General features: G+C 58.9%; 57 protein-coding genes (2 of these 57 only partly in view). 29 read left to right on the top strand and 28 right to left on the bottom strand.

Annotated features, from left to right (window positions below; translation table 11 throughout):
• The 6 genes in view from A15D_RS01615 to A15D_RS01590 are tightly spaced (each overlapping or abutting the next) and all read left to right on the top strand, a layout consistent with a single transcriptional unit that may run on beyond the window.
• On the top strand, positions 1–1,261 hold the 3' portion of the coding sequence (locus A15D_RS01615; protein WP_022985712.1) for an ABC transporter ATP-binding protein. It extends 470 nt beyond the left edge of the window; only the last 1,261 of its 1,731 coding nucleotides appear in the window; its start codon lies beyond the left edge, outside the window; it ends in the stop codon at positions 1,259–1,261.
• Positions 1,251–4,400 (top strand): type 2 lanthipeptide synthetase LanM, encoded by a 3,150-nt coding sequence (lanM, locus tag A15D_RS01610; protein WP_158245773.1) that lies wholly within the window; start codon positions 1,251–1,253, stop codon positions 4,398–4,400. Before A15D_RS01615 ends, lanM begins: the two co-directional genes overlap by 11 nt.
• The gene (locus A15D_RS01605) at positions 4,397–5,074 is read left to right on the top strand and encodes a sulfotransferase family 2 domain-containing protein (protein WP_102790492.1); all 678 of its coding nucleotides are present in this window, start codon (positions 4,397–4,399) and stop codon (positions 5,072–5,074) included. The genes lanM and A15D_RS01605 overlap by 4 nt, the downstream gene beginning before the upstream one ends.
• On the top strand, positions 5,071–5,814 hold the full coding sequence (locus A15D_RS17120) for a phytanoyl-CoA dioxygenase family protein (RefSeq protein WP_022985715.1): 744 nt from the start codon (positions 5,071–5,073) through the stop codon (positions 5,812–5,814). Before A15D_RS01605 ends, A15D_RS17120 begins: the two co-directional genes overlap by 4 nt.
• Positions 5,804–6,472 carry a CatB-related O-acetyltransferase gene (locus tag A15D_RS17495; RefSeq protein WP_022985716.1) on the top strand — a complete coding sequence of 223 codons (669 nt, stop codon included), beginning with the start codon at positions 5,804–5,806 and terminating at the stop codon, positions 6,470–6,472. The genes A15D_RS17120 and A15D_RS17495 overlap by 11 nt, the downstream gene beginning before the upstream one ends.
• Positions 6,469–7,278 (top strand): hypothetical protein, encoded by an 810-nt coding sequence (locus A15D_RS01590; RefSeq protein ID WP_022985717.1) that lies wholly within the window; start codon positions 6,469–6,471, stop codon positions 7,276–7,278. Before A15D_RS17495 ends, A15D_RS01590 begins: the two co-directional genes overlap by 4 nt.
• 290 nt (positions 7,279–7,568) lie before the next feature.
• On the opposite strand, the gene A15D_RS01585 is transcribed toward A15D_RS01590, so the two are convergent.
• Together A15D_RS01585 and A15D_RS01580 are read right to left on the bottom strand one after the other, a co-directional pair.
• Complete coding sequence (locus A15D_RS01585) at positions 7,569–8,180, bottom strand: outer membrane beta-barrel protein (protein WP_031226603.1); 612 nt, start codon at positions 8,178–8,180, stop codon at positions 7,569–7,571.
• A gap of 90 nt (positions 8,181–8,270) precedes the next feature.
• Entirely contained in the window at positions 8,271–9,572 is a 1,302-nt protein-coding gene (locus tag A15D_RS01580; protein ID WP_022985719.1) for an MFS transporter, read from the bottom strand.
• A gap of 121 nt (positions 9,573–9,693) precedes the next feature.
• On the opposite strand from A15D_RS01580, the gene A15D_RS01575 reads away from it, so the two are divergent.
• From A15D_RS01575 to A15D_RS01560, 4 genes are all read left to right on the top strand, one after another.
• Entirely contained in the window at positions 9,694–10,869 is a 1,176-nt protein-coding gene (locus A15D_RS01575) for a homoserine O-acetyltransferase (RefSeq protein WP_102790490.1), read from the top strand.
• Positions 10,862–11,452, top strand: coding sequence for a methionine biosynthesis protein MetW (metW, locus tag A15D_RS01570; RefSeq protein WP_022985721.1), 591 nt, complete (start codon positions 10,862–10,864; stop codon positions 11,450–11,452). Before A15D_RS01575 ends, metW begins: the two co-directional genes overlap by 8 nt.
• 56 nt (positions 11,453–11,508) lie before the next feature.
• The gene (gene rdgB / locus A15D_RS01565) at positions 11,509–12,105 is read left to right on the top strand and encodes an RdgB/HAM1 family non-canonical purine NTP pyrophosphatase (RefSeq protein WP_022985722.1); all 597 of its coding nucleotides are present in this window, start codon (positions 11,509–11,511) and stop codon (positions 12,103–12,105) included.
• Between the two features lie 84 nt (positions 12,106–12,189).
• Positions 12,190–12,867, top strand: a complete 678-nt coding sequence (locus A15D_RS01560) for a hypothetical protein (protein ID WP_102790489.1) — start codon at positions 12,190–12,192, stop codon at positions 12,865–12,867.
• On the opposite strand, the gene A15D_RS01555 is transcribed toward A15D_RS01560, so the two are convergent.
• Positions 12,858–13,313, bottom strand: a complete 456-nt coding sequence (locus tag A15D_RS01555) for a YaiI/YqxD family protein (RefSeq protein WP_022985724.1) — start codon at positions 13,311–13,313, stop codon at positions 12,858–12,860. The two genes, A15D_RS01560 and A15D_RS01555, sit on opposite strands and share 10 nt — an antisense overlap.
• Before the next feature lie 137 nt (positions 13,314–13,450).
• On the opposite strand from A15D_RS01555, the gene hemW reads away from it, so the two are divergent.
• A complete protein-coding gene (gene hemW / locus A15D_RS01550; protein ID WP_102790488.1) occupies positions 13,451–14,599 on the top strand; it encodes a radical SAM family heme chaperone HemW in 1,149 nt (382 codons plus the stop codon).
• A 65-nt stretch (positions 14,600–14,664) separates the two neighbouring features.
• On the top strand, positions 14,665–15,438 hold the full coding sequence (locus A15D_RS01545; protein WP_102790487.1) for a TetR/AcrR family transcriptional regulator: 774 nt from the start codon (positions 14,665–14,667) through the stop codon (positions 15,436–15,438).
• A 79-nt stretch (positions 15,439–15,517) separates the two neighbouring features.
• Here A15D_RS01545 and A15D_RS01540 read toward each other — a convergent pair whose 3' ends face one another.
• Complete coding sequence (locus tag A15D_RS01540) at positions 15,518–15,892, bottom strand: hypothetical protein (RefSeq protein ID WP_022985727.1); 375 nt, start codon at positions 15,890–15,892, stop codon at positions 15,518–15,520.
• Positions 15,893–16,028: 136 nt separating this feature from the next.
• Positions 16,029–16,838, bottom strand: coding sequence for a bifunctional DNA-formamidopyrimidine glycosylase/DNA-(apurinic or apyrimidinic site) lyase (gene mutM, locus A15D_RS01535; protein WP_022985728.1), 810 nt, complete (start codon positions 16,836–16,838; stop codon positions 16,029–16,031).
• A 134-nt stretch (positions 16,839–16,972) separates the two neighbouring features.
• On the opposite strand from mutM, the gene A15D_RS01530 reads away from it, so the two are divergent.
• Both A15D_RS01530 and A15D_RS01525 read left to right on the top strand, forming a co-directional pair.
• The gene (locus A15D_RS01530; protein ID WP_102790486.1) at positions 16,973–18,958 is read left to right on the top strand and encodes a hydantoinase/oxoprolinase family protein; all 1,986 of its coding nucleotides are present in this window, start codon (positions 16,973–16,975) and stop codon (positions 18,956–18,958) included.
• A gap of 178 nt (positions 18,959–19,136) precedes the next feature.
• Positions 19,137–20,324 carry a fatty acid desaturase gene (locus A15D_RS01525; RefSeq protein WP_022985730.1) on the top strand — a complete coding sequence of 396 codons (1,188 nt, stop codon included), beginning with the start codon at positions 19,137–19,139 and terminating at the stop codon, positions 20,322–20,324.
• Between the two features lie 76 nt (positions 20,325–20,400).
• Here A15D_RS01525 and A15D_RS01520 read toward each other — a convergent pair whose 3' ends face one another.
• The 14 genes from A15D_RS01520 to radC form a co-directional block, all read right to left on the bottom strand.
• Entirely contained in the window at positions 20,401–22,191 is a 1,791-nt protein-coding gene (locus tag A15D_RS01520; RefSeq protein WP_102790485.1) for a hypothetical protein, read from the bottom strand.
• The gene (locus A15D_RS01515; RefSeq protein ID WP_102790484.1) at positions 22,169–22,438 is read right to left on the bottom strand and encodes a hypothetical protein; all 270 of its coding nucleotides are present in this window, start codon (positions 22,436–22,438) and stop codon (positions 22,169–22,171) included. The genes A15D_RS01520 and A15D_RS01515 overlap by 23 nt, the downstream gene beginning before the upstream one ends.
• Positions 22,435–23,106, bottom strand: a complete 672-nt coding sequence (locus A15D_RS01510; protein ID WP_022985733.1) for a hypothetical protein — start codon at positions 23,104–23,106, stop codon at positions 22,435–22,437. Before A15D_RS01510 ends, A15D_RS01515 begins: the two co-directional genes overlap by 4 nt.
• A 25-nt stretch (positions 23,107–23,131) precedes the next feature.
• Entirely contained in the window at positions 23,132–23,848 is a 717-nt protein-coding gene (locus A15D_RS01505; protein WP_022985734.1) for a type II secretion system F family protein, read from the bottom strand.
• Between the two features lie 151 nt (positions 23,849–23,999).
• Positions 24,000–24,920, bottom strand: a complete 921-nt coding sequence (locus A15D_RS01500) for a type II secretion system F family protein (protein WP_022985735.1) — start codon at positions 24,918–24,920, stop codon at positions 24,000–24,002.
• Complete coding sequence (locus tag A15D_RS01495; protein WP_022985736.1) at positions 24,917–26,077, bottom strand: CpaF family protein; 1,161 nt, start codon at positions 26,075–26,077, stop codon at positions 24,917–24,919. The genes A15D_RS01500 and A15D_RS01495 overlap by 4 nt, the downstream gene beginning before the upstream one ends.
• 27 nt (positions 26,078–26,104) lie before the next feature.
• Positions 26,105–27,295, bottom strand: coding sequence for a hypothetical protein (locus tag A15D_RS01490; protein WP_022985737.1), 1,191 nt, complete (start codon positions 27,293–27,295; stop codon positions 26,105–26,107).
• Positions 27,296–27,299: 4 nt separating this feature from the next.
• Positions 27,300–28,460 (bottom strand): type II and III secretion system protein family protein, encoded by a 1,161-nt coding sequence (locus A15D_RS01485; protein ID WP_022985738.1) that lies wholly within the window; start codon positions 28,458–28,460, stop codon positions 27,300–27,302.
• Positions 28,450–29,283 carry a Flp pilus assembly protein CpaB gene (gene cpaB / locus A15D_RS01480; RefSeq protein ID WP_102790483.1) on the bottom strand — a complete coding sequence of 278 codons (834 nt, stop codon included), beginning with the start codon at positions 29,281–29,283 and terminating at the stop codon, positions 28,450–28,452. The genes A15D_RS01485 and cpaB overlap by 11 nt, the downstream gene beginning before the upstream one ends.
• 60 nt (positions 29,284–29,343) lie before the next feature.
• Entirely contained in the window at positions 29,344–29,793 is a 450-nt protein-coding gene (locus A15D_RS01475; RefSeq protein WP_022985740.1) for a TadE/TadG family type IV pilus assembly protein, read from the bottom strand.
• A gap of 27 nt (positions 29,794–29,820) precedes the next feature.
• Complete coding sequence (locus tag A15D_RS01470) at positions 29,821–30,051, bottom strand: Flp family type IVb pilin (protein ID WP_102790482.1); 231 nt, start codon at positions 30,049–30,051, stop codon at positions 29,821–29,823.
• A 393-nt stretch (positions 30,052–30,444) separates the two neighbouring features.
• Complete coding sequence (rpmG, locus tag A15D_RS01465; protein WP_007151127.1) at positions 30,445–30,612, bottom strand: 50S ribosomal protein L33; 168 nt, start codon at positions 30,610–30,612, stop codon at positions 30,445–30,447.
• A gap of 22 nt (positions 30,613–30,634) precedes the next feature.
• Positions 30,635–30,871, bottom strand: coding sequence for a 50S ribosomal protein L28 (rpmB, locus tag A15D_RS01460; protein ID WP_022985742.1), 237 nt, complete (start codon positions 30,869–30,871; stop codon positions 30,635–30,637).
• Between the two features lie 238 nt (positions 30,872–31,109).
• Complete coding sequence (gene radC / locus A15D_RS01455; RefSeq protein WP_102790481.1) at positions 31,110–31,784, bottom strand: DNA repair protein RadC; 675 nt, start codon at positions 31,782–31,784, stop codon at positions 31,110–31,112.
• A gap of 192 nt (positions 31,785–31,976) precedes the next feature.
• Between radC and A15D_RS01450 the strand changes: the two genes are divergently transcribed.
• From A15D_RS01450 to slmA, 6 genes are all read left to right on the top strand, one after another.
• The gene (locus A15D_RS01450; RefSeq protein WP_102790480.1) at positions 31,977–32,762 is read left to right on the top strand and encodes a type IV pili methyl-accepting chemotaxis transducer N-terminal domain-containing protein; all 786 of its coding nucleotides are present in this window, start codon (positions 31,977–31,979) and stop codon (positions 32,760–32,762) included.
• A gap of 132 nt (positions 32,763–32,894) precedes the next feature.
• Positions 32,895–34,094, top strand: coding sequence for a bifunctional phosphopantothenoylcysteine decarboxylase/phosphopantothenate--cysteine ligase CoaBC (coaBC, locus tag A15D_RS01445; protein WP_022985746.1), 1,200 nt, complete (start codon positions 32,895–32,897; stop codon positions 34,092–34,094).
• A 22-nt stretch (positions 34,095–34,116) separates the two neighbouring features.
• Positions 34,117–34,569, top strand: coding sequence for a dUTP diphosphatase (dut, locus tag A15D_RS01440; protein ID WP_022985747.1), 453 nt, complete (start codon positions 34,117–34,119; stop codon positions 34,567–34,569).
• Between the two features lie 38 nt (positions 34,570–34,607).
• A complete protein-coding gene (locus A15D_RS17480; RefSeq protein WP_022985748.1) occupies positions 34,608–37,007 on the top strand; it encodes a phosphomannomutase/phosphoglucomutase in 2,400 nt (799 codons plus the stop codon).
• 122 nt (positions 37,008–37,129) lie between these two features.
• Positions 37,130–38,029, top strand: coding sequence for an acetylglutamate kinase (gene argB / locus A15D_RS01430; RefSeq protein WP_022985749.1), 900 nt, complete (start codon positions 37,130–37,132; stop codon positions 38,027–38,029).
• Positions 38,030–38,120: 91 nt separating this feature from the next.
• Positions 38,121–38,705 carry a nucleoid occlusion factor SlmA gene (gene slmA / locus A15D_RS01425; protein WP_022985750.1) on the top strand — a complete coding sequence of 195 codons (585 nt, stop codon included), beginning with the start codon at positions 38,121–38,123 and terminating at the stop codon, positions 38,703–38,705.
• A gap of 49 nt (positions 38,706–38,754) precedes the next feature.
• Here the strand turns inward: slmA and A15D_RS01420 are convergent, their stop codons facing one another.
• The 4 genes from A15D_RS01420 to doeB all read right to left on the bottom strand — a co-directional run bounded on the left by A15D_RS01420 (position 38,755) and on the right by doeB (position 43,216).
• A complete protein-coding gene (locus A15D_RS01420; protein ID WP_199175724.1) occupies positions 38,755–40,440 on the bottom strand; it encodes a VWA domain-containing protein in 1,686 nt (561 codons plus the stop codon).
• Between the two features lie 116 nt (positions 40,441–40,556).
• Positions 40,557–41,330 carry a hypothetical protein gene (locus A15D_RS01415; RefSeq protein ID WP_102790478.1) on the bottom strand — a complete coding sequence of 258 codons (774 nt, stop codon included), beginning with the start codon at positions 41,328–41,330 and terminating at the stop codon, positions 40,557–40,559.
• Positions 41,320–42,180: an RNA polymerase sigma factor gene (locus tag A15D_RS01410; RefSeq protein ID WP_102790477.1), complete on the bottom strand. Its 861-nt coding sequence runs from the start codon at positions 42,178–42,180 to the stop codon at positions 41,320–41,322. The genes A15D_RS01415 and A15D_RS01410 overlap by 11 nt, the downstream gene beginning before the upstream one ends.
• Before the next feature lie 43 nt (positions 42,181–42,223).
• Complete coding sequence (gene doeB, locus A15D_RS01405) at positions 42,224–43,216, bottom strand: N(2)-acetyl-L-2,4-diaminobutanoate deacetylase DoeB (protein ID WP_022985754.1); 993 nt, start codon at positions 43,214–43,216, stop codon at positions 42,224–42,226.
• 190 nt (positions 43,217–43,406) lie between these two features.
• Between doeB and A15D_RS01400 the strand changes: the two genes are divergently transcribed.
• From A15D_RS01400 to A15D_RS01375, 6 genes are all read left to right on the top strand, one after another.
• Complete coding sequence (locus A15D_RS01400; protein WP_158245772.1) at positions 43,407–44,399, top strand: oxygenase MpaB family protein; 993 nt, start codon at positions 43,407–43,409, stop codon at positions 44,397–44,399.
• Positions 44,400–44,511: 112 nt separating this feature from the next.
• Positions 44,512–45,141, top strand: coding sequence for a guanylate kinase (gene gmk / locus A15D_RS01395; RefSeq protein WP_022985757.1), 630 nt, complete (start codon positions 44,512–44,514; stop codon positions 45,139–45,141).
• A 110-nt stretch (positions 45,142–45,251) separates the two neighbouring features.
• Complete coding sequence (rpoZ, locus tag A15D_RS01390; RefSeq protein WP_022985758.1) at positions 45,252–45,515, top strand: DNA-directed RNA polymerase subunit omega; 264 nt, start codon at positions 45,252–45,254, stop codon at positions 45,513–45,515.
• Between the two features lie 207 nt (positions 45,516–45,722).
• Positions 45,723–47,834 (top strand): bifunctional GTP diphosphokinase/guanosine-3',5'-bis pyrophosphate 3'-pyrophosphohydrolase, encoded by a 2,112-nt coding sequence (gene spoT, locus A15D_RS01385; RefSeq protein ID WP_102790475.1) that lies wholly within the window; start codon positions 45,723–45,725, stop codon positions 47,832–47,834.
• A gap of 198 nt (positions 47,835–48,032) precedes the next feature.
• Positions 48,033–48,419 carry a RidA family protein gene (locus tag A15D_RS01380; protein WP_102790474.1) on the top strand — a complete coding sequence of 129 codons (387 nt, stop codon included), beginning with the start codon at positions 48,033–48,035 and terminating at the stop codon, positions 48,417–48,419.
• A 204-nt stretch (positions 48,420–48,623) separates the two neighbouring features.
• Complete coding sequence (locus A15D_RS01375) at positions 48,624–48,860, top strand: DUF2789 domain-containing protein (RefSeq protein ID WP_022985761.1); 237 nt, start codon at positions 48,624–48,626, stop codon at positions 48,858–48,860.
• Positions 48,861–49,184: 324 nt separating this feature from the next.
• On the opposite strand, the gene A15D_RS01370 is transcribed toward A15D_RS01375, so the two are convergent.
• From A15D_RS01370 to A15D_RS01355, 4 genes are all read right to left on the bottom strand, one after another.
• Complete coding sequence (locus A15D_RS01370; protein WP_031226621.1) at positions 49,185–49,766, bottom strand: TVP38/TMEM64 family protein; 582 nt, start codon at positions 49,764–49,766, stop codon at positions 49,185–49,187.
• A 207-nt stretch (positions 49,767–49,973) separates the two neighbouring features.
• A complete protein-coding gene (locus A15D_RS01365; RefSeq protein WP_102790473.1) occupies positions 49,974–51,080 on the bottom strand; it encodes a 5-(carboxyamino)imidazole ribonucleotide synthase in 1,107 nt (368 codons plus the stop codon).
• A 44-nt stretch (positions 51,081–51,124) separates the two neighbouring features.
• Positions 51,125–51,616, bottom strand: a complete 492-nt coding sequence (gene purE, locus A15D_RS01360) for a 5-(carboxyamino)imidazole ribonucleotide mutase (RefSeq protein WP_022985764.1) — start codon at positions 51,614–51,616, stop codon at positions 51,125–51,127.
• Between the two features lie 385 nt (positions 51,617–52,001).
• Complete coding sequence (locus tag A15D_RS01355; protein ID WP_102790472.1) at positions 52,002–52,847, bottom strand: NAD-dependent epimerase/dehydratase family protein; 846 nt, start codon at positions 52,845–52,847, stop codon at positions 52,002–52,004.
• Positions 52,848–53,057: 210 nt separating this feature from the next.
• Between A15D_RS01355 and A15D_RS01350 the strand changes: the two genes are divergently transcribed.
• The gene (locus A15D_RS01350) at positions 53,058–53,960 is read left to right on the top strand and encodes a hydrogen peroxide-inducible genes activator (protein WP_022985767.1); all 903 of its coding nucleotides are present in this window, start codon (positions 53,058–53,060) and stop codon (positions 53,958–53,960) included.
• A gap of 95 nt (positions 53,961–54,055) precedes the next feature.
• Positions 54,056–56,152 (top strand): ATP-dependent DNA helicase RecG, encoded by a 2,097-nt coding sequence (gene recG / locus A15D_RS01345; RefSeq protein WP_102790471.1) that lies wholly within the window; start codon positions 54,056–54,058, stop codon positions 56,150–56,152.
• Between the two features lie 14 nt (positions 56,153–56,166).
• Here recG and A15D_RS01340 read toward each other — a convergent pair whose 3' ends face one another.
• Positions 56,167–56,934, bottom strand: a complete 768-nt coding sequence (locus A15D_RS01340) for an ABC transporter substrate-binding protein (protein WP_022985769.1) — start codon at positions 56,932–56,934, stop codon at positions 56,167–56,169.
• Between the two features lie 150 nt (positions 56,935–57,084).
• On the opposite strand from A15D_RS01340, the gene A15D_RS01335 reads away from it, so the two are divergent.
• On the top strand, positions 57,085–57,363 hold the start of the coding sequence (locus A15D_RS01335; RefSeq protein ID WP_102790470.1) for a hypothetical protein. 561 nt of this gene lie beyond the right edge of the window; only the first 279 of its 840 coding nucleotides appear in the window; it begins with the start codon at positions 57,085–57,087; the stop codon falls past the right edge of the window.

Here is a 57,363-nt window from a genome sequence, read left to right as displayed (position 1 = left end):
GGCCTTTTTCGCCATTCTTGTTGTCACATTGGCGGTCTATGTGCGTTTTACCATGCACATCGCCGACACCCAAAAAAAGCTCTATGCCCAACGAATCCAGGCCGACAATCAAGTGCACGCAATGATTGGCGACAGTCTGGCAAATCATGAAATCGTACAGCAATTCGAAAACACCGAAAGCGAAAGTCTGCGCCTTCTCTCTCGCCAGCACTCGCTACACCAACACTGGAGAGCACAACAACAGCACCTGTCACGAAGCAAAATCATTCAGTCGCTGATTGTGCATTCCGGGCTTGGGTTGATGCTGTTCCTGACAGTCAGAGACATGCAGAACGGGCACGCCAGCGTAGCGGATCTGGTCATGGTGAATATGTACATGCTTCAGGTGTTTGCCCCGCTTCAAGCGGTAGGGTTGCTGTATACCGCATTCATTCAGGCGAAGACCGACATTCAGAACCTCGAAGTACTGGAGTTGGAGCCCCCTGATCCGGAGGCCGAGGCACCCGCCCCCTCACGGTCAATTTCCATTGAGCATGTCAGCGTGTACAGCGAGGAAGGAGAAAGCCTGCTCAAGGATGTCACGCTGGATGTCACCACAGGCAGCACGGTTGCCATTGTTGGCCAGAGCGGGGCGGGAAAATCCGTTTTAATGAAAGTCCTTGCCGGGGTCATTCACCCTGCCGAAGGGCGGCTTTGTTATGACGGTAACCCGGTCCACGCCAATGGGCGAATGCGGCAGACATTGTACCTCTCACAACGCACAGGTATCTTCAATGACACTCTGGAATACAACATCCGCTTCGCGTCTCCCCTCTGTAGCGATGCTGAGCTTGCTGATGCACTTTCCGCGTGTCGGGTCGACAGCGTCATTGCCCAGCATGACGCCGGCCTGCAAACCCTCTGCGGAGAGGCTGGCGAGCGGCTGTCAGGTGGCGAGCGCCAGCGTGTAGCCCTTGCACGGGCGTGGCTAACCACCAAGCCTGTGCTGATTCTGGATGAAGCCACCTCACAATTGGACCGCATCAACGAAAGCACCATTCTGAAACGCTTTCTGGCACGCCCCCAAGGGGAAACCCGCTTCATCATCACTCATCGCCTGGACAGCATCCGTAATGCCGACTGGATTGTTCTGATGGAAAAGGGGAGCGTGGCGGCACAAGGGACCCATTCCCATCTATTGAATCACTCCCCGCTTTATCGACAACTGCTTGACGCGGCCTCAACTCCCTCGCAGCCCAATGACAGCGAAGATGAACACTGACGCTTTTCAGCGCACCCTCACGGCACGAACGCTGACATTGGCTCAGCACCTTTCCGGCGAATGGTTACAGGCGGATATGAGCGAGAGCGGCGGCAAGACCGCTACGCGACGCCTGCAACGATGGCAGGAAGTACTAGACCGTTTCTCTCCGGGAAGCCTGTCAAAACGACTGCAATGGGATCACTACACTCTGAATGCGGGCAGTCTTCTGGATCGCCTGCGCCCTGGCACACTGCGAGAGAACGTCCCGTGCGCGGCCTGGACGGAAACCGCCTGGGAGATGGCTAATACCATCATGCTGGCGAGCGTTGATATTGAAGGCGCTGCCTTCCTGGATGCCAGCGACCCGATCCCGTTTGAAGCCCTGTTGGCTCCTGTGGTTTCAAGATACCGCGCAACCCTCATAAAAGAGTGCCCCGAATGGTCAAGCCAGTTTTCTCCCCAGGCAAGAGCCGCACTTTGCAGAGAATTGCTCCAACGCCTTTCTGCCAACCTGGCACGTTGCCTTGAACATGAATTCTCCCTGTTCCGGCTGGCATCAACGGCGACGGGCGCCCCGGGGGATGGACTCTACAACCAATTCATCAACAACCTGCGTGACGGCGATATCGCCCCTTTCCTTCTCAAATATGCTTACGCTACCCGGCTGGCCAGCCTCGCTCTTTGTCAGTGGCGAGATAACCAGCTCCAACTGTCATACCATCTTGCAGAGGACAGACACGCGCTGAAACAGCGGTTTGGCATCGCGCCCGACAAACCGGTTACCGCCGTTCGGTGTGGCCTGTCAGATCGTCATCACAACGGACAGAGCGTGATGCGTGTCGAGTTCTCCGCGCATCAGGCGCTGTATTACAAGCCGCGCGAAATGCAACTGGAAAGCTGCATTGCGCAGTTGTGTGAAAAACTGGATACCTCACTAGCTGATATTGTCCCCCCAATGCTGAGCGGTGAGGGACATGGCTGGGCTGCAGAGATCCATGCGCAGACCGGTAACCCCGAACAGTATTATCGGCAAGCTGGCAAAGTAATTTTTGCGGCATGGATGTTCGCTGGCACGGACCTTCACGATGAAAATGTGATGGCGGCTGAACAAGGCCCCGTGATCATCGATGCCGAGATGCTGGCGTCCCCCGTACCACTCGCCACCTCCGGCAGCAGCACAGGTTCGGCGATGACTGGCGCACGGGCCGAAGACGCCACGGTTTTACGTTCAGGCCTGTTGCCACGGTGGCTCTCGTACGGCGATGGCACCGCGATACAGATCAGTGGTATTTCAGCCGGAAAAAAATATCTCACCGACCTGAAGACACACTGCTGGACTCACATTAATACAGATCAAATGGCACTGAAAACCGAGTGGGTTCGGGTTGAAAGCGCCAACAGTAGCGCAGCTCTTCCGCCGCCCTGTGAATATGAGGAAAGCATTATCGCTGGTTTTTCCAGCCTCGTTGGAGCTGCCAGACGCCTGGCTGACTCAACCGCATGGAACCAGCAACTGGGCGAATTACTGGCAGACTGTCAGGTCCGTTTTCTGGTCAGGGATACCACGCTCTACGCCACGCTGGAACAGGCTGTTCGCCACCCCCGTTATTCCCTGACACTGATTGACGCCGAAATTGAGCAGGAGTGTCTGGCCGCGACCTTTCTGAGCCATGACACTTGCCCACACGTATGGCCGTTCCTTGAAGTAGAAAAGCGAGCCCTGCAAAACGGAGACATTCCCCACTTCACTCTGCCAGTAAATGCGACAGCCTGGAACGGTGGCGCCAGCGGCCCTGTCACTCTCTTTTCCCAATCCGGCCTGGATGCCATCAAAGAACGCTTCATGCGGCTATCCGACGCTGAAGTCGCTTTCCAGACCAGTCTGATTAAAGCATGCCTGTTCACTACCCGAAGCGACCCTGAGCCAACAGATCTACCCCTCGCCAGGCAGCGCACGGACAGCACACCGTCAGCCTTGGAAGCGGCGGTTCATATTGGCGATACCCTGCTGAAGATGGCGGTTGCGCAGCCGCAGACGCAAGGGCTCCAGCCAACCTGGATCGCCCCGCAATCCCTTGGCGCCGATCGCCCCAGTACGGTTCGGGCGCTCGGCGCCAGCCTTTACGATGGGCAGGCCGGGATGGGATTGTTCTTTGCCGCTCTGGCACAACGAACCCAAGCGTCACGGTTTTACCAGCTCAGCGAAAATATCTTTACCGGCCTACTCGACAGTGCTGCTACGTGGAGCGAAGAACTTGATAATCGCCACGGAGGCCTGGTTGGTCGTACCGCTCTTTTATTTGCCTTGCAACACGCCCTGCAACTGATTGAGATGCCCACGCTCAAAACGGGCCTGGCAACCTTGCGTAACGGCATTTCCTCAGCGCAATTTCGTCCGTCAGGCAGCAGCGCGGACTGGATCAGTGGGTTGGCTGGCGCCAGTGTCGCCATGCGCACCAACCTGCCAGCACCACAGCCAATGCCATTGGCAGAGTTACTCCGTCAGTGTGTGATGACCGGGCCTCCTGCCAGGCTGGTCGGCTGGCCCGATCACGGCCGCTACGATGACAACAACCCCGCCGCATTTCAGACAGGCGCAGGACATGGCATAGCCGGCCCCTTGACTGCACTCTGTCAGTTGCTGGATGCCTTCCCGGGCGTAGCACAGGCTGATCATGCGCTTCGCACGATAACGAAGTGTGTGGAATTCCTGGATCACCAGTGGATCCCTGAAAAGCGCAATTGGAAGGTATCTGCTGAGCAGGACGCACCTGCCGACAGTGATGGCTGGGCCCACGGTGCAGCCGGAATCCTCATTGCCCTCGACCGGGTAAAGAAACTGACCGGAACTTTCAGCCCGACGGCCGAGTTGGCCCTGCAACGTTTGCGTGACCGGCCACTCATGCAATGGGATCATCTCTCCATGGGAAACTGCGGACTGATCGACATGTGGCTGCTTCTGGGCGAGCCACAAACGGCAGGCCATCTGGCATCACGAATGTTACAGCGCCATCAGTCCCAGCTCAGCTGGACAATTCCCGGAGGGGAGAGCATGCAGCCGGGGATGATGACGGGGATGGCTGGCATCGGCTATACCCTCCTCAGACTGGAACAGCCGGATCGGCTACCTTCACTACTGGTGCTGGATAAGGAATGACCATGCTACAGTACAACCCTGACAAGCTACTGGTCTCTATCCATATCCCGAAATGCGCAGGAACCAGCTTTACGACCTGCCTGAGAAGTGTTTTCAAGGATCGACTCTTTCTGCATTATCCCGACGATCCCGAGGGCCCTCCGGAGAGAGCGGCAGCCCAGCAAAACGCCTGTGTCCATGGGCATTTTTATCATCATCAGTGGGCCATTGGGGCTCTCGATTACTATCCTGATGCCACCCAGTTCATTACCATGCTGCGCGACCCCATGGAAATGGTTTTGTCCGGCTATTATTTCCGTCGCAGGCTGGGCGATCTTGGCCAAATTGACGTAGAAAAATATCTGGAAGACACCCTTAAAAACCCAAAAATATTCAATTATCTCGGGCTTCCTTTCGACCTGTGGAGCGCCAGCGAGCAACACATTCAGGGCTGGCTCGAGCAACGCTTTCTGTGGATTGGACTCACCGAGCGGTTTGCTGACTCCCTGGAGCTTCTGGCGGTAAAGCTGGGGAAGCCAACCCCTTCGATCCCGTTTGAAAACACCAGCCCAAGAGAAGAAAACATTATCGACCTTGCTCATTACCGGGAACAATTCCGGGCACGCTTTCATCGGGAATTTGCCCTGTATGATTATGCAAGCCGCCGACTGGACTGGGAGCTTGATAAGTCATGATGAATCTTCAGCAGGCAACCCAAACATTACGAGAGAAGGGCGTCGTGGTTTTCCCCGGCCTCTATGCTGACCGTTCCATGGCGCTGGCAGAGGAGCACCATCGCTGTTTTTCCGAATCTCTGGCAGGCCTCAAACTCGCCCCCCCCATGGATGGCGAAAAAATTCTTCCCGCCCGAGCGATTGATTTGCTCAATCATCAACTGACAACACTGCATCAATGCCTTTTCCCTGACTGGTTTCGCCAGCTTGGAGAACTGTATTTTCAATGCCGTGACAGCCGGAATGATTTCGCCTCAATTTGCGAAGATACGTATAAACATGATCGCCGGGGGGCCGGCAATCATCACCCCCACTGGGATCCAACACTTTCTCTTCGCTTGATGATTTATGTGTCCGATGTAACAACAAACAATGGTGCCATTCAGGTGAAGTCAGGCACTCACTATCGCAATCACAGGACCCGGCTTGAACAATGGAAGAATCAGGTTAGCTATCAGGACCCGTGTCTATGCAGTGGCGCCAATCTTCCCTACGAAAACATTGAAGGATGCGCCGGAACCGCCATCGTTTTTGACGTTTCCGTCACACACCGCAAGGGAATCGTCGGCAGAGAGGCTCAACGCAGCGTCGCGTTTTCCCATATCCATTCGCCGCTGGCCCAACTCCAGCTGGCGGGAACACCCTTTGGCTCTATCCCGCAATCCTTACTGTGGCCCCATGGAAAACCCGATGATCAGTAACGAACAAAAACTGAACCGTCTGAAAGCACTGGCCAGTTACGCCGACTGGCTTCATCCGGAAGAGCTTTCTCTCTCGGCCTTTGATGGTGATCACGAGCGAGCCTGTTTCCTGGAAAAACAAAGCAGAGTCAGCAACGACTATCAGCCCTTCAACCTGCTGATGGGGCGCAATGCGTACTATCAGTGCCGGACCCAGATGCCAACCAACCTCATTATTGGGCGGCACAGCTCCATCAGCGCCCTGGCCACTCTCGGCGCAGTCAGCCACAACGTTGACATGCTGACAACCGGGATGCTGGATCTGGAGCAGGAAATGGGCGGAGAGATGGGCCCGGAGGATATTTACCGGGCTGGCGTTTACCCCACTGTGATCGGGTGTGATGTCTGGGTCGGCCACAATGCGGTCATACTGCAAGGCATTTGCGTTGGTCATGGCGCCTGCATTGCAGCCGGCGCCGTCGTCACCGAGAACGTTCCCCCCTATGCCATTGTAGGCGGCATCCCTGCCAGAGTGTTGAAATACCGCTTCGACGAAGCGACACGTGAGGCTCTGATCGCCAGCCGCTGGTGGGAACTTCCGCAGCATATTGTCCGCACCTTGCCACGCAAAGATGTGGCCAAGGCGCTGGCCATTGCCAACGCGTACTGGCAATCATGACTACGCTCGATCCACTGATTCGCCGTGAGCATGCTCGCTTGCTGGAAAGTGTTCGGCGGGCAAATGTTATTCGCGAACCTTTTCCTCACACCATCATCGATGGGGCACTGTCCTCGGAATTCATTTTGCAGGCGTATCAATGCCTGCCCGGGAAAGCACAATTCAGTGATGCCGGACATGGACTACTGGCGTTCCAGATCTGGGACAAAAGTGAAGAACTGGCGCAATGGCAGAGTCGGCGTAAAGTCTTCTGGCAACACTGCAACGATGCGCTTTTTGATGATGTTGTCGCGACCGCGATCCATACGTTGTTCGCCCCAGCAAGACAGTCATTATACCAGCGCCTCTTTGGGCATCGTGCAGACAGCATGCAAGACCTGATTCAGCTGCAACCCTGGGCAACCAGTGGCGCCCTGAATATTCGTGCTGCGGGCAGCACCTTGCCAACACATATGGATTGGCCCAATCGACTCTACAGCCTGATCCTCTATCTTGATCCGGAACAAACCGCCTTGCCGGATTGGGGCACCAGGCTGTTTCGTGGACCACAAATCATTGGCCGCGAAGGGGTAGAGATCATGGCCAAGCGCGCGCCGGATCATGTGAAATCCTGCGCTCCGGAGGCGGCCACGCTGATTCCATTTCAGCCAGGGCGGATTGCCATTTTCATGAATACCCCCTGGTCTTACCATGGCGCACGGGTTCAGGCGCAAGGAAATGCCTCTCGCTGGTGCCTGGTCAAAGGCATCAACATGACGCTCGAATCCACAGAACAACTCTTTGGCTTACCCCCCGAGCTTACCTAGCCCCCCTTTTTTCCCGCACGCCACACCTGAGCCTCAGGTAATGCCGGAAAACAGAAGAAAACCCCATCACCCGGGAAAGCAATCCTGTTAGCGCAAGCCGTCGTATAGTGAAAACATCAAGAAAGGATAGGCCGCCGGGAATCATCACATTGCGGCTTGAGGTCTCCGTCATGTGCTCCATACCTTGGCACTGACGATGTTGGCCAGCACCAGGCTGGCCAACATCAACGACAGAGAGGATCGGATCTAGGCCGGTATCACCAGAAACGGCGAGACCAGTGACAAGGACATCAGCGGAAGTAGCCTTCTAATCCCAGGCTGATGCTGTCGTACTCGAGCTCATCGCCACGCTCATCCTCGAAGCGGTACAAGGTATAGCCCGCAACGACACCGGCCTTGCCCTGATTGAACAGAAACTTGCCGCGCACACCATAAAAAAAGTCACTCCCTTCACTGGAGGCTCTGGAAGTGCCCGATGCGGTTCGAGTAGTGGACTCTCCATCCCACCGTTGCAGTCCCAATGTGCCACCGAGGTACACGGTATCCGCTACAGGGAACATCAGATCCGCAGCCAGATACAGGCCATCGGCATCCACTTCATACTCTCCGATTTTTGCTCCACCGAAGCTGACCTCACCTGCCTGCTCACCAAATTTCCGGTAGCCCAGGCGTACAGATGAGGCTCCGCCGAAGGCAAACCCGACATACAGGTCCGCCCCTGTGTTGGCGCCATCATCATCAACATTGAAGCCCGAACCCAGCTCGTCTTCGAGCTCGTCCGCGAAGTTACCGGTATCGATCCCTACTCCTGCCCCAACCATCAAACCCCGGCTCGGGCTTTCTTCGGCCCAGACACCACTCGCTGCCAATGAGCAAAGCATAACCACTAACGTCTTCTTCATTTTTCCCCCAGAAAGGATGACAAACAAACCACTCACCTTAGCGCAAAATAGCAACGCAGGCAGTCTCCCCATATAGCTTTAGGATATTACTTACACGGTTTTAAGCGATATCGCACAAAGGACCCCTGCTGCTCCCATACCCCCCAGCACCACAAGCGCCCAATCATTTCCCAGCGTCGCCACCGCCGCACTGAACACACCAACCACCAGCAGCAAAACCCCGATCACGGTATTACTGACGGCCGTGTAATCTGTTCGCTTGGTTCCCCCTGCCATATCCACCATATAGGTCTTGCGTCCGATACGAACACCTGCATGTGCGATAGCGAGAACAAAAAACGCGCCCGGATAGAACCAGTGCACCCCATCTGGCTGCCAGCCGGATAGTGACAGCCCACCCGCGCCAAGGCATACCAGCGCCGCCAAAGCGCCACCACGGATCATCACCGCACGACTGGAGCTGTCGGCCATGTAGCCCCACACTGTTGCACTTACTGCGCTGGCCAAGCTCGATGCCAGCACGAAGCTACCCAGCATCAGTGCCAGCTCTGACTGATCTTGAGCCAGCAGCACAAGGAAAGGGGATGCCAACGAAGAGGCCATCAACAAGGCGCGGGCAAGCACGAAACGTCGAAATGGACGATCTGTTTTCAGCAACGACAGGCTAGCCCAAGCCTCTTTAAGGGCATTACTGCCACCCTCACTGGCTCCGGGGTATTCATCCACCCGCCAGAACACCAGGGCAGCAACCAACCAGGCCACGCCGGCCCCCGCCAACAACGCACTGTAGAACAGCATGGATGGGTCGCTATCGCCGCGAAACAGCAGCAGTGTCAGCGCAAACGTCAGCGCACCGGACAAGGTGGCGGATAACCCGGTGAGGCGCCCCCGCCGTGATTTGGGGATGCACTTGCCCTGCACATCCTTCATGGCCACCGAGCAGAAGCCACGGCTAATACTGAACAGCACCAACAGGCCGATTACCCCAAGTCCCGCCTGCAAACCGTCCAGCCACCACACCACCGCTGCCATGCCAAGCACAGCCACCCCCTGCAGAGCAGCCCCCAGCACCCAAAAGCCCTTTCGCACCGGGTAGCGGCGTACCAGGGCACCAATCATCAATTGCGGGATCAGTGACCCAGACTCACGAATCGGCACCAACAACCCCGCCAGAGAAGCAGGCGCCCCGACGGCACCGATCAACCACGCCAGCACCGTTTTCGGATTGATCAGCAGATCACCGATCTTGGTCAGAGTATTGGCACTGATGATACGAAAGAAGTTACCCGGTACCTCCCGGCAGGCCGCATCCGAAATGTCGGTACAGGTGCGGGCATCCTCATCATTGGCAACTTTCTGATAAAGGGTATCGAGCAATTTGTCGGATGCCATAGAAGATGGTCCCTTCCCGTTTCCACAAAGGGCCATGTTACCACGGCCGGTTACCGGTCCTGCATTGCGCCCCCACCGGTCGAGCTTTAGACTTTGCGACAACCTATGTAAGCGAGTCATCATGCCGCAAGAGATCCCCGCAGATTCCGTGGGTCTGGTGGAGCCAAAAACACACCATTTCGACACCCCGCTCGAACTGGAGTGTGGTCGAACCCTGCCGTCCTACGAACTGGTATATGAAACCTACGGCACCCTGAACCGCAACGCGTCCAACGCGGTGCTGATCTGCCATGCCTTGTCCGGTCACCATCATGCGGCGGGCTACCACAGCATGAAGGACAAGCGTCCGGGCTGGTGGGATACCTGTATTGGTCCCGGCAAGGTGATCGATACCAACCGTTTCTTTGTGGTATGTCTGAATAATCTCGGCGGCTGCCACGGCTCCTCCGGCCCATCGGCAATCAACCCGGAAACCGGTCAGCCCTGGGGGCCGGATTTTCCCATGATGACCGTGAAGGACTGGGTGAACAGCCAGGTGCGGCTAGCCGATGTGCTGGGCATTCAGCGCTGGGCGGCGGTGATTGGTGGCAGCATGGGCGGCATGCAGGCCCTGCAATGGTCCATCGACTACCCGGACCGTCTCAGCCACGCGGTGGTGATTGCCGCGGCCCCGAAACTGTCGGCCCAGAACATTGCCTTTAACGAAGTGGCCCGCCAGTCGATTCTTACCGACCCGAATTTCCATGGCGGGCGCTACTACCTGCACGACACCTACCCACGTCAGGGCTTGATTCTGGCGCGCATGGTGGGCCATATCACCTATCTCAGTGATGATGCCATGCGCATGAAATTTGGCCGCGACCTGCGCTCCGGCCGCTTCCACTACGGTTTTGATGTGGAGTTTCAGGTGGAATCCTACCTGCGCCACCAGGGTGAGGTGTTCTCGCGCAACTTTGACGCCAATACCTACCTGCTGATGACCAAAGCGCTGGATTACTTCGACCCGGCACGGGACTTCGAGCATTCCCTGGAAACCGCGCTCAGCAAGCCGAGCTGCAAATTCCTGGTGATGTCGTTCACTTCCGACTGGCGCTTTGCACCGGAGCGTAGCCGCGAAATTGTCGATGGCCTGGTACACGCGGGGCGCGACGTCAGCTACGCCGAGATCGACACCCCCAAGGGCCATGACGCCTTCCTGCTGGATATCCCGGAATACACCAAGCTGTTCGGGGCGTATATGCACAGAGTCGCCAACGAGATAGAACACGGCAGCACCGCGGAGTCAGACCATGCGTGATGATCTGCAACTGATCAGCCAGTGGATCCCCAAGGGCGCCACGCTGCTGGACCTCGGCTGTGGTGACGGCACCCTGCTGGCCTGGCTGGGTGAACACAAGCAGGCCCAGGGTTACGGCCTGGAGATCAATCAGGACAATCTGGCCGCCTGTTTCGAGAAAGGGGTGAATGTACTGGAGCAGGATCTGGACGGTGGGCTCGGCAACTTCCAGAACCATCGCTTTGATTATGTGGTGATGACACAAGCCCTGCAGGCGGTATTACGGCCCGACCAGATCCTCAACGAAATGGTCCGGGTCGGCCGCGAGGCGATTATCACGTTCCCCAACTTCGGCCACTGGAAGATTCGTGCCTATCTGGGGCTCAAGGGCCGCATGCCTGTCTCCTCCGCACTGCCCTACGAGTGGTACAACACGCCCAATATTCACTTGTGCACCGTGCAGGACTTCGAGACCCATTGTCGCAAACACGGCATTCAGATTCTCGAGCGACAGGTGATCAACCGCGAGCACCGCCGCAGCATACTGAGCAAGTGGTGGCCCAATCTGTTCGGCGAAATTGCGATTTATCGAGTCAAGGCATAAAGACAGCTACGTGCTACGCAGTTAGACGCACGCAGCTAACAACGCAGGAGTTCTCCATGGAAAAACTCGTTCTTGCCTCTGGCAACAAGAAAAAGCTCGCAGAACTGCAAGGGCTGCTTTCGCCACTGAATATCGAGGTGGTACCGCAGAGCGAATTCGATGTGCCGGAAGCGGACGAAACCGGCACCACCTTTGTGGAAAACGCCATCATCAAGGCCCGCAACGCCTGCAAGCATACCGGCCTGCCCGCCATTGCCGATGATTCCGGGATCGAAATCGATGCCCTGCGCGGTGCCCCCGGCGTGTTCTCTGCCCGTTTTGCCGGGGTCGGCGCCACCGACGCCAAGAACAACAAACTGATGGTCGAGCTGTTATCCGATCTTCCCGACGTCAACCGGGGCGCCCGCTACGTGGCCGTGCTGGCATTGATGGAACATGAAGACGATGCCACCCCGATCCTGTGTCAGGGCACCTGGGACGGCGAAATCGTTCTGGAGCCCCAGGGGGAACAGGGCTTCGGCTATGACCCTCATTTCTTCGTTCCGGAAAAGGGTTGCACTGCAGCACAACTGGATCCGCAAGAGAAGAACGCCCTCAGCCATCGCGGCAAGGCCATGGCCGCCTTGCTCACCCAGCTGAAACGCGAGCCATAGGACGACACGGCCCGCAGCTCTCATTTTCGTTTCACGGCGAACGGGTTACCCTGACTTTCACTCCACGCCACAAGGAGCTGTGCCGTGTCTTTACGTGTCATCGTCACCCTGCTGAGCCTTCCGGCGCCACTGTTTGCCGCTGGCCTGCAGGGCAGCCTGCAAACCCAGTGGCAGAGCCAATATATTTCCGAAGGTCGCGACAATCTGGATGGCAGCAGCCTCTATAGCGTCGGCGGCGATCTGGTGATGGCGGATATCGCTGCCGGAGTCTGGCAAGCCTGGGAGGCCGGCGGCGACTACCGCGAAAACACCCTCTACGCCGAATACGCCCCCTATTTCGGAGAGTGGAACCCCTACCTGAATGTCAGCTACCTGCAGTTCCACCCTCAGGATCCCGACGATGTCGAGGTCGGCATCGGCGTATCGCGCAGGCTGACTACGCTGATCCGGCTGGCTCTGGACAGCACCTGGAGCAAGCAGGCCAGCGGTCGTTTTTACGCCCTCTCTGCCATCGCCGAAACACCACTATGGGAAACCGTGATCGTGGACCTGCGGCTTACCCAGACCTATGACGATGGCTATGCCAGTGAGGCCAACGACGGACTCAACAATCTTGAGGCCGGATTGCAGCTCACCTGGAACGCCATCGAAGGACTGAGTTTCTACGCCGGCTGGCAGCACAGCTGGGCCGGCGAAGACGTTCGCCGCGATGGCGGCCAGGATGAAAGCTGGGGGCAAATCGGGGTAATGGGCTACTTCTGAGTCCGGTGACGTGCCAACCAACGATCCAGTGCATTGGCGAACCGCCCCTTGTCCTGGGCGGAATAGCTTTTCGGACCACCGGTTTCCATCCCGGCTGAGCGCATCTCTTCCATGAAGTCCCGCATGTTCAGGCGCTCGCGCACGGTATCCTTGTCGAGCCAGTGCCCCCGGGGCGTCACGGCCTCTGCGCCCTTCGCCACTACCTCCGCAGCGAGGGGGATATCCTGGGTGACCACCAGATCCCCCGGTTCACATCGGCGGACAATTTCGTTATCTGCCACATCAAACCCCTGCCCCACCTGAATGGAGCGGATCAGCGCCGACCTCGGCACCGCAATGGCCTGGTTGGCCACCAGGGTGCACGGCACCTGCACCCGCTGCGCCGCTTTGAACAAGACCTCTTTCACCGGCCTCGGACAGGCATCGGCATCAACCCAGATATGCATAAAAAGCAGTTAATAGTGAACAGTTAATAGTGAACAGCGAAGGCAAAACACACACTTCGCCCGGACGGTTTGCTACCATACCCCAAGCCGGTGAATTTAGCTGTTCACTGTTAACTATTCACTGTTAACTGACCTCCATGCCTCTCACCCCTCCCCCCCTCTCCCTTTACATCCACACGCCCTGGTGCGTGCGCAAGTGTCCGTATTGTGATTTCAATTCCCATGAGCGCGGCGAATTGCCTGAAGAGGCCTATTTGCAGGCGTTGCTGGTGGACCTGGAGCAGGATCTGCAACTGGCAGGGGAGCGGCCGGTAGAGACGGTGTTTATTGGTGGGGGAACCCCCAGTTTGATGTCGCCCGCGTTTTACCGGGAGCTGTTTGCCGGTATCCGTGCCCGCCTGCCTCTGTCCGAGCATGCCGAGATCACCCTGGAGGCCAACCCCGGCACCACAGAGGCCGCCCGTTTTGAGGGCTTCCGGGAAGCGGGCATCAATCGGCTGTCCATCGGGGTGCAGAGTTTCAACAACGGTCACCTCCAGACACTGGGGCGTATCCACGATGCCAGTGCCGCGGTGCGTGCCGCCACACAAGCCAGGGCGGCCGGCTTCGACAATCTGAATCTGGATATCATGCACGCCTTGCCCGGCCAGAGTCAGGCCCAGGCGCTGTCCGACCTGGAACAGGCCATTGCTCTGCAGCCTACTCATCTAAGCTGGTATGAGCTCACCATCGAACCCAACACGGTCTTTTACCGCTCGCCGCCACAGCAACCGGACGGCGACAGCATGGCCGACACCGAGGAGGCCGGTTTCGCCCTGTTGGCCAGGCACAATTATCACCGTTACGAGGTGTCCGCCTTTGCACGACCGGGCCTTGAATGCCGCCACAACCGCAATTACTGGGAATTTGGTGACTACCTGGGGATCGGTGCCGGGGCTCACAGCAAGCTCACCAAGGCAGCGGATAATGCCATTCTGCGCTTCCAGAAAACCCGTAAACCGGAAGATTACCTCGCCGACCCGGCCCAAAGTCGTCGCCAGTTACAGCCTGTGACCGGTGCTGATCGTTCATTTGAGGCACTACTTAACGGATTACGCCTCACCGGTGGCATATCGTTACAGGTGATAGCGGACAGGACGGGGGTGAATACGGCAGAATGGGAAGGCTTATTGGGGGATTTGCAATACCGGGGGCTCATTGCCATGGAGCAAGGTCATATCAAATGCACCCGTACCGGTTTGCAACATCTGAATGGAGTGCTGGAAACCCTCGCCAATACGCTGTGAATGGCACTTGCGTATTAGTGCCCGGGTAACCACACTAGTCATACGGACAAGACAAGAATTTCACCATGATTAAAACTCGAAGCGGGCGCGAACAGGCCCTTGCAGAACGCGAACAACTTTTTATTGAAGCCACACGGCAGCAGCTGTGCAACGAGGGCCTGCTGGGTATCCAGATGGCCGCCATTGCGCGTAGCTGCAACTTCGCTACCGGCACGCTATACCACCACTTCGCCTCCAAGGAAGACCTGCTCATGGCGGTCTGTACGGAGCTTACCGTTACTCGACGCGAGTATTTCAAGCGGGTCGCGGACTCTTCCCTTAGCAGCCGCGACAAAATGATGGGCTTCTCCGTGGCTTTTGCCCTGTTTGCCCAACACCATCCTGAGCACTTCCGGCTCGAGCAATACGTCATGACCGATGTGGTCTGGCAGGCCGCTTCGACCCATCGCCGTGATCAGCTTCTGGAAGCACACCAGCCCATCGGTCGCATGGTCGAAGGCGTTGTGCAGGAAGCAATGGACAACGGCGAACTCGAAAGCCACGGGAATGCGCCGTTGACGTTCAGCGTTGGCCAGTGGGCCATGACGATTGGCATGCACACCCTGATTCATGCCGAAGGCATTCTCAACATGTATGCACTGAACGATCCTTACCGGATGTTGCTGCGACACGTGCAGCTGCAACTCAATGCCATGCAATGGCAGCCGCTCGCCGAGAACCCTTTCGACGATGCTGCACTGAACAGCAAGGTATCAGAGCTGTGCAATGCGCTGTTTGGCGACCTCTGTAGCGACAAGAGCGGCTGCCTGAACCTGGACAGCGACCGCGCCTGCGGCTGATTGGCAAACGCCTGTTGACGCAAGCCACAAAAAAGCCCGGCATATGCCGGGCTTTTTTATTTCAGCGTGGCTCGCCAAATTAATCTGCGCTGGCAACATCCTCAGACGCATCACGGGTCGCCTTTTCCGCCCTCAGACTTTCATGCTGGGCTGGCGTACAGCCAAGGCAACGCACAAAGGTGTTTTTGCCAGGATTCATCACCAGCACTTCCCCTGCCTCTCCGGCGTTCCCTCCGAGCAGGCTGAAGGGCAAAGTCACCACAAACAACCCAGCCCCAACGACGGTGGAGGCAAGCAATACCGGGCGGGCGATAATGGTGTCGGCAATCATCGCGATTTCCCCCGGACGATCTCCCGCCATGGTGCCAGCCACAGCCGGCATGGGAGCCATTGCGGTGAGCATCATGGTGGCGGCGAGTGCAGATGCCACTACCGGGCGCTTTGCTCGCTTCATGGTCAGTCCCTCTTGCGTTCTTATAGTTAAAGTATCGCTGACATTCTTTCAGCTAAGTCGTTAATATTCCGACAATTGCATCACAATCTACACCTTTGCACCAAGCCCGGCAATACGGAAATTGTTCAATCGTTGATCAGCGCTGACATTGCGGGCAATAACTGGTGCTACGCTGTCCGTGGCGATCTGCCTTGAGCACGGTTTTGCATTGAATGCACGGCTGCCCGGCCCGCCCATATACCCGTAGCGACTGGGCAAAATAGCCCGGCTGCCCGTCTGCCCGGGTAAAATCCCGCAGTGTGGTACCGCCCGCTTCAATGGCCTTCGCCAACACCGCTTTAATGGCTTCAGCCAGGCGATCATAACGCTCTCTGGATACCCTTCCTGCCGCCCTGGAGGGATGTATACCCGCCAGGAACAGGCTTTCCTGCGCATAGATATTGCCCACACCCACCACCGTGGCGTTATCCATAATGAAGCTTTTCACCGCGACCTTGCGGCCACGGGAGCGGTCAAACAGCCGCTCGCCCGTGAAGTCGTCCCCCAACGGCTCCGGCCCCAGTTTCTCCAGCAGCGGGTGATCTGCAGCGCCCGCCTGAAACAGTACCGTGCCAAACCGGCGAGGATCATTGAACCGCAACACCTTGCCGTCATCGAGTCGCAAGTCCACGTGATCATGCTTGCGCAGCGGGGTCCCCGCTTCCACTACCCGCAAGGTGCCAGACATCCCCAGATGGATCAGCAACTGCCCTTCGGCCAGCTGTATCAGCAGGTACTTGGCTCGCCGCTTCAGCCCCAGCACCGGGCAGTCTTTCAGCGCATACAGGGCCTCGCTGACCGGCCAGCGCAACCGCGCCTCACGCACATCCACACCCCGCAACACCCGCCCCTCAAGATGAGGACGGATACCCTGCAGGGTGGTTTCAACTTCGGGTAATTCAGGCATGGCAAAAGCAGTGAACAATGAATAGTTAACAGTGAATAGCTAGCATCCACTCGCTTCCGGTATGGTAGCATCACGAAGGTTCGCCGTTAGCCCTGTTTTCGCTGTTCACTGTTAACTATTCACTGTTCACTTTTATGCCTCTCTCATACTGGCTCGGTGTCGATACCGGCGGAACCTTTACGGATTTTGTGTTGCTCGGCGATGGGGAGCCACGCATTCACAAGGTGTTGTCCACACCGGACGCACCGGAGCGCGCGATCTTGCAGGGAATCGAGGCACTGGGCATGGGGGCGGCCATGGCCACCGGCGAACTGGCCATTGTTCATGGCACCACGGTGGCCACCAATGCAGCATTGGAAGGTAAAGGCGCGCGCACCGTTTTTGTCACCAACAGTGGTATCGAAGACATCCTGCGCATCGGCCGCCAGAATCGGGCCGAGCTGTATAACCTGACTCCCACGCCTGCCGCCTCTGCCCTGACCGACTTGCCCGTTGAAGGCATCAACGCACGGCTGGACGCCCGGGGCAACGAACTTCAGCCGCTCTCCAGCGACGAGATTGCCGATCTGGTCACCCGGATAAAACAGCATGATCCGCAGTCGGTGGCCATTTGCCTGTTGTTTGCCTATCTGCAGGGAGAACACGAGCAGCAACTGGCCGAGGCCCTGCGCGACGCCGGGCTCAGTGTCAGTACTTCCCATGAGATTGTCGCCACTCGCGGCGAATATGAACGCGGTCTGGCCACCTGGCTGAATGCGTGGCTGTCGCCCAAAGTGGCCGATTACCTGCAACGCCTGCAGCAGGCGACGCGCCCAGCCCCACTGGCGATCATGCAATCCCACGGCGGCACCATTGCCTCCGAGCAGGCTGCCGCACAGGCCGTTAACCTGCTGCTCTCCGGCCCGGCCGGGGGATTGGCCGCCGCCCACCGACTGGGCGAGCAACTGCAACAACCGAACCTGATGACTTTCGATATGGGCGGCACCTCAACGGACGTGGCCCTGCTCGATGGCGCCATTCGTCTCACCCAGCAGGGGCGCATCGGCCCCTACCCGGTGGCCGTGCCCATGGTCGACATGCATACCATTGGTGCCGGGGGCGGCTCGCTGGCCTACGTGGATGAGGCAGGCCTGCTGCACGTGGGCCCGCAATCCGCGGGCGCCTCCCCGGGGCCGGCCTGCTACGGACAGGGCGGCACCCAGGTCACCGTGACGGATGCCAATGTGGTATTGGGCCGCCTGCAACCAGCCTTTGCGCTTGGCGGCTCCCTGCAATTGGACGTGGCCGCGGCCAACGCCGCCATGGCCCGGCTTGGCAAGGCGCTGGGGCTGAGTGTGCAGGAAACCGCCGAGGGCGTTCTGGCCCTGGCCAATGAGCACATGACCCAGGCCCTGCGGGTGATCTCCATCCAGAAGGGGCATGACCCGGCAGATTTTGCCCTGATGAGCTTTGGTGGTGCCGGGGGGCTGCATGTGTGCGCCCTGGCTGACAACCTGGGTATGCGCCGTGCCATCGTGCCGCAACGTGCTGGCGTGCTGTCCGCGGAAGGGCTGGTTTACGCACCCCGCAAGCGCGAACTGCTGCAAGCCCTGGCTGATAACGCCAGTGAGGCCCAGCTTCTGGCTCTTCGCCAGCAGCTCGAGGAACAGGGCAGCCAGGAACTGCAGGCCGAGGGCGTTGACGCGCTGGATCTGCAATTCCAGACCTTTGTGGAGATGTGCTACCGGGGCCAATCTTCCGTGCTGCAGGTCATTTGGCGGGATGACCCTGCCGAGCGGGAGAGCGCCTTTCATGCAGCCCACGAGCAACGCTTTGGGCATCGCCTCGGCCTCCCCGTTCAGCAGGTGAACCTGCGTGTGCAGGTGCTGGCCAACAGCCAGACGCCAGACAGCCCCGCGCTCACCGCCGAGGCAGGTAAACCGTCCGGGCACGCCCAACTGCCCGGTATCGATACTCCCGTCGCCCTCTTCCAGCGGGAATCGCTGGGTGCCGGCCAGCGCCTTGAAGGCCCGGCCCTGATTGCCGAAGCTGTCGGCACCACCTGGCTTGCACCAGGCTGGCAGGCCACTGTCGACGCGCTGGGGCACCTGTTGCTGGAACGCGGGGCATCCCATGGTTGAGCGACCTCCGGCCTTTCTGCGCGATCAGGATGGCGGTTCAGGTAACGCTCTGCAGCCCCACCGCCTATCCCCACGGTCAACCATTGGCCAGAAAGTCCGAATTTGACCCATCCTGCGTCTTCTTCCCGTCATGGCGACTGGGCACAATAGCCACTCCGATTCTTTATTGTGCGACCCCATGCTTGATTTCATTCAAAACGGCCTGCTGGGCCTGAGCCTCGGAGAGCTGGTCCTGGTGACCCTCGCCATGACCCACGTGACCATTGTCAGCGTCACGGTCTACCTGCACCGCTACTCCGCCCACCGTGCCCTGGACCTGCACCCGGCCCTGAAGCACTTCTTTCGCCTGTGGCTGTGGCTGAGCACCGGCCAGAATACCCTCGAGTGGACCGCGATCCACCGCAAACACCACGCCAAGTGCGAGACCGAAGACGACCCGCACAGCCCGCAGGTGAAAGGCATCAAGAAGGTACTGCGTGAAGGTGCCGAACTGTACCGCGAAGAAGCCGAAAACCAGGAAACCCTGGCCAAATACGGCGCTGGCTGCCCGGACGACTGGCTGGAGCGCAACGTCTACTCCCGCTTTCCCATGGGCGGCATTGCCCTGATGGCAGTGATCGACCTGGCCCTGTTCGGCGTGTCCGGCATCACCGTTTGGGCCGTACAGATGATGTGGATCCCGGTATTCGCGGCCGGCGTCATCAATGGCATTGGCCACTTCTGGGGTTACCGCAATTTCGAATGCGCCGACGCCAGCCGCAACATTTCTCCGTGGGGCATCCTGATTGGCGGTGAAGAGCTGCACAACAACCACCACACCTACCCGAACTCGGCCAAGCTGTCCGTTCGCCGCTTCGAGTTCGATGCGGGCTGGGCCTGGATTCGCCTGTTTGAAATACTGAAGCTGGCCAAAGTGAAAAAGGTGGCGCCCAAGCCGGTCATCGACCGTGACGCCAAAAGTATCGACCTGGACGCCCTGCGCGGGGTGATGCAACACCGTTTTCAGGTGATGGCCAACTACCGCAAGTCTGTGATTGCACCGGTTTTCAAACAGGAGCGCGAGCGTGCCTGTGAAGCCACACGTGGACTCTACGCTCGCGCCCATGCGCTGTTGCACCGTGATGTATCCCTGATCAAACCGACTCAGCAGCAACGACTGGCCAGCCTCACCGACAGCAACGAGACCCTGCACGCGATCTACCAGTTCCGTCTGCGTCTGCAGGACATCTGGTCCCAGACCAGCCGTAACTCCACCGAAATGGTGGAAGCGCTGGAGCAGTGGTATCACGATGCCCGCGAATCCGGCATCGCTGCCTTGCAGGACTTTGCCGACCAGCTGACCCGTTACCGGCACGCCACCGCCTGATATCAAAACGGCCAAACCGGCCGCTTTCAGCGGCCGTTTTTTTATTTTTCGTGAGTCTCGAAAGCAGATTCAACCACTATTCCTCTGCACCCACCACCGCGATATTTTCTATCAGCTGGACAGAATCCTGGCTGGCAGCTGACACATTCACCGAAATACTGCCCAATCCAACCCCCAGAGTCCTCAGCAAGGGGTTAATCAACGCCTCACCGAGGCTCTCCACCACCGTTTCCAGTAACCCTTCTACCAGATCCACAATCGGGTTAAGCAGCAGATTCAGGTTCAAACTGCCCAGGCTGGTTTCCAGCAGTGACGCTTCATTAATCACAATATCCAGATCAAGCCCTGAGACACCGTCCCCTTCATCGCTGTAGCCAATCTCGTCACAACCGTCCACAGGATCACAATAGAGGTTATACCGGGGATCCATCGTAACGGTCTCCGTGACCCCCGGTACGGTTCCGTCCACTTCGGCATTGAGGTGCAGAATGCCATTAAGCGCTGGCAGCCCCAATAAACGTAAACGCCCCACATTGGCATCGAGAGGAGCCGCGATCAGACTACCGTCAGAGTCCAGGGAGCCAGTGACAATACGGGCTACCTCCCGTTCAACCTCGACCGTAAACTCAACACTGTTGCCTGACCCACTGGCACAATCCGCAGCCACCAAGGCGCCTCCGCCGCCGCCTGCATTCACCGCCAGCGGCACATCCAGTTCAGCAAGAGAAAACTCCAATAGAGGGCCCAGGCTGATTGGCAGAAGTTCCGCTTCTGCGGTCAACTGCAAGGTAATATCGGGGGCATAAAATCGTGTCCGCCAGTTTCCATCCTTGTCTTGCCGGGCAGGGCCGATTTTCACTGTAGGGGGCTCACCTACATGAAGGGATAAATCCACAGCCTCAATGTTGGCCACCAGCGGAATGGAAAGGCTGCTGATATTCACGGGCAAGGCGATCACACCATCTGATCCTGCCTGTTGCTGCTCGGCGATATTCAACACCAGACTGATTACCAGATCGTATATCGGAAACTCACTGTCATCCGGTACGGACGCATTTTCGACAACGTCTATCACATCGCCGATCTGTATGGTTTCGATACCCGGTGCGGCAGCAATATCATCAAGAAGGTCAGCAACCGGCCCGGCCAAACCCGCAACATCCCCCAACGCAGAGGCTAGCTGATCCGCATCCAGAGGCAACAAATCTACAACCTGATTAACCCCGAGATCGGTTAGCAAATCTCCGAGTCGAACGGTAGCGTTTTCAAGGCTGCTCAAACTGGTAGGATCCAATGCGAACCCGGGCTGCCCCAACACGGCACCCAGCAGCCCCCCCAGTAACGTGCCATCCCCGCCTACACTCGCCAGCCCACCGGCTGCGCTAATCGTTGCAACAACTTCCTTTCTGGCCGCCGCATTCACCGTCAAGTCCAGAGAACCGAACGTCGACTGCGGCAACAGCAAGGAAATCGGCTCGCTTCGCGTGAGAGACACCAGAACAGCGTTACTTTCTTCTATAAAGTTAACCGCATCGAACGCAAGAACGCCGTCATCATCCGCATCCTCTAGCACGCCAACCTGAACTAACAAGTCAGCATCCTCACCCGTGAAACCCTGGGCCCGAGCTGCGGTCAGAGCCCGTTGCCTCACAGTGGCGACAGAAGGCGTCAACCCTCCGCAGCTCTGGGTCGCTGAGGCGCCCGCCTGGGCCGCAACATTGACCAGAGCCTGCATGTCACTGCGCAGGGCATAGAGACGAGCGCCATCCAGCGCCAACACCGAAAGGGTGACGATAAGTAGCAACAGTAGCGGCGTGACCACACTGATCGCACCGCGCTGAAATTTAGTCGTCCCGGGTCTGTTCACCGAAGCTTTCCGGAATTGCCGTACGGAAGGAGTCCGCCAGACGACGCTGGCTATCGACATAAAGGGGTGCCGGCAGCTCGCTTTCTTCCACCTGGCGGGAGTCCCGCTGTTGATCCAGCAACCAGTCGGTCACGGTCTTTGGTGGGTTGCTGACCACCTGATCAGATACACCAAAGCTGTATTGTTGCTGAGGCTCCGCAGCCATCACACTGGCAGGAAGACACAGGCATAACAACCAACGCTTCATTTCAATACCCTCCCGAACTGCTCACGCAGTTTCTCGGCATAGGCCATTTCATCCGCCGTAAACCCATATTCGGATTTCAGCGTTTGCAGGCCTTTTTCATTGTCGGTCAAAAGGTATGCCACCGCCACATTCTGACGTACCGGTCCCTGACCGTTGGCTAACTCCAATGCGGTGCGCAACTCAAAGGCCGCATCCTCATAGCGCCCCACCAGTAACAGGGCATAACCATAGTCGTTTCTGACCTGAGCGGCAGCCGGCGCCAGATTTCTGGCTTTTTCAAGATGCCCCAACGACGCAACCACCTGATTGCGTTTCAGCAGCACCATCCCAAGACCATGCTCACTACGCCCATCTCCACAGCGGTTTACCATGGCACGAAATACGGCTTCGGACTCATCCAGCTTGCCTGATGCCGCCAACAACTGCCCATAGCGCAGCCAATGGTCCAGTGCATTCATCGGCTTGCCTTCAAGCCGTGCAAGAGCAGCGTGATTGCGGCCCTTGGCCATCAGGGTGTCGACCATTTCCAGATCCACTTTCTGCTCTGGCTGCAGGGCACTTTTGCAAACGATGTTATTCAGATCCAGCGTCTCCGACGCTGACTGTTCGGGCTGCTGATGAGCACATCCCGCCAGCATCACCACCGCTGCGTACACCCAGATTCGCATCATCGACTCCCTACCCATTTGATCCCTATCGTGTCAGGGCATCTGCGATAGACATTACCGCAGGCCCGCCAATTAAAATAAATAGCGCCGGCAACATGAACGCCATCATCACAACCGTCATTTTCGCGCCAATGCGATTGGTTTCCTCGCGGATACGATTACGCTCCACGCTCTGAGCTTCTACAATAATCTGGTCCAGGCTCACAGAGACACCGGCGCCAAGCTGGCTACTCTGTTTCATCAGCACCACATAGCTGCGCAGCACCGGAATACGCTTGTTTTGACCAAGTTCATCCAGGGCCTGGCTGCGTTCCGCGCCAGACTGCATCAAACGATTGAATCTATCGATGCGATGAATCAACACCGGTAGCAAAGGACGTCCCTGAACGCCAACAATGCGCATCACCCGCTCAAGGGAGAGGCCAGCTTCCATCAGCATGCGCGTCATGTGGCACAGCTCAACCGCTTCCAGGTTTTGCCGTAGCTCAGACTGCTCACCCATGCTGCGAATTAGTCGGCGAGGCACAACAAAAGCCAACGCGGATCCAATGACGCCACCCACCATGCCAAACACCAGAAAACTCACCAGCGAAACCAGTACTGGCAGTAACCAGCAGGCCACCAGATAGATCAGCGGAATCTGTTCACGGGTTTTTCCCATCCCGACCAGCGCCATGCGAATCTCTTGGTAATCACTGGCGGTAATCGATGACTGGGCAAGCAGATCACTGAGCCTGCGCATACCTCTTCGCGCTTCGGTCCCGGACCGTGTCCCTGTATTACTCTGTTCCTGCAAGCGCTGGTTAACGCGACTTTGAAGCTCCCAGTGGCGCCCTTTAAACAACAACCACAACGCAACGACCGATAGCAGCAAGGCAAGGGCTGGCAAGACATCATTCACGACCCACCCCCTGCACCATCCGCCAGATCACTATTACACCCAGAGTTTGAAGCACGCCGGCGACAATGAGCATGTTATGCCCGGTAGACGTATTCAGTAGCACTTCTGCATATTTCTCATTGATCAGCATCATGTAGACCGCCATACCAAGAGGCAAAAGCGTGAAGGCACCCGCGGTAAACCGGGTCTCCGCGGTTGATGCAAGGAACTCCCGTCGTAATTCCTGTTGGGAACGGAGTGAGTTGGCAACCTGCTGCAGAACAGGGCGTACGGATGAGCCAAACCGGGCAGAAGTGCGCAACGCGATCGAAACGAGCACTAGAGAAGCGACTTGATAGAGACGAGCAAAATCATCAAACAGCCTTGTGAAGTCACGCCCCGATTCAATGGCGCTTCGCAAACGGAACGTTAGCGGCGTGAACACTGGGGGAGCATCCTGGAAAGCTTCTTGCAAAGATGCCTCCAGAGATCGTCCTGCGTCCATGTAACGCAACACCGAATCCATAATTCCGGGCAACGATTCAAAAATCATGCGACGTTGCTGCTGAAAACGGTAGCGCCAATAAAGCCATGCACTGGCGAGCATCAACGCGAAAACCGCAACAGCGGGAATCCAGCCGGAACTGACAACCACTGTTACAAGGACAAAAAAAACCAGCACACCCAAGAGACCGAGTTGGCCACGCCCAAGCCGAATATCGGCACGCAGCAAAATTCTTTCCAAAGGCCCAACAGCGACCCGGCCGGGCACCACTTCGGATACCAACTCCGAACGTTGCTCCAGACGCTGACGAACCCGGTTTTTCAAAAGATGGGTATGCCTGCGTCGGAACCACAGCAACTGCACCAGCACCGTCAGCACAGCAATAATGCCAAGCGTCTGTGCCATACCTAGCAGCTGCACCGCACTCATGGGTCGCTCCGGTACAGGTAATCCAGATGATAGGGGTCCTGCTCGGTGGGAGTGAGAGCAACTACCTCACTGACCCGACGCCGGCCATCGGGCAAGCGCTGCAACTGGATAATGACATCCAGTGCCGAACCAATCAGTCGCGAAATGGCCTGCTCACTGGCGTCATAGCCACTCACCGCCAGCAAGGTTTCTATTCGCACCAACGCATCCCGGGTACTGTTTGAATGGATCGTACTCATGGAGCCTTCGTGACCGGTGTTCATGGCCTGTAACAGCTCAATGATTTCGCTGGAGCGCACCTCGCCCAGGATAATCCGGTCCGGGCGCATCCGTAAGGCATTTACTACCAACTCACGGGCACTGATGCGTCCCTTGCCCTCGGTGTTGGCTGGCCGGGTCTCCAGTCGCACCACATGGGGATGGTGCAGCACCAGTTCTGCCGAATCCTCAATCGTCAGGATCCGTTCTTCCCGGGGGATATGCTGGCTGATCAGATTCAACATGGTGGTTTTACCGGTACCGGTACCACCACTGACAATGATATTTCGACGTGACTCTACCGCTTTGATCAAGGTGTCCAGGCAAGCTTGTGTCAGCGAACCACTCTCGATCAAAGCATCAGCACTAAGATGATTTCGGGTAAATTTGCGAATACTGATACTCGGGCCATCAAGAGCCAGCGGCGGAATGATGGCATTGACCCGGGAGCCATCAGGAAGCCGGGCATCCACCATCGGACTGGACTCATCCAGACGCCGCCCCAGGGGAGCAAGCATGCGGCGAATGACTCGAATCACATGATCATCGTTGATAAACCTTACTGGCGCTTTTTGAAGAACTCCGGCCACCTCAATAAACACACTATCAGGACCGTTCACCAGAATATCGTTGATTTTGGGATCAGCCAGCAATGGTTCCAGTGGGCCAAAGCCGATCACTTCATCCAGAGTGTCTCGCGACAGCTGGTTGAGATCCTGAGTCGAGAGCGGCACCCGATTCAGGGCAATATGCTGCCCCACCGCATTGCGTACAAACTCAACCAGCACATCGTTATTGGCTTCGTTAACCTCAACACCATCTTCGTCCAGACGCTCCACAACCCAGCGGTGGGTACGGTCCTTGAGTTGTTGGTATTCTGCGTCTATCCGCCCAGCCACATCCGACTCCTGTCGTCTCTCGCGCTGTTAACGCTTGCCCCGCAATCGCTGCCACCAGGACTGTTCAACCACTTCATCCTGGCTTAGCTCCAATTTGCCCACCAGCGTCTGCAGCGAACGCGCATAGTGACAACGCGGCGCCTGTTCCTGTACCGGCAACCCGGTATTCATCGCCAGCAACCGGTGACGCCAATCCATAGGCAACCCCGCCAGCACCGGCATGCCTGCAGTCTCGGCCAACTCATCCAGCGATGGAGGCACGTGTGTATCAATGCCATCAACGACAAGACTGACACGGCTTTCTTTGCCCAGGTGCGCTCGCCACTCGCTTCCCAGGCTGCGCACCACATGGGCCTGATCTACCAGTGGATGCATGGCAATCAAAAGGTGACGCGCATGAATGCCCAGCGCGCGCACCCAATGGCGGCTTTGCAAGGTACCCACGTTGATGACAATGCGATCAAACATTTGCATCAGGTGATTCAGTGCGATGAAAAGATCCGCACTGCGGTCACCTTCCAGCTCATCGCGGCGCAAGCCACCAGCCAACAGTCGCAGTCCCGGACGATACTCTTCCAACGCAGTACCAATCAGGGTTTCATCCAGGGTCTCCGGACTGGCGAGCAGGTTCTCCAGGGTGTACTCGTTATGGATATCCAGATAAAAAATGCTGCGCCCACTGGGTTGCGTGTCGATGGCCAGACAGCGCTGGTCCGGAAACAACTGGTTCAGGCCCAGCGCCACATTTTGCGCCAGAAAACGGGTGTCTACGGTATCGCTGGCAGACGCGACCAGCACAAGGTTGCTGTGAGTGGCACGCACCTGATCATCATAATGCCCAACCCGCAGCAACTGGTGTCGCCGCAAACGCTCACGGATATCAGAGGCATCGCTTCCTGCGACAAAGCAATCCCGGGCACCCGCGCGCATGGCCTGCAACAGCAGGTCCTGATTGGCACGACCGCATACCGTGATGACCGTCACCCAGGGGCGGGCGCTGGTCAGGGCGGTAATGATGGCCAGCGACTGGTCCATATCGGCTTCGGAAATCTCCACCATCACCACATGGGCCGTGGTCGCTTCCAATAACCGCAAGACACGCGTCAGGTCTGTCCGGCTCACCTGCTCAAGACGAAACGGCTCTTCTACCACCCGCTCCAGCCAGGTTTCCAGGCCGTTGTCATCCACCACGGACAGAACAATATCGTGGTCACTCATGGCATCACCAGCTCAGACCATGACGGATCGGTTGCGACCCGCGGCGACTTTCTGTGGCCATGTCCAGCCACCCCATGCTGCTGTTGTGATAGCCCGCTCCCGGCAAGGTCACCGGCGGCTCAGTGCTGTTCTGCGGTGTTACCAGGTGCGGCGTTACCACCATCACCAACTCCTTGTCATTCTTCTCAATGCGAGAGGAGCGGAAGAAGGCGCCCAGCAACGGGATGTTGCCAATGCCTGGCAGGCGGTCGCTATTGTTGATGGTGTTGCGGCTAACCAAACCACTAATGATGAAGGTTTCACCGGGCGCCAGCGAAACGGTAGTTTCGGCACGCCGCACCCGCAGCCCGGGCACTGCGACCCCGCCTGTTTCCACCCCGGCGGAAAAATCCAGCTCGGACACTTCCGGCGCGACCTTGAGAATAATTTGCGATTCGTCAATCACCGTGGGGGTCAGGCTCAGGCCAATCCCGAACTCCTTGAACTCAATCTGCACCCCGTCTGTGGTACTGCGCGTTGGCACCGGAAACTCCCCGCCTGAGAGAAAACTGGCGCTCTGGCCCGACAGACTGGTGAGTGAGGGCTCCGCCAGAGTGTAGGCAAAACCGCCGGCTTCCAGCGCATTGATCGCCACCACTGAGTTGGAACCAAACTTGAACAGATTGAAGCCTTCTGAATTGATCGGCACCGGTGCCACCCCGGGCGTTTGGAACCCGCCCCCCGGTACCGCAATCCCGGCACCGGATGCCCCGCCATCCCACACATTGCTATAGCTGATACCCATCTGGTTCAACTCAGAGCGACTGACTTCCAGCACACGGATATCAGTTTGCACCTGAGTACCGAAAGGCAACGACGACCCCAGCGTTGTCGCCACTACAACCGTGCTGCGCAATGGCTTGCTTTCGCCACGAAGCCAAATCGACAGCACAGCAGAACCTTCTTCCTTGGCGGTCAGCAATAACTCCTGGCTGCCCGTCACCGTTAACGCGGCCACCGCCGGATCAGATGTAGCTACTTTTGCCACTGCCGCGGGGAACGACAGGACTTTCTGGTCTCCCGGGGCCACCCGCATGGAGCCACTGAAACCCTCCGCCCAGCTCACCACACTGACACAACCCGCCAGCAGCAGCACCAGCGCCCGACTCCATGCTTTAACGTACATAGGTGCTCCTTGAATCCGATCCTTCGTAAACTTCTACCCGTTGCCCCGGGGCAGCCTTGGGAGCCGACTTCTTGCCCGCCGGGAACAGATCCCGGAAGTAAACCGGCTTGCCCGCCCTGGACGTGTCGGCCACGGCTTTGTCTTCACTGGCCACCACCGCCAGACGCAGCACACCCTCTTCTGCTGCCAGCAACAATGACGGCACCTTTTCCCCAGGCACAGCGAGTACCACAGTGTGATTGCGGCGCTGAGCCTCGCTGGCCGCCTCGGTATCTGCTACCGCCATCGCGCCTTTCACCGCCAGTACCTGAACATGGTTGAGCAGCACCATCGCGGCCGGGTTATCGCGCTCCATGCCCTTGCGGAACGCCACAACCACATCCACGAGATCGCCCGGCTGCAGCAGCCCACCGGCCATCACCACATCATCAACGGCCACGGCTACCGCACGGAACCCGGCAGGCACGTTGCCCGGTAGCGTCCCCCCCGGTTCAAGATGATTGCGAGATAGCAGCTCACCCGGGCGGGCAAACTGGCGAAGGGCCTTGCCGACAACCTTTTCATCGGCATTCAGCACATTGGCGATAGGGGCAGGGGAAGACACCACCGCAAGCGATTCTTCCTCCAGGGTGTCGCCTACGTTCAGGCTTTCGGTCACGACCCAATATCGATAGGCAGGCGCCTGGGGCTGAGTTTCACGCTCACGTTGCTGATCTACCCCCAGAGAGGGAGCAGGGTCGCGGTTTAGCCCGGCGAGGGCGAGAATCAGAGCCACCAGCGCAACCACCAGCGCGGGCAACATGTACAACAATCTAGAACCCATGTTCGCTCCGGAACATCCCTGTCTGTTCTGTTTGTTATGCCAGACCGCTCAGGGCTTTACTCAGAAAGCCGCCCTGGCGTCCACATCCAGCTGCGCAGGCAGCGGCGGAAACTCCCCCAGCATGCCAAAATCCAATGCGGGCACGACCGGGTTGGTTTGATAATTCGGATACACCAACCGGCAATGCAACATTTCCACCCCCCCCACTGTTTCCAGTGCACAAGCGGCACTGGTATCCAGATCACGGAGGCTCGGTGGCAACTGCGCCACCAACGCAGCCAATGCCGTGTTTGCGCGTGTCGTCACTGCGCTACCCAGATTGTCTGAAAACCGGGAGCGGTCGAGGTAGAGCGCGGTCTCGACCGCGCCATCCACCGCGCTCTGCATACGATACTGTGCGAAAAAGGTCAGGCCGTATACCGCCGAACCGTAGAGCATGGCTACCACGAACGGAAACAGCATAAGGAATTCGAGCGCAACCGCGCCGGATTCAGGGTAACGACCTTTCACGTGAAGATGCCCTTCAAGATACCGGGATCAGGTCCCGCCGCCGCCATTTGAGGCATCGGAAAACAGGTCGGAAAATGCGCTATTCAGGGCGTCCTGTACCGTGGTGTTGGTTGCCAGTCCGCCAATGATGATGATCAGGGCGGCTGCCAGCACGATATATTCCAGTGCACTGGCTCCACGCTGGTGCCGTGCCGTGCCGGAAACCCCACCATACAACCGCATCAAAACGGCGTGGTAGAACTGCTTGATACTGCTCATGGGTACTCTCCCTTCATTTCCCTATGTTATGCGCTTCATATGCGCAAATATGAATCCAATACTGAAATGCTATTCGCGTCTTGTGAAAGCTACAAGCAACAGTCCGTTGGCTTTATGTAGCTGAATCAATAACACGCCTTGGCGGCCGCAATCTCAAGGGGCACGTGCGATCCGGCGCTAATTGGAGTCATCTTGGCGACAAGCGGTATCACTTTCAAAATGTGACACATGTCTCAATTTGCATCAAGACGTCACTCCTGCCCGCAAACCGTCGACGCCCACCCTGGCGGCAACAACAATCCCGGCGAAACAGACAAATGTCGCCCATAAAAAAACCCGGGCGCTGCCCGGGTTTTTCCGTCCGTATTGCCAGGTGGAACCCTATCGATCAAGTTACTTGATCTTGGCTTCCTTGTAGGCAACGTGCTTGCGCACAACCGGATCGTACTTCTTGGTTTCCATCTTTTCAGGATGGAGACGCTTGTTCTTGGTGGTGGTGTAGAAATGGCCAGTGCCCGCAGAGGACACCAGACGAATCTTTTCGCGAATCGGACCAGCCATGGGTTAACTCCTTAATTCAGTCTTAAACGCGTTCGCCGCGGGCACGGATTTCCGCCAGAACGGAATCGATGCCTTTCTTGTCGATAATGCGCATGCCCTTGGAGCTGACGCGCAGGCGAACGAAACGCTTCTCGGACTCAACCCAGAAACGGTGATGATGCAGATTCGGCTCAAAACGACGCTTGGTTTTGATGTGCGAATGCGAAATGTTGTTGCCCGTTACAGGGCGCTTACCGGTCACCTGGCAAACTTTGGACATTGTCTTGCTCCGTAAATCTTCTTGCGGGGGACGGTAGAGCCCCGGAAAAGGCGCGTTTTATACCAGTACGCTGGTCAGGATTCAAGCGCTATCTTGGATCCACGCCCGGATTCACCAACATTCAATGGGTTACGATGGCTGCCACAAACCCCGCGGAGATCGACCTTCGCCGAGAACCCAAACGCAGATCAGCCGAAGGGGTGAGCGTAACGAGCCATTTCCGCCACTCAGCCCCTGGTTAAAGCGCCCCACGGGAGGCCAACGAGACCCAGCCTCCGTCACCGATCACCAGGTGGTCCAGCACACGGATATCCACCAGCCCCAGAGCCTCCACCAGTCGCCGGGTAATCGCGTGGTCCGCCTGGCTCGGTTCGGCAACCCCGGAAGGGTGATTATGGGACAGGATCACCGCCGCGGCGTTGAGCTCCATCGCACGCCGTACCACTTCACGGGGATACACCGCCGCCGCATCAATGGTGCCCTGAAACAGCTTTTCGAAAGCAATCAGCCGATGCTTGTTGTCGAGAAACAGGCAGGCAAACACCTCATAGGGCAAACCGCGCAGGCGGGCCGTCAGTAATTGCCCGGCCTTGTCCGGATTATCCAGGGGCATGCCACGCTCCAGCGGTTCCGCCAGATAGCGCCGCCCCAGCTCCAGCGCCGCCAGCAACAATGCACGGCGGGCCACCCCCATCCCCGGCAGCCGCGCCATCACCTCCGGGCTGCTGTCCAACATCGCCCGCAACCCCCCGCCAGCAGCCAGCCGCTGGCGGGCCAGGTCCACTGCCGTGGCACCTCGCAGACCAGTGCGCAAGAAGATCGCCAGCAGCTCTGCATCACTGAGTGATTCGGCCCCACGGCTTAGCAGCTTTTCCCTGGGCCGCTCATCCACGGGCCAGTCAGTAATCGCCATTACGCTCCCCTGAAGTGATCAAAACGCCCCTTTATGCACCAGCAGTGGGCGGCAATGGCGCGCCAAAAAGGCCCGCTTTATCGCTGCCAGCCACCAACTCATTGATTTTCATAGCAACACACCACTGGCCCAGTCCTTGCTCCACCCCTGTCGTCAACGCCCGCACAAACAACAACAGCATGAGATACGACCATGAAACGCCTGCTCCTTCCGCTTGCTGCCCTGCTCCTGCCCCTGCTTATCCCGACTCCGGTCATGGCTATCAATGATGCCGAAGCCGTCAACATTTCAGGGCGCCAGCGCATGCTCACCCAGCGAATGATGAAGAACCACTTGCTGATTGGCGCAGAAATCCAGACCGATAAAGCCCAGCGGCAACTGGACGAAGCCGTCGCTCTGTTTGAAGAACAGCTGCTGATGCTACGCGACTACAGCCCCACGGCTGCCATCGACAGCAAACTGGATACCGTAGAGGCCCTGTGGTTTCCGCACCGGCTACGCATCATCAGCGCCCCCAGCAAGACCGGCGCCTCCCTGCTGATGGAGGACAACCTGGCGCTTCTGAAAGCCTGTGATGACGTGGTCAAAGCCATCGAAGCCCACTCCGGGATCGACAGTGCCCGGCTCGTTAACCTCTCCGGCCGCCAGCGCATGCTCTCGCAGAAGATCGCCAAGGTGTACGTGGCACGCGCCTGGCGGGTCCGCTCCGACAGCCTGAAGCAGGAACTGGATGATGCCATCACCCTGTTCGACCGCTCCCTCAACGAACTGGAACGCTATCCCAGCAACACCGACGAGCTACGTGACGCCCTGCAACGGGTACGCAATCAATGGGACTTCTCACGCACCGGCTTCCAGCTGGAAGACAGTGGCCGCTACGTCCCCACGGTAATCGCCGTGACCACCGATTCCATCCTCTCGCGCATGGATGCCATTACCTTCCAGTACCAGAATCTCATGCAGCAGAACGTGCATTAAGGTACTGGATTGGCGGGGAGTCCCTTAGCACTCCCCTTAGTGCTACCCTATGCGCCTGAATTATTCGCCGTTCGCGGGCTCCGTGGCAGGAGAGATTTGCCATGATTGCCGTCAGCCATTAAGGGTTTTTGCATGCAACGTCTGGTCAACAAGCGCATCCTCCTGGGAGTCACCGGTGGCATCGCCGCCTATAAGGCCGCCGATCTGGTCCGCCGCCTTCAGGACGCGGGAGCTCAGGTCCGGGTCGTGATGACCCAGGGCGCCTGCGAGTTCATTACCCCATTGACCATGCAGGCGCTATCCGGCCACCCGGTTCATACCACCCTGCTGGACCCGGCTGCCGAGGCCGCCATGGGCCACATTGAACTGGCTCGCTGGGCCGACCTGGTGTTAATTGCTCCAGCATCTGCCAATTTCATGGCGCGCCTGGCCCATGGGCACGGCAACGATTTGCTCTCCACCCTGTGTCTGGCAACGGGCGCCCCCATTGCCATCGCGCCGGCCATGAACCAGCAAATGTGGGCGGACACCAGCACCCAGAAGAACCTGCTTATCCTGCAAGAGAAAGGCATTCATGTTTTCGGCCCCGGTTCCGGAAGCCAGGCCTGCGGCGATGTGGGCGCAGGGCGCATGCTGGAACCCCTGGAGATCATCCAGCAGGCCGCCGAAGTGTTCGATTACTCCCTGCTCACCGGCAAACATGTGGTCATCACCGCCGGCCCCACCCGGGAAGCCATCGACCCGGTGCGCTACATCACCAACAAGAGCTCCGGGAAAATGGGCTTTGCGCTGGCAGAGGCCGCCGCCGAAGCTGGCGCTCGCGTCACCCTGATTGCCGGACCGGTGAATCTGCCCACGCCCAACCGGGTGGATCGGATTGATGTGGTGCGCGCAGTGGATATGTACGAGACCTGTATGGAGGTAGTCGAAACAGGCTGTGACGTCTTTATCGCCACCGCTGCCGTAGCCGACTATCGCCCCACCGTGACAGCCGATCACAAGATCAAGAAGTCCACCGAAGAAATCCATCTGACACTGGTGAAAAACCCCGACATCGTTGCCTCTGTAGCTGAACACAACAAGCGGCCCTTCACTGTCGGTTTTGCCGCCGAGACCCAGGATGTCATGGCCTATGCCCAGGGCAAGCTGGTCAACAAGAAACTGGACATGATTGCCACCAACGACGTCTCGGGCAGTAACGTGGGATTCAACAGCGACAACAATGCCCTCACCGTGATTTGGCCTGGCGGCCACAAGGTGCTGCCACTGGCATCCAAGACACAAATCGCCAAACAGCTTATTGAACTGATTGCGATCCGGTATAAAGACTGAATCCAACCACAAGGACACACCGATGAAACTGCAGTACCGGGTTCTGGACCCCCGCCTTGGCGACAGCATCCCTTTGCCCCACTACGCGACCGATGGCTCTGCGGGACTGGATCTGCGCGCCATGGTCAAGGAACCCCTCACCCTTGCTCCCGGTGACACCCAGTTACTACCCACAGGCATGTCTATCCATATTAGCGATCCCGGCTTCGCCGGCATGATCCTGCCCCGCTCCGGGCTGGGCCACAAACACGGCATTGTGCTCGGCAATCTGGTGGGGCTGATCGACTCCGATTACCAGGGAGAGCTGATGGTATCCTGCTGGAATCGCGGCCAGCAGCCCTTCACCATCGAAGCCGGCGAGCGCATTGCCCAATTGGTGATTGTCCCGGTCATGCAGGTAGAACTCGAACAGGTCGACAACTTCAGCGCCAGCGAAAGGGGAAGCGGGGGCTTTGGTCACAGCGGCCGCCATTAATAATAACGTCCTTAAGAGACGGGTTTCTGGAGGGGATAATGGGAAAGAACAAGAACAACGGCGACAAGCCCATGACGGTCAGCGCCATGAAGCAAATCCTGCCATTAATGGTCACTGGCATCGCGGCTATTGTATTGAGTATTGGCGGCCTGTTTGTCTACCAGAGCAACCATGAAAAGGTCGCGCTTGAACAAAGCCAGGCCAAGGCACTGGCTTCCGCCATAGCCAATCAGGTACGGGGTCTGATTCACGAGGCCAGCACCCAACTCGACCTGCTGGCCGATCGCCCCGAAGTGGAAAATGCTCTCGCCAACAACACCCTGACACAGTTCAATGCCTCCCCCCATTTATGGCAACCCGACTCAACCCTGATCCTGGTGCCCCGCCGTGGCGCGGACACCAGCCAGTTCAGTTACACGGCCCAGGAATTATTGAAAGAAGTCCGACTGGGCCAACAACCCAAACCGGTTGTGATTGCCGGAAAGCCCCCTGAACTGGTGATTGCGCGCGCCACCAAAAACCAGAATGGCACCCTGCTCCTGACCCGCTCCCTTGCGTCCTTGTCAACGCTGGTCAATGCAGCCCTCCCCGATGGCGCCAAACTGGAAATCAAGTTTGGCAATGCCGGTATTTTTGCCAACGGACAGAGCGCCAATGGAGCAAAAAGCACGGCCTCTGCGGGCCCCGTCAAGGCCACTGTCGTCCTGCCCCGTGCCGACAGCCAACTCGTGGTACTGGCAACAGCGGCCATCGGGCTTTCGGTTGTCTTGCTGCTACTGGTCACTCTGGTCGTGAACCGCTTGCTGGCACGCGCCCTGCGCCAGGATGCCGCCGAGCTGATCCGCTACAGCGACGAGCTGGCACGACAGCCCGGCGTCACCGCCCGCAACCACTTTCACTTCGATATTTTCCAGACTGTTAACACCGCCCACGCCAAGACCGTTGAGAAATTACGGGAGCGAGGCGGAGTGCGCAAAGCCCGCAAAACGCCGGAAGCCGCCCCCATGGAAATCGCCGAAGAAATGGATGACGGCATCCTGCTGACCGATGAGCAACAAACCGAGTCCCTGCCGGATGATATCTTCCGTGCTTACGACATTCGCGGCGTGGCTGGCGTGTCCCTTACCGCCCAGGCTGCCTACCTGCTAGGCCGGGCTATCGGCACCGAAGCCAGCGATGCCGGCCAGCAAACCGTACTGGTAGCCCGCGATGGTCGCCTGTCCAGCCCGGAGCTGACCCGCTCACTGATCAAGGGGTTGCTGGAAGCCGGTCGTGACGTCATCGACCTGGGACTGGTACCCAGCCCGGTGCTCTATTACGCCACCGAGGTGCTGGAAACCCAGACCGGCGTCATGGTCACCGGCAGTCACAACCCTCCGTCCCACAACGGCATGAAGATCGTCATCAATGGCGAGACCCTGTTTGGTGATCGTATTCAGTCGCTCAAGGAACGCATCAAGTCCCGGGACTTCTCCGAAGGCCGCGGCAGAGAAGAGCAACGCGACATTACCGACCGCTACCTGAACGACGTGGTCAACGACATCGTGCTGGCCCGCCCGCTGAAGATCGCTATCGATTGCGGTAATGGCGCCACCGGCGAGCTGGCGCCGCGCCTGTTCACCCAGCTGGGCTGCGAAGTCACACCGTTATACACCGATATCGACGGCAACTTCCCCAACCACGCCCCGGACCCGGGCAACCCGGACAACCTGCAAGACCTGGTGCGCATGGTTCAACAGGAACAGCTGGATCTCGGCCTGGCCTTCGATGGCGATGGCGACCGGGTTGCCGTGGTCACCAATCGGGGCGAAATTATCTGGCCTGACCGCCTGCTGATGTTGTTCGCCCGCGATTTGCTCGGCCGCACCCCCGGCGCCGACATCCTGTTCGACGTGAAATGCAGCCGCGCCCTTCCGGCTATCATCCGCAAGAGCGGCGGCCGTCCGATGATGTATAAAACCGGGCACTCCCTGATCAAGGCCAAGATGAAAGAAACCGGCGCCCCTCTGGCTGGCGAAATCAGTGGTCACATCTTTTTTGCGGATCGCTGGTTTGGCTGCGATGACGGCATGTATGCCGGCTGCCGCCTGCTGGAAATCCTGTCGCTACTCGATGATCCGGCCAGCCAGGTGTTTGCCGGCCTGAAGACCGGCATTACCACGCCCGCTCTCTACATTGAGGTAGCGGAAGACAAGAAGTTCCAGCTGGTGGATGCACTTAGCGCCCGCGCCGAGCAATTTGCCGGCGGCCGCCCCACGACCATTGACGGACTACGTGTGGACTTCCCGGATGGCTGGGGCCTGGTGCGGGCCTCCAACACCACCGCCTCACTGGTCGCCCGCTTTGAAGGTCGCGACGAGGAAGCCCTGCAACGGGTCAAGACCCAGTTCCGCAACCACCTGAAAGCCGTTGACGACAGCCTGGACGTGCCGTTCTAGAGGCACCGTTCCGGGCAACGCGAAACTGCGGTTTTTCCCGTATAATCCCGCTTCGCAGGGAGGCAATGGCACAGGCCATTGCCTCCCTGCCCGGAATTCACCGCCCACGTTCAGGAGACATGATGGACGCCAACAGTGCGCACGATACCGCCCGGATTCTGATTGAAGCGCTGCCTTATATTCAGCGTTTTACCGGCACCACCGTGGTCATCAAATATGGCGGTAACGCCATGGAAAACGACGAGCTGAAGAACAGCTTTGCCCGTGATGTGGTGATGATGAAACAGGTGGGCATCAACCCGGTGATCGTCCATGGCGGTGGCCCACAGATCGGCAGCCTGCTGGAGCGCCTGGGCAAGGAATCCAAATTCATTCAGGGCATGCGGGTGACCGACCGAGAGACCATGGACGTGGTACAGATGGTCCTCGGCGGGCTGGTCAACAAGGACATCGTCAACCTGATTCAGCACAACGGCGGTCAGGCCATCGGCCTGACGGGCAAGGACGGCCGACTGATCAAGGCGCGCAAGATGCTGCTCAAGGCCCAGGACGAAAACGACCCGGCCCTGAAGACCTCCGAGATCATCGACATCGGTCATGTGGGCGAAGTGCAGGGCATCGACACCCGCGTTATCGACCTGCTCTCCGGCAGTGATTTCATCCCGGTGATTGCCCCCATCGGGGTCGATAATGACGGCGTCAGCTACAACATCAACGCCGACCTGGTGGCCGGCAAGGTGGCCGAAGTCCTTCGCGCGGAAAAGCTGATCCTGCTGACTAACGTGGCCGGTCTCAAAGACAAGCAAGGCAAGGTCCTCACCGGTCTCAATGCGGACCGGGTGAACGACCTGATCAAGGACGGCACCATTCACGGCGGCATGCTGCCGAAAATCGGCTGCGCCCTGGAAGCAGTCCAGAACGGTGTGCATACCTCGCACATCATTGATGGCCGCGTCTCCCACGCCGTGCTGCTGGAGATCCTGACCGACAAAGGCATCGGCACCCTGATCAGCAAGGACTGAGCACAAACAACCCGAGCAAGGTGCCAGGGGGAAGGCACCTTGCCATCAGATGCATCGCTACAACAGAACAATCACTGGGGAACGACGATTCATGACAGACAAGAAACCGTCTCGCAAAGAGCAGATCCTGCAGTCGCTCGCCCACATGCTGGAAGCCGAACCCGGAGGGCGGATTACCACCGCCGGGCTGGCCCGCGAAGTGGGTGTCTCCGAGGCGGCCCTCTACCGGCATTTTCCCAGCAAGGCGAAAATGTTCGAAGGGCTGATCAGTTTTATTGAAGAAGCGATTTTCTCGCGGATCAATCGCATCACCGAAGACGGCAGCGCCGCCAGTCAGGTGGAGCAGATTCTCGCACTGATGCTGGCCTTCACCGAGCGCAACCCGGGCATTACCCGACTGCTCACCGGTGATGCCCTTACCGGTGAAAACGAGCGCCTGCACCAACGTATCCAGCAGTTCTACGACCGCGTGGAGACCCAGCTCAAACAGGTATTGCGCGACGCGGAATTCAAGGAAGGGCTACGCACCCAGGCCACCCCCACGATCACCGCCAACTTGCTGCTGGCCGTAGTGGAAGGCCGCATTGCCCAGTTTGTACGTTCCGGTTTCAAGCAGAAACCCAGCCAGGACTGGCCCGCTCAATGGGAGCTACTGGCCCCCACCCTGTTCCGCTGAACGCCGCCCGGCCTTGCCGGGCGAAATTCATCACGGGGCACACCGGCCCTCAGATGTCCCGGCTGACCTGCGCCTGACGCAGCAACTGCACAAACTCACTCCGATAACCATACGGATCTTCGCCGCGATTGTTCTGTGCCAATGCAATCGCCTCCTCCAGGGTCCAGTTGCCGCTGAACTTGCTGCCCTTGATGATCTGGGCAGCGCCCGCCACCGCCACAGCAAATTCCACCTCCTGGCGAGCCTCTGCAGAAAGGGCCGGCTGGCTCATGGCTACCGGGGTCTGTAGCAGTCGGGAACGGGATTCCCCCGGCCGCTTATAACGCAACTTGATGAACGCATACTCGTTGCTCTGCGCCCCTGCGGTCGCCGCATTCTCCCTGGCACCATAACGCGGGGGGTCGATTAACGGCGTCTTGTCTGCCGGGGTAATTTCGTAAAGCGCGGTGACGGTATGGCCAGCACCGATCTCCCCGGCGTCCACGCTGTCGTTATTGAAATCTTCACGCTCCAGCGCGCGGGTTTCGTAACCCAGCAAACGGTACTCCTGCACGGTGGCCGGGTTGAACTCCACCTGAATTTTCACGTCTTCAGCAATGGTGAACAGCGACGAGGTTGATTCTGTTACCAGCACCTTGCGCGCTTCGTTGAGGTTATCGATATAGGCCGCCACCCCGTTGCCGTTCTGGGCCAGGGTCTGCATCAAATGATCGTTATAGTTGCCCTGGCCAAACCCCAGGACAGACAGGTAAATGCCCTTCTCGCGCTGGCGACTGACCAGCGCCTCCAGTGACCGCGGGTCTGTAACGCCAACATTGAAATCACCATCGGTGGCAAGAATCACTCGATTGATGGCCTTCTCATCAAAGTGTTGTTCTGCCAGCTGATACGCCAGCTGGATACCCTCCCCTCCAGCGGTAGAGCCGCCCACCTGCAAGCGGCTCAGGGCCTGGGTAATCGCCGTACGGTCTTTCACGGCCGTGGGCGGCAGTACCACCCCGGAGGCCCCGGCATACACCACAATGGCCACGCTATCCTCGGGGTGCATGTCCTTGACCATCATCGATAACGATTGCTGTAGCAGTGGCAGCTTGTCCGGCGCGCCCATGCTGCCGGAGACATCAAGCAGGAAAACCAGATTGGCGCGGGGACGGCTGGAGGCGTCCACCTGATAACCCTTGATGCCGATATGCACCAGCTTGTTGCCTGCAGTCCAGGGTGATTCCACCACTGTCACCCCGGTGCTGAACGGTGTATCCGGGCTGGCCGGGGCGGTGTAGTCATAATCGAAATAGTTGACCCACTCCTCCAGGCGCACTGCGTCCGGAGTCGGCAGCCGCCCCTCGTTGATCATCCGCCGGGAGAAGCTGTAGGACGCGGTATCCACATCAATGGAAAACGTCGACACCGGATCAACAGAAGCCTGCTTGACGGTGTTTTCTTCAACCGCCTCAAAGCGGTCACGGGACGGCTGCGGCAGGGGCTGCGGCGCCGGCATCGCCATCATTTTGGCCTGCGGCTGCATCCGCGCCGGTGAGGCCATGGCATCCACCAGCAGCTGCTCTCGTTGGGCCGGTTGGCCCGTCTGACTGTCCGCCAGCGTTTCCTGGCCGCCGTTTTGGCAACCCGCGCTCAACAGCGTCAGGACCCCCGTACACAAGCCCACAGCCAGTGGACCAGAGGGCATCAGGGAACGGTAACGTTGCAGCGTTGCAATGGGACGGGTAAGGCTCATGTCGATCTCCATCAAGGTCGGTTTCCTTAATGAGACGGACAGCCTGGACAATTGCTTCAGGAACTGTGACCCGTTTTCGAAGGAACCTGCGACAACAAGACGTTACCCTGCGATTGCTATTGCCCCACGGCCTGCCGTGCCATCTGTATCAGCTGTTCCCCCAGAGCACATGCGTCTGCGGTCAAGCCCGGCTCCAGCGGCGATAATGGGGCGGGATAATCCTGGCGGGACAGTGTAAGCCGTTGCAGAAACGTCTCCGCCGCCGCCACAGAACAGTCCTCTTGCTGCAAGTGCCGAAGCGATAGCGCCAATGCCTGGAAACGCCCCTCCGGGCTATCAGAAAGATGCGCCTGATCACCGGCATACACGGCCATGAACCCATTCCAATCCGGAACGGGCATCGCCAGAGCCGCCGCCGGGCGTTGTGGCGGCTCAGCCCTGTCTTCGAACGCGAACGACTGATCGGCAGACGATTGCTTGTGCATCGGGGCGTCCACCTGCGCCCTTGCCTGTGGGGCTGGGTGGGATTCTGCCATGGGCGACGCCGGCGGAGAGAACTCCTGGGGCGGGTCATTCACAAACACCAACACACCCGCCAGCAGCACACTGGCCGCCGCCCCGGCCATGGCGAAACGCCGCCAGACACCCTGTCGTGCCGCCACCGTCTCCCGGGACTCCAGCAAGGCCACCCACTGCTGCCGAAGTATATTGCTGTTGGCCAACGCAACCGTCAGCCACTCCTGCTGCGCCGACGTCAGCCGGCCGTCGGCATGAGCGGCGAGAATCTCATCCGTGGTGGCAAAGCCCTCAAACTCCGGCCTCGACAGCAGGGACGGCTGATCCTGATACCGCAATGCCCTGAACAGGCTTTTTTCTGTTTCAGGATTCAAGGTTCACCTCCCCGGCAGCGGTAGTGTCGGCCAGCCCCATCACACGCAGGGCCTGCTCAAGTTGATGGTGCAAGCCCGCCAGACGGCGCTGCACCGTTGCCGCACTGGTTCCCAGCAGCGTGGCAATCTTGCGACTGGAGAGGCCGTCTTCGTAACTGAGCGACAGCAACAAACGATCGTCTGCCGTCAAAGCCAAACGCCTGATCAGCTCGTTCAGCACGTCTTCTTCATCAGACGGACCCGACCCCACGGTTGCATCAGCAGGATTCAGCAAGCGACCCAGCACGGCCAACGCGTGCTGATGTTGCGTGCGGGCCAGTGCCTGATCCACGCTGTCTCCGGCATCGTCAGGCAACTGCTCCAGCCCCAGCTCTGTCACACAACATTCCGAGAATCCCGGTTCACCACAGCGCGGAATACGCTGCTTGATCACCGCAATCGCCTCACGTACCAGTCCGTCGACAAACTCTTTACCCAACACCTGCATAAGGGTTTCCGGCCACTGACGCTCCAGACACAGCATCCGCCATAACCGAACCCAGGCCTGCCCCTTCTCCTGCAGCCATTGCGGGGGCCGGGGCCGCCCAAAACGGCGACGGGCAAAATCTTCCATGGCTCGGCCAGCGACCGCATAGGCATACGTGGCCGGTGCGCTTTTTCCACCAAAAGCACGTAAACGCTGCCAATCCGCTTCGCTAAGCGCGTCCAGCATGGCCGCAGCGGCCTCTTCCGCCAGTGCCGGCTGGACAAACCGCTTTGCCGCCATACGGTCGAGCCCGGCAAGAAATGCCGGGTCCAGAATCACGGAAGACCAGTCCACCGGGATGTCGGACCTGTTTGCTGAAGTCATCAAGAGAAAGGAATCACGTTGCGATCAGTCACGTCGGGCTCCATTAAACCCGCGGCACCGCCAGCACCGCAAAGGTATCGCCAATATTTACCCGGGCAGGATGCCGACGCCCCAGCAGCATGGCGTCATAGGGAGCGCGATACTCCACCGGGGGTTGGCCGGTCCGCTCCAGCGAATACACCCGGGCAATCACCTCTCCCTGCTGCAGCCACTGGCCCAGCGTCACGGTGAATTCAAGAATGCCCGCATGCTCGCTGACCCGGTAGGCGTCGCCATCCGGAATTTCCAGCGCTTGCGAGACGGCCTCCACGGGCTCGCCAGGCAGGATCCCGGCAAAGCGCAGCACGTTGTCCACCCCCTGCTCCGCCAACGCGACCGTCTCCGGCGTGGTGGTGCCGCCGCCACGCAGTTCGGTACTGATAAACACCTTGCCCTGGGCTTCCACCACACTGTCGAACAGCACCTCCCCTTCCAGTTCGGCCATGAACAGGGTGAAGGGCGCACCGAAGGCCGTGGCCCCCGCCAGACAGCGCGCCTCAAAGGCCTTGTCGTCCATGCGATGGGTCGCCGCGAAAGGCAGCAGATCCAGGGTGCGGCCCCCGGAATGGATATCCAGCACCACATCCGCCAGCGGCACCAGATAACGGGTCAGGTAATCCGCCAGTTTTTCTGTCAGCGTCCCGGCGGGATTGCCGGGAAAACAGCGATTCAGGTTACCGCCATCCAGCGGCGAGGTGCGGCTACCATTGACCACCGCCGGATGATTGAGCATGGGAAGAATGATCACCCGGCCACGAATCTGCTCCGGCCGCAGACGATTGGCCAACTTGATCAGCGCGGTAATGCCCTCGTATTCATCACCGTGATTGCCCCCGGTCAACAGTGCGGTTGGCCCATCGCCATTGCGCACTACCGTGATGGGCGTCATCACATGCCCCCAGGCCGAGCCATCATGGGAGTAGGGCAGTTTCAGAAAGCCGTGCTGAATGCCATCACGCTGGAATTCCACAGTGGCGCTGAGGGGACTGTTGCTCATGCAGAAGGACACCCGTTACTGGACAGTGTCGCCATATTGCGCCTTTCCATGTTTACTTTCACCGGGTTTGGCTGTCATCACGATGACGAAATCTGTATCCGCCAGCCGCCTTGAGACAGAAAAGTTGATCTGCATCAAAACTGGCAAGTTCTGCTTGATTAGCCTGAGGCGAATCAATGGAGGACACCCTATGCAGCCCCAGCCCAACAAGCCCATCCAACCGCGCAATCCCGCCCTTAGCCAGGCCGTGACCAAAGAGGCGTTACACCAACAGCTGGAAATCATGACCCAGCGAGTGCTGGACCCGGACATCGGCCTCTACGGACCCGACTCCATGGCCTGGAAGATTCACGGCAATATCTCTGTGATGTTTGGGGCTGGCGCCGCCAACCTGTTGCAGCTGGCCCATCCCTGGGTCTCCCAGGCCATTGATCAGCATTCCCAGACCCAGACAGACCCCATGGGCCGACTGCAACGCACCTTTCTGAATGTGCACTCCATGGTCTTCGGCAATCTGGACCAGGTGCTGGACTCGGCCGTACGGGTACACAACATCCATGCAAAAATCACCGGCCAGATCTCCGAGTCCACCGGGCGTACCCAGAAACAAAGCCAGTACTTCGCCAACCAGGTAGAAGCGCTGTTGTGGGTGCACGCCACCCTGTGGATCGTCGCCCTGCGGGTCCACGAAATGTTCTATGGCGCGCTCAGCCAGGCCGAGCGGGAACAGTATTACGAGGAATCAAAACTGTTTGCCTTCCTGTTCGGCATTCCCGAACAGGCCATGCCGGAGAACTGGGATGCCTATGTGGCCTGGTTCAACGAGGTGGTGACGTCCGATCTGCTGGCGGTAGGTACGGTGGGCCGCGAATTGGTGGACTACCTGTTCAGCATGCGCCCCTGGCTAATGCCGTTCCTCAACCGCCATCGCATTCATACTGCTGTACTGCTGCCAGACTCCCTGCGCAGGCCTTTCGGCATGCCCGAGGTCACCCCCGAGGTGCAGAAAAAGTTCGACATGGATGTGCGCCTGATCCGAACGGCCATGAAGTGTGTGCCGGTACACCTGCGCTGGATTCCCTCACAGATCGAAGCGCGCCGCCGCATCCAGGGCAAAAAAGCGGATCTGATCACGCGACTGACCAACAAAATCGTCTACGGGCGCCCATTGCTGGTGTCGTAACCCCACCAGCGCGCTGCGCCGGAGGAACAGAACCTCGGGCGCAGCGGGTATGACGGGCCGCAACCTTCCCCCTATAATGCGCCTTTTACCGGGATCACAGGACACCGTCATCATGGCCGACAAAGGCACGCTCTATATCGTTTCCGCCCCCTCTGGCGCCGGCAAGACCAGCCTTGTCGCCGCCCTGGTGGAGAAGGTGCCACGGCTGCGCATTTCGGTGTCTCATACCACTCGCACCATGCGGCCGGGCGAGGAAGACGGGGTCAACTACCACTTCACTGACCGCGACAGCTTTGTCCGCCAGGTCGAACAAGGGCGCTTTCTGGAACACGCCGAAGTGTTCGGCAACCTGTACGGCACCAGCGCCGATTGGGTAAAGCAGACCCTTAACGGCGGCGAAGATGTGATCCTGGAAATCGACTGGCAGGGGGCCACCCAGATCCGCAAACAGCTGCCCGATGCCGTCAGCATCTTCATTCTGCCCCCCTCTCTGGACATCCTTGCCCAACGCCTGCGTGGTCGGGAGACCGACGATGATGCGGTAATCCAGCGCCGTCTGGACGGTGCCCAGGACGAAATGAGCCACTTCGCCGAGTTCGATTACCTGATCGTCAACGATGACTTTCAACGGGCCCTCTACGAGCTGGAAGCCATCGTCGAGGCTCGCCGTCTGGACACTCCCCGTCAGCAAGCGCGGCTGGCCAGCACCCTGGAAGACCTGCTCCGCGATCGTCGCCACTAAGGCTGCGGGCGCGCCAGACTGGACTGATCAAGCTTTCGCCATTAAAATCCCCGCCTTGCGAATTTGAGTTGGTGTTGCCCGGTGGTGGCACCCGCCTGTAGGAGAACAGCATGGCCCGTGTAACCGTTGAAGATTGCCTGGAACAACTGGATAACCGCTTCGAGCTGGTGCTGGTGGCAGGCAAACGCGCCCGCCAACTGCAGACCGGTGGCAAAGAGCCCCGCGTCGCCTGGGAAAACGACAAGCCCACCGTAGTGGCCCTGCGTGAAATCGCTGAAGGTCACGTCACGGCCGAATCCGTGGACAGCCCCATGGCTGACCGCAGCGCCGACGTGGACGAGCTGGCACTGCTGACCCAGTCTTTCGGCGAATAAGCGCGCCATCTTTGCCCTCCTGCGCACCCGCGCAGGAGCGGAAACAGGAAGGCACCTGCCTTCCCGACGCCTGCATTTCCCTGATAGTTATTCCCTCTGCGGGTTATCACCCGTTGCATGTCTCCTTGTCATAGACAAAACCTGCCCTCAAATCTAAGCTAACAGGTACTTCTTACTTGCTACTCGCCAAGGGCGTGACGAGGCCTTTTGCCCACGATTCATAACCTGGAAAAACGGTTACGCAGTTATCTGGACGACGAGCAGATCGCCCAGGTCGTACGCGCCTACCATTTCGCCGAGCAGGCCCATGAAGGCCAGTACCGGCGCACCGGGGACCCTTACATCACCCACCCTCTGGCCGTGGCCAACATTCTCACGGACATGCACATGGACCATGCCTCGCTCATGGCGGCCATGCTGCACGATGTGATCGAAGATACCGGCATCAGCAAGGAACAACTGGCCGAGGAATTCAGCGAAGAAGTGGCCGAGCTGGTCGATGGCGTCTCCAAGATTGCCCAGATCAAGTTCGAATCGAAGGCCGAACAGCAAGCGGAAAACCTGCGCAAGATGATGCTGGCCATGACCCGGGATATCCGGGTCATTCTGATCAAGCTGGCCGATCGTCTGCACAACATGCGCACCCTGCATGTCATGCGTGCTGAAAAACGCCGCCGTATCGCCACAGAAACCCTGGAAATCTACGCCCCCATCGCCTTCCGGCTGGGCATGTACAACATGCGCGTGGAGTACGAGGACCTGGCGTTCCATGCCATTCACCCCATGCGCGCCAAGCTGATTGGCCAGGCGGTGAAGAAGGCCCGCGGCAATCGCAAGGAAATCCTCACCACCATCAAGACCAGCCTCGAGCACTGCCTGGAAGAAGAAGGCATCGAAGCCCGGGTCCTGGGTCGCGAGAAGCACCTGTTCAGCATCTATTCGAAGATGAAAGAACAGCACAAACCGTTCGCGGACATCATGGATGTGTTCGGTTTCCGCATCATCGTCGACCGGGTAGACACCTGCTACCGGGTACTGGGGGCGGTGCACAATTACTTCACGCCGATCCCCGGTCGCTTCAAGGATTACATCGCCATCCCCAAGGCCAATGGCTATCAGAGCCTGCACACCACCCTCAAGGCGCGCTCCGGCATTCCGCTGGAAATGCAGATCCGCACCGAGGAAATGGAGGCCATGGCCAACAACGGCATCGCCGCCCACTGGCTGTACAAGTCCGACGGCGAACCGGGCACGCCCACCCACAGCCGCACCCAGAGCTGGATGCAGCGCCTGCTGGAACTGCAGCAGAAGACCGGTAACTCCATGGAGTTTATCGAGAATGTGAAGGTGGACCTGTTCCCGGACGAAGCCTATATATTCACCCCCAAGGGGGACATCAAGGAGCTGCCCGGCGGGGCCACCGCGGTGGATTTTGCCTACGCCGTGCACACCAAGGTGGGCAACAAGTGCGTGGCGGCCCGTATCGACGGCAAGCTCGCCGCGCTGTCCACGCCACTGGAATCGGGGCAGACCGTCAAGATCATCACCGCCCCTAATGCCACCCCCAACCCGGCCTGGCTCAACTTTGTCGTCACCGGCAAGGCGCGCACCAACATTCGCCACTTCCTGAAGCACCAACAACGCGAAGATGCCGTGGAGCTGGGGCAGCGACTACTGGAAAAAGCCCTGCACAGCTACGACATGGGCCTGGATGATCTGCCCATCGAACGGGTGGTCAGCGAACTGGCCGGCAACGGCTATGTGGAGCTGGACGACCTGCTGGAAGATATCGGTATCGGTAACCGACTGGCACCGCTGGTGGCCCGCAAGCTGGCGGGCGCCCGCGACGATGACGAACGCCAGCATGAAGACGATCGCCGCCCTCTCGCAATCCGCGGCAGCGAAGGCTTGATGGTCAGCTATGCCAAGTGCTGTTATCCACTGCCCGGCGACACCATTATCGGCCACCTCAGTGCAGGCCGGGGCATCGTGGTCCACCGCGACACCTGCAAGAACCTGCTGGCCGAAATGCGTAACGCCCCGGAAAAATGCATTGCGCTGAGCTGGGACAAGGACGTGGAGCAGGAATTCACCGCGGCGCTGCGCATCGAGCTGATCAACAAACGGGGGGTTCTTGCCACTCTGGCCAACAGCGTGTCCGAACTGGGCTCCAATATCGACACCATCGACATGGCAGAAAAAGACCCCACCCTCACCACACTGAACGTGTCCATGACGGTGAAAGACCGTATCCACCTGGCCCGCATCATCAAGAAACTGAGAACCCTGGACAGCATCGTCCGAATTCATCGCCTTTGAGGTCGCTGAATCCTGTGCCCCTGTGGGAGCTTGCCTGCAAGCGATGTTATACATCCAATACAGCAAATCGCTTGCAGGCAAGCTCCCCACAGCAGGGATGTGGGCGGTATTGCGTGCCGGCGGGCGGCATGCCAGCATAGCCGCTTCCTTATTTCGCCTGACGGCCATGGCCGGGGCTCAACCGACGAAGAACGCATCATGTCTAACCATTCCGTCATCAGCACCGACAAGGCACCGCAAGCCATTGGCACCTACTCCCAGGCCATCAAGGCCGGCTCTACCGTTTATCTGTCTGGCCAGATTCCCCTGGTTCCGGACACCATGGAGCTGGTGGAAGGTGACATGGAAGCGCAGATCGAGCAGGTCTTCAGCAACCTGACGGCAGTCTGCGAAGCCGCTGGTGGCAACCTGCAGGACATCGTGAAACTGAATATCTTCCTCACTGATCTGAGCCACTTCGCCCTGGTGAACGAAGTCATGGCACGCCACTTCAAGCAGCCCTACCCAGCCCGAGCCGCCATCGGCGTCGCCGCGCTGCCCAAGGGCGCCCAGGTGGAAATGGACGGGATCATGGATATCGCCTGAGCCTTACCCGCACACACTGGAGTAAACGCCCGCTTCGCGCGGGCGTTGTTGTTTTCGGCCCACAGGATGAACGGCGTTCCTCCATTAAGACCAACGCAGGGGGGGACAGCTCCGTTGAAAAAGCGCAATATCAATAACGCAATGCCAAGGACAGGAGTCCGCAGCAGCATTACAGCGTAATCACATCAAGCAAGGGAGAGCGATATGGATACCGCCACCCACGACCTCAACACCCTGTTTGCCCAGCTCGGGCTGGCCAACAGCGACGACGATATCGAAGACTTCATCCACCAACACGGTGGCCAGCTGGCTGACAGCATGCACCTTCATCAAGCCCCATTCTGGAACCCCTCCCAGTCGAAATTCCTGGCAGAGGCCGTGCGCGAAGATGCGGATTGGGCAGAAGTGGTGGACTCGCTCAGCGCCCTGTTAAGACATTGAAGGGGCAGCTTTGAGCTTTGAGCTTTGAGCTTTGAGCTTAGAGCTTTGAGCTTTGAGCTTTGAGCTTTCAAAAGCATCTCCGCTGTGGGAGCTTGCCTGCAAGCGATCCGAGCCTTGGCGAAGGTAAAGATTCCAGAAACGAGTGATGAGTAGCGGGTTTCGAAAGGCAAAACACTCGCAACTCAACTGCAAACCTCGCTATCGCTCGGATCGCTTGCAGGCAAGCTCCTACAGAGGCAGCCCCGAAGTGGGTGCGCGAGCACTGTCGTGTTTTGCGTGGCACAGCCTCAATTCGCGTTGCAGCTTGAAACTTGAAGCTTGTATCTACCCGATCGGCAGCAACAATAGAACTCTGTCGAAAAACAGGCAGTACAACGCAATAGGTATCGGTAACCCAATCAGGGTACCGACAAGATAGGGGCGCAGAGGCACACCGCTGAGCCCCAGGGTGTAATTCAACGCGGGCATGGTCTGAAGCAGGATCCGCAGCAGTGCCACGCTGCGAATCGGGTGGGTATCCAGCCGGGCCAGAATACTCTTCGCCCAGGGATTGTTGATTTCTCTCAGGGCATTACCACCCAGCCCACGCACCAGCGTGAAGGTGACCAGGCATGACGTAACCGCCGCCAGATAGGTAACCAGCCCCCCCATCACGGTACCCAGCGCAAGGATCGCCGCCACAAGGAAAATCCAGCCGGGCAGCTGAATCAGGTTACCGATCACAAACACCAGCACAAAGGCGAGCACACCCGTGACCGGATTGGCTTCAAGCTGGGCACGCAGAAAGGATACCGACATCTGCTCCCGCAGGCCGCTAAGCTCAACCGTGATCAGCACCAGTGCCACGATCATGACGAGCATGATCAATCGACGATAGCGCGTGAGCGTGAGTGAAGAGAGTGACATGGGCACGACAAGCATCCTGATTGCAGTCAGCCGTGAGTGTACCCCATTGGCCACGGGAGAGAATGTGAAGGCAGCATGACCCTGTCACTGACAGCGCCTCTCAGTCAGCCCCCGTCGCCTACAGGCAGGGCAACCTGCCCCCTGTGGGAGCTTGCCTGCAAGCGATTAAAGTGTTGAGCCAGATGCCGCAAGGCAAAAGCCAGGCGATCAGCCCAGCCCCAACTCGGAATCCAGAACTGCCTGATAGCCTTCCGGAAGCACGTCGGCCCAGGCATCCAGGCCCTTTCGTAACCCTTCCAGAGTACCCGCCACCAGGTTGGCATGGCCCACCTTGCGGCCCGGTCGCACGCTCTTTCCGTACCAGTGCACCACACCCGGGTGTTGCAACCAGGCGCTTTCGAAAGGCGTGCCGATCAGGTTAACCATGGCAGAGGGGCCATGGACGTTGAGCGCGTGCAGCGGCACTCCGGCCAGGGCGTGGACGTGCAGGTCGAACTGGGACCAGTCCGCGCCTTCGTGAGTCCAGTGACCGGAGTTGTGCACCCGCGGGGCAATTTCGTTGACCATCAACTGGCCATCCACTTCGAAGAACTCCACCGCCATGACACCGGCATAATCCAGTTCTTCCATGATGCCCTTGAGCATCTGTTCCGCTGGCTTCTGCAGATCACTACAAGCATTGGCTGGTGCCAGACTCAGGCGCAGGATACCGTCCACATGCCAGTTGCGGGTCAGCGGGTAGAACAGGGTTTCGCCGCTAATACTGCGCGCCCCCACGATGGACAGTTCACGGCGGAAGGGAATCTTTTGCTCGATGATGGCTTTGCCGGCCAGCTCTGCCGCAGGCACGGAAGAGAGATCACCCCCTTCGCCCACAATCCAGGTGCCACGACCGTCATAGCCGCCGGTGCGGGCTTTCACCACCACACCGCCAAACTGCGCGACAGCCGCCTGCAGATCCTCTGCCTTGTCCAGGGTGACCCAGGGCGCGGTGGGGATGCCCAGCTTGTCGAGCATGGATTTCTGGGTGAAGCGATCCGGGATCACCTGCAGGGCACCGCGGGCCACGCAGCGGTCGCTTCTGGCCAGATCCGCCGACAGGCCCTCTTCCGGAAACGCTTCGCGCTCCACGGTAATCACCGGGTAACGCTCCTGGCATTCTTCCCAGCTGACCGGTACCGCCAGATCAGAGGTGCCTGGCAGCAGCAGCGCTCGCTCCGGATCGTAACGGTCCACCACCAGCCCCAGCCGGGCTGCGGCCTCCGCCATCATCAGGCCAAGCTGGCCACCACCAAGAACGAGTACGCGATTCATAGCAGATCCGTTAGTCACAAGCAGGGGCGAATTGAGGGTCGGGCCTAGCCCTGGCCCAGCTCCGCGTTGGCCAGCACCTCGTCAGCACGCGAGGCTTTCCATTCAGCAATCTTGTTCAGCAGCTCTGGATTCTCCGCTGCCAGCATCTGCGACGCCAGCAGCCCGGCATTCCAGGCCCCGGCCGCGCCGATCGCCAGGGTACCCACCGCCACGCCCTTGGGCATCTGCACGATGGACAACAGGCTGTCCCAGCCAGACAGGGTCCGGCTTTTCACCGGCACACCGAGCACTGGCAGCGGGGTCAGGGCGGCGATCATGCCCGGCAGGTGAGCCGCACCACCGGCACCGGCGATGATGACCTTGTAGCCGTTTTCATGGGCACTTTTGGCGAAGTCGTACATGCGCTGGGGGGTGCGGTGGGCAGAGACCACCTCGGCTTTCCAGCCAACACCGAACTGGGTCAGGGCGTCACAGGCTTCTTTCATGGTTTCCCAATCGGATTGGGAGCCCATTACCACGGCAACCGGTGTACTCATGCACATCTCTCCATTGCGCCCACCACGGGCCTTTGCGGCGCTTCAGGAGGGTCTGGCACCGCCACGGATAAAATTTGAGGCGCACACTTTACTAATGCCAGCGCCGGAGGCAAGTCTGACGGCGAAAAAATGACCAACGAAACCGTCATTGCCCGACAGGAGGGCGATTTTAGCGTGAAAACGCCGGAAATGCGCTTCAAGAGCCGTTCAAGGGAACAAGGTGAACGTTAAAACGTGGGCCCGGCATGCAGCCAACAGCCTGATTGCCCATCCTGTGGGAGCTTGCCTGCAAGCGATTCAGGCCGGAAAGCTCAAAATCGCCGGCAGGCCGGCTCCCACATAGGGGGACACCACCAGCCCCTTTTGAACTTTCAACTTTAAACTTTCAACTATCCCTCTCCGCCAGCACCTGAGCATACCCTTCCCGGTAACCGGGATACTTGAGGGTGTAGTGACCTTGAGATATATACCGACTTCTAACCTGTTTGCCGGCGGGGGGGGCGTCGAGCGTATCGCCGGGAACCTCCAGGCTTAGCCCTTGCTGCTGTGCCAACCACTGCAACACATCCAGATTACGGCCACCCACCGAGTCCGTACCCACCACCAGCGGCGGCATCTCCTGCCCCTCCAGCCAGCCGCTCACCACACATTGCAGCAGGCCCACGCAGTCATCGCGGTGGATACGGTTAGTCCACTGAGACGCCGGCAGGGCCTCTTCGCCCCTGGCCAACCGCGCCGCCTTGTCGATCTGGCGATAGCGGCCAGGCCCATAGATACCGGTGAAGCGTACCACCGTGGCCATGCTGCGGGCGCTGATTTCCTCTTCCGCGGCCAGCAATACCTTGCCGTTATAGCGGGACGGCCTGGGCGACGTTAGCTCATCCACCTCGCCGGCCAGTTCACCGAAGACGGCACTGCTGGACACAAACACCACTGGCGGCAGGGGTTGTTGTTGGGCCAGGGCATCCAGCAAGGTCAGCGGCGCCCGCACGAACGCCTTCAGGTAACCCGCTTCGCTGTACTCGGACGGCGTCATGATGATCACCAGCAGATCCACCTGATCCGGCGGCAACATGGCCGCGCCCTCAGTGAGATCCTGGCTATACAACTCCACCCCTGCCGGACACTGCTGCCCGCGGCGGATGGCACTGACCCGATGCCCCTCGGCCAACAACACTTGCGCCAGCCCCGAGCCCAGATCCCCGAGACCCGCAATCAGGATATGAGACATATCGCTCCAAATTAAAAACGCGTGTTTAACAACCGCTGGCCGCACGGCATTCTGCAACCGCGGCACAACAGCCCAAAATCTGGTACCACACCCGCTCCGCGAGCTGTTAACTATTCACTGTTAACTGTTAACTGTTAACTGCCCGACCCTCTAGCATCGAGGTTCTACGAGGTGCACAATGGGCCATCATCGACTAAACATATCGACACCATGACATTAACAGAACTTCGCTATCTAGTCGCCCTGGCCCGTGAACGCCATTTCGGCCACGCCGCCCAGGCCTGTAACGTCAGCCAGCCAACCCTCAGTGCCGCCATCAAGAAGCTGGAAGAACAGCTTGGCATGCCCCTGTTCGAGCGCCGTCCCCGAGAAGTGGTGGTGACCCCGCAGGCGGAGCCCATCGTCACCCAGGCACAGCGGGTACTGGAGCAAGCCGACCTGCTGTCGCAAATGGCCCTGAGTCAGCGTGACCAACTGGGTTCCCCCCTGCGTGTTGGCGCCATTTTTACTGTCGCCCCCTATCTGTTCCCGGCCATGGTGCCTCGAGTACGCAAGGCGGCCCCGGACATGCCTCTGTTTATCGAGGAAAACTACACCCACGTATTGCGTCGTAAACTGGAACACGGCGAGCTGGATGCCATCATTGTGGCGCTGCCGTTCTCCGGTGGTGGTCTGGTGCGGGCACGCATGTACGAAGAGTCGTTCTCGGTATTGCTGCCCAAGGACCACGCCTGGTCCTCGCAAAAGAAAATCGCCCCGGAACAGCTGCTTAACGAAACCCTGCTGCTGCTGGGCGAAGGCCATTGTTTCCGGGACCAGGTGCTGGAGCTGTGCCCGGCCATCGATTCTCAAAGCCAGAAAAACCTGGTGCAGATCGAAGGTGGCTCCCTGGAAACCCTGCGCCACATGGTGGCCGGCGGTCTCGGGGTCACGGTGTTGCCCAACTCCGCGCTCTATCAGCACGGCTATGACAAAGACACCTTTACCGTTCGTCCCTTCGAGGAGCCGGTCCCGTCACGAACCATTGCGCTGGTCTGGCGTGACAGCTTCCCGCGCCCCAAGGCCATCGAGGTACTGCGCCAGGCCGTGCCCAAGGAAGGACTGTCGGGGTAAACGTGTCGACACGCGAGTGACGGGTGACAAAGTGCAAAAGCGGTTTTGCCTTTCGACACTCGCTCCTCGCAACTCGCTGACGGAACGCATTATTGATGGCCAGTGATTCTCTCTCCAGCCTCCCACTGAATCGCCTCAAGGGCGTGGGACCGGCTGCGGCCGAGAAACTGACCAAGCTGGGGCTGCACAATCTGGAAGACCTGCTCTTCCATCTGCCCTTTCGCTACGAGGACCGCACCCGCATTACCCCCATTGGCAGCCTGCGACCGGAAACCGGGGTGGTCATTGAAGGGGAAGTCATGGCCGCCGATGTGGTCTTCGGCCGCCGCCGCTCCCTGCTCTGCAAGGTGGCAGACGGCACCGGCATGGTCACGCTGCGTTTTTATCACTTCACTGCCGCACAGAAGAACAACCTGGAACGGGGTCGGCCGATCCGGGTATACGGCGAACCCCGCCCGGGAGCCGCCGGCCTGGAGTTTTATCACCCCGAATACCAGATCGCCCATGGCCACCAGCCGCTACCGCCGCTGGAAAAAGCGCTGACACCGGTATATCCCACTACCGATGGCGTCAGCCAGAAAACCCTGCGCAACCTCACCACCCAGGCTCTGGCGTATTTGCAGGCACACCCGCCCCGCGAGCTGATTCCTTCCACCCTGCTGGATCAGAGCGGCCTGCCCAGCCTCACCGACGCCTTGAGCAAGCTGCACAACCCGCGCCCGGATGACCCGGTCAATCTGCTGCTGGAAGGCCAGCACCCGGCAGTGCAGCGCCTGGTGATGGAAGAGATGGTGGCCCACCAACTCGGCATGCTGCAAAAACGGGCCGGGCAGAAAGCCTTTCATGCCCCCCTGCTCACCGGCACCACCCTGTTCGATCGCTTGCAAGCCAGCCTGCCCTTCGCTCTGACCGGGGCGCAACAACGGGTCATCGCCGAACTGATGAAAGACATGGGACAGCCTCATCCCATGTTACGGCTGGTGCAAGGGGACGTGGGCTCCGGCAAGACACTGGTGGCCGCCGCCGCCGCCCTGGCCGCCATTGAGGCCGGCTACCAGGTGGCACTGATGGCCCCCACCGAACTGCTGGCCGAACAGCACCGTGACAACTTCCGCCAGTGGCTCGCGCCGCTGGGCATCGAGGTGCACTGGCTGGCCGGCAGCCTGGGGGCAAAGGCACGCCGCGAGACCAACGCCGCCCTGGCCGATGGCAGCGCCAATATCGTGGTCGGCACCCATGCCCTGTTTCAGGATGCCGTGCAGTTTCATCGCCTGGGCCTGACCATCATTGATGAACAGCATCGCTTCGGCGTCCAGCAGCGTCTTGCCCTGCGGGAAAAAGGCCGCTTCGAGACCCGCCACGGGGTACAGGTGCCCCATCAGCTGGTACTCACGGCCACACCCATCCCCCGCACCCTGGCCATGAGTGTGTACGGGGACCTGGATACATCGGTGATCGACGAAATGCCGCCGGGGCGCAAACCCATCGATACGCTGGTGCTGCCGGAAGGGCGTCGCCCCCAGGTGATTGAACGCATCAATGATGCCTGTCAGGCCGGCACACAAGCGTATTGGGTTTGCACTCTGATCGAGGAATCCGAAGAACTGCAAGCCCAGGCCGCGGAGGCCACCTACGAGGAATTACAGGCGGCGCTGCCTGAGCTGACCGTGGAACTGGTGCACGGACGCATGAAGGCCAAGGAAAAGGCGGAACGCATGGCGCGCTTCTCCTCCGGCCAGGCCCAATTACTGATCGCCACCACCGTGATCGAGGTCGGCGTGGATGTGCCCAACGCTACCCTGATGGTGATGGAAAATGCCGAACGGCTGGGACTGGCACAACTGCACCAGCTACGGGGCCGGGTAGGCCGGGGGGGCGAACAGAGTTACTGCCTTCTGCTCTACAAGAGCCCGCTATCGCTGACCGGCAAACAACGCCTGGCGGTCATGCGTGACACCACCGATGGCTTCGTGATTGCTGAAGAAGATTTGAAACTGCGAGGTCCCGGCGAGTGGCTGGGCACCCGCCAGACCGGTGACCTGGCGTTCCGGATTGCCGATCTGGTGCGTGACGAAGCGTTGATGGAACCGGCCCGCGACGTGGCTGACCGGCTACTGCAGGAGTGCCCCTCGCTGGTCGACCCACTCCTGCGGCGCTGGCTCAAGGGCGGCCAGGATTACGCGGATATTTGATGGCAAGCACGCGCCTATTCCCCCGCCAGAATTTTCACTGGCATCCACTTGTGCTTCAAGCGCATCAGCTCACCGTTGTTCATCCATAAGGTCAGCACGTCATCCACTTCTTTCTTCAATTGCACATTGTCCTGACGCAACACCCAGGCCAACGGCTCTTCCGTAAGCGGCTTGTAGAGCCCTAATAACGTTCCCTGATATTCACGACGGTTCGCCAGATTCCAGACTGTCGGCGCATCATGTACGTAGGCATCCACGCCACCATTCAACAACGCCATCATGGCCTCGTCATTGCTATCAAACCCGACGCCATTAACACTACGGGCATTGACCAGCGCTTCCCCGGTGGTGCCGTTCTTGAACCCGATACGAAAACCGCCCCTGAGTAGTACACCCGGGGCCGCCAGTTTGGCTGCGTCCTCCAGTCTGACCACGGCCATCTGACCGATATACGTATAAGGCAAACTGAACAGGTAATCACGTTGTCGCTCTTCCGTAATTGAAATACCCGACATGATCAAATCAATGTCGCCACGGTCCAGAGCATCAAACAAGCCGGAAAAGTCATACTCCATAAACTGGACCGGCCGACCCAACGCATCACCGAGCTGATGGGCAAAATCCACTTCCAGTCCCGCCAGCTCACCCTCCTGGTAAAAAACGATAGGTGGATAATCGGCCATCACTCCTACCCTGAGCGGATTCCCCGGAGTCTCATGGGTACTGGCGCACCCTGCCAGCACCACCCATACCACCAGCCACAATCGTCGTAAGATTCCCATGCACACTCCTTAACGCCAGATACCTGTTAACTGTAATCATCGTACTCATTCGAGAGTGCGAACGATGCAATTATTTGAACCTTTTCCTGCCCATCGCGGCCATTCTCGTTCAGGATGTCGGGACCGGAGCCCGCCAAAAGGAATTTGTTCATGCGCACCAGCCTCAGCCCCATTGTGACACTTGCGTCCCTGCTGATTTCCGTCAACGCCCTGGCGGACAACCTGACCGGTGACGAAAAATTCTCCATTACCGCCGGGGGGTACCACGTGTTTCGCGCAGACACCACCCTTTCACTGGTCAGCCGCAATGCAGGCGCCGGCGCCGCACTACGGCCGGCCGACACCCTTGGCCTGGATCTGGAAAACACCGTTTTCAAGGTAAATGGTCGTTACCGGTTCAGCCCCAAATCCCAAGTGGTGCTGTCCTGG

Origin of the sequence: Alcanivorax sp. MD8A (assembly GCF_002888555.1) — a bacterium.
In the GTDB taxonomy this organism is placed as follows: Bacteria; Pseudomonadota; Gammaproteobacteria; order Pseudomonadales; family Alcanivoracaceae; genus Alcanivorax.
This window is presented reverse-complemented; position numbering and strand designations above follow the sequence as displayed.

Excerpts from the sequence above, each read along its gene's own strand:
- A15D_RS01585 (WP_031226603.1), bottom strand. The coding sequence starts at position 8,180 with ATGAAGAAGACGTTAGTGGTTATGCTTTGCTCATTGGCAGCGAGTGGT.
- A15D_RS01400 (WP_158245772.1), top strand. The coding sequence starts at position 43,407 with ATGCAGCCCCAGCCCAACAAGCCCATCCAACCGCGCAATCCCGCCCTT.
- A15D_RS01530 (WP_102790486.1), top strand. The coding sequence starts at position 16,973 with ATGCCTCTCTCATACTGGCTCGGTGTCGATACCGGCGGAACCTTTACG.
- cpaB (WP_102790483.1), bottom strand. The coding sequence starts at position 29,283 with ATGGGTTCTAGATTGTTGTACATGTTGCCCGCGCTGGTGGTTGCGCTG.
- A15D_RS01540 (WP_022985727.1), bottom strand. The coding sequence starts at position 15,892 with ATGAAGCGAGCAAAGCGCCCGGTAGTGGCATCTGCACTCGCCGCCACC.
- A15D_RS01515 (WP_102790484.1), bottom strand. The coding sequence starts at position 22,438 with ATGAAGCGTTGGTTGTTATGCCTGTGTCTTCCTGCCAGTGTGATGGCT.
- A15D_RS01545 (WP_102790487.1), top strand. The coding sequence starts at position 14,665 with ATGATTAAAACTCGAAGCGGGCGCGAACAGGCCCTTGCAGAACGCGAA.
- A15D_RS01380 (WP_102790474.1), top strand. The coding sequence starts at position 48,033 with ATGTCTAACCATTCCGTCATCAGCACCGACAAGGCACCGCAAGCCATT.
- mutM (WP_022985728.1), bottom strand. The coding sequence starts at position 16,838 with ATGCCTGAATTACCCGAAGTTGAAACCACCCTGCAGGGTATCCGTCCT.
- A15D_RS01340 (WP_022985769.1), bottom strand. The coding sequence starts at position 56,934 with ATGGGAATCTTACGACGATTGTGGCTGGTGGTATGGGTGGTGCTGGCA.
- argB (WP_022985749.1), top strand. The coding sequence starts at position 37,130 with ATGGACGCCAACAGTGCGCACGATACCGCCCGGATTCTGATTGAAGCG.
- lanM (WP_158245773.1), top strand. The coding sequence starts at position 1,251 with ATGAACACTGACGCTTTTCAGCGCACCCTCACGGCACGAACGCTGACA.
- A15D_RS01470 (WP_102790482.1), bottom strand. The coding sequence starts at position 30,051 with ATGAGCAGTATCAAGCAGTTCTACCACGCCGTTTTGATGCGGTTGTAT.
- A15D_RS01575 (WP_102790490.1), top strand. The coding sequence starts at position 9,694 with ATGCCGCAAGAGATCCCCGCAGATTCCGTGGGTCTGGTGGAGCCAAAA.
- recG (WP_102790471.1), top strand. The coding sequence starts at position 54,056 with ATGGCCAGTGATTCTCTCTCCAGCCTCCCACTGAATCGCCTCAAGGGC.
- metW (WP_022985721.1), top strand. The coding sequence starts at position 10,862 with ATGCGTGATGATCTGCAACTGATCAGCCAGTGGATCCCCAAGGGCGCC.
- A15D_RS17120 (WP_022985715.1), top strand. The coding sequence starts at position 5,071 with ATGATGAATCTTCAGCAGGCAACCCAAACATTACGAGAGAAGGGCGTC.
- doeB (WP_022985754.1), bottom strand. The coding sequence starts at position 43,216 with ATGAGCAACAGTCCCCTCAGCGCCACTGTGGAATTCCAGCGTGATGGC.
- A15D_RS01450 (WP_102790480.1), top strand. The coding sequence starts at position 31,977 with ATGAAACGCCTGCTCCTTCCGCTTGCTGCCCTGCTCCTGCCCCTGCTT.
- dut (WP_022985747.1), top strand. The coding sequence starts at position 34,117 with ATGAAACTGCAGTACCGGGTTCTGGACCCCCGCCTTGGCGACAGCATC.
- A15D_RS01555 (WP_022985724.1), bottom strand. The coding sequence starts at position 13,313 with ATGCATATCTGGGTTGATGCCGATGCCTGTCCGAGGCCGGTGAAAGAG.
- rpoZ (WP_022985758.1), top strand. The coding sequence starts at position 45,252 with ATGGCCCGTGTAACCGTTGAAGATTGCCTGGAACAACTGGATAACCGC.
- A15D_RS01365 (WP_102790473.1), bottom strand. The coding sequence starts at position 51,080 with ATGAATCGCGTACTCGTTCTTGGTGGTGGCCAGCTTGGCCTGATGATG.
- radC (WP_102790481.1), bottom strand. The coding sequence starts at position 31,784 with ATGGCGATTACTGACTGGCCCGTGGATGAGCGGCCCAGGGAAAAGCTG.
- A15D_RS01510 (WP_022985733.1), bottom strand. The coding sequence starts at position 23,106 with ATGCGAATCTGGGTGTACGCAGCGGTGGTGATGCTGGCGGGATGTGCT.
- A15D_RS01505 (WP_022985734.1), bottom strand. The coding sequence starts at position 23,848 with ATGCGCAGGCTCAGTGATCTGCTTGCCCAGTCATCGATTACCGCCAGT.
- A15D_RS01500 (WP_022985735.1), bottom strand. The coding sequence starts at position 24,920 with ATGAGTGCGGTGCAGCTGCTAGGTATGGCACAGACGCTTGGCATTATT.
- A15D_RS01375 (WP_022985761.1), top strand. The coding sequence starts at position 48,624 with ATGGATACCGCCACCCACGACCTCAACACCCTGTTTGCCCAGCTCGGG.
- A15D_RS01420 (WP_199175724.1), bottom strand. The coding sequence starts at position 40,440 with ATGAGCCTTACCCGTCCCATTGCAACGCTGCAACGTTACCGTTCCCTG.
- A15D_RS01580 (WP_022985719.1), bottom strand. The coding sequence starts at position 9,572 with ATGGCATCCGACAAATTGCTCGATACCCTTTATCAGAAAGTTGCCAAT.
- rpmB (WP_022985742.1), bottom strand. The coding sequence starts at position 30,871 with ATGTCCAAAGTTTGCCAGGTGACCGGTAAGCGCCCTGTAACGGGCAAC.
- gmk (WP_022985757.1), top strand. The coding sequence starts at position 44,512 with ATGGCCGACAAAGGCACGCTCTATATCGTTTCCGCCCCCTCTGGCGCC.
- A15D_RS17480 (WP_022985748.1), top strand. The coding sequence starts at position 34,608 with ATGGGAAAGAACAAGAACAACGGCGACAAGCCCATGACGGTCAGCGCC.
- A15D_RS01605 (WP_102790492.1), top strand. The coding sequence starts at position 4,397 with ATGACCATGCTACAGTACAACCCTGACAAGCTACTGGTCTCTATCCAT.
- A15D_RS01525 (WP_022985730.1), top strand. The coding sequence starts at position 19,137 with ATGCTTGATTTCATTCAAAACGGCCTGCTGGGCCTGAGCCTCGGAGAG.
- rpmG (WP_007151127.1), bottom strand. The coding sequence starts at position 30,612 with ATGGCTGGTCCGATTCGCGAAAAGATTCGTCTGGTGTCCTCTGCGGGC.
- rdgB (WP_022985722.1), top strand. The coding sequence starts at position 11,509 with ATGGAAAAACTCGTTCTTGCCTCTGGCAACAAGAAAAAGCTCGCAGAA.
- A15D_RS01370 (WP_031226621.1), bottom strand. The coding sequence starts at position 49,766 with ATGTCACTCTCTTCACTCACGCTCACGCGCTATCGTCGATTGATCATG.
- coaBC (WP_022985746.1), top strand. The coding sequence starts at position 32,895 with ATGCAACGTCTGGTCAACAAGCGCATCCTCCTGGGAGTCACCGGTGGC.
- A15D_RS01485 (WP_022985738.1), bottom strand. The coding sequence starts at position 28,460 with ATGTACGTTAAAGCATGGAGTCGGGCGCTGGTGCTGCTGCTGGCGGGT.
- slmA (WP_022985750.1), top strand. The coding sequence starts at position 38,121 with ATGACAGACAAGAAACCGTCTCGCAAAGAGCAGATCCTGCAGTCGCTC.
- A15D_RS01490 (WP_022985737.1), bottom strand. The coding sequence starts at position 27,295 with ATGAGTGACCACGATATTGTTCTGTCCGTGGTGGATGACAACGGCCTG.
- hemW (WP_102790488.1), top strand. The coding sequence starts at position 13,451 with ATGCCTCTCACCCCTCCCCCCCTCTCCCTTTACATCCACACGCCCTGG.
- purE (WP_022985764.1), bottom strand. The coding sequence starts at position 51,616 with ATGAGTACACCGGTTGCCGTGGTAATGGGCTCCCAATCCGATTGGGAA.
- A15D_RS01355 (WP_102790472.1), bottom strand. The coding sequence starts at position 52,847 with ATGTCTCATATCCTGATTGCGGGTCTCGGGGATCTGGGCTCGGGGCTG.
- A15D_RS01590 (WP_022985717.1), top strand. The coding sequence starts at position 6,469 with ATGACTACGCTCGATCCACTGATTCGCCGTGAGCATGCTCGCTTGCTG.
- A15D_RS17495 (WP_022985716.1), top strand. The coding sequence starts at position 5,804 with ATGATCAGTAACGAACAAAAACTGAACCGTCTGAAAGCACTGGCCAGT.
- A15D_RS01350 (WP_022985767.1), top strand. The coding sequence starts at position 53,058 with ATGACATTAACAGAACTTCGCTATCTAGTCGCCCTGGCCCGTGAACGC.
- A15D_RS01410 (WP_102790477.1), bottom strand. The coding sequence starts at position 42,180 with ATGACTTCAGCAAACAGGTCCGACATCCCGGTGGACTGGTCTTCCGTG.